General features: G+C 44.7%; 55 protein-coding genes (1 of these 55 running past the window's edge). 49 read left to right on the top strand and 6 right to left on the bottom strand.

Annotation, left to right across the window (positions count from 1 at the left end):
* Positions 1-1,061, top strand: partial view of an oligoendopeptidase F gene (pepF, locus tag GM612_RS09760; protein ID WP_155432194.1) — the 3' portion only. The gene continues 754 nt to the left of window position 1, outside the view; 1,061 of the gene's 1,815 nt are visible here — the last part of the coding sequence; its start codon lies beyond the left edge, outside the window; the stop codon is at positions 1,059-1,061.
* A gap of 248 nt (positions 1,062-1,309) precedes the next feature.
* Here the strand turns inward: pepF and GM612_RS09755 are convergent, their stop codons facing one another.
* Positions 1,310-1,927, bottom strand: a complete 618-nt coding sequence (locus GM612_RS09755) for a DsbA family protein (RefSeq protein WP_173021261.1) — start codon at positions 1,925-1,927, stop codon at positions 1,310-1,312.
* Between the two features lie 321 nt (positions 1,928-2,248).
* On the opposite strand from GM612_RS09755, the gene yjbM reads away from it, so the two are divergent.
* Genes yjbM through GM612_RS09740 form a run of 3 tightly spaced genes read left to right on the top strand, consistent with a single transcriptional unit; the run spans position 2,249 to position 4,600 of the window.
* A complete protein-coding gene (gene yjbM / locus GM612_RS09750; protein ID WP_155432192.1) occupies positions 2,249-2,905 on the top strand; it encodes a GTP diphosphokinase in 657 nt (218 codons plus the stop codon).
* Positions 2,905-3,708: an NAD kinase gene (locus GM612_RS09745; RefSeq protein WP_155432191.1), complete on the top strand. Its 804-nt coding sequence runs from the start codon at positions 2,905-2,907 to the stop codon at positions 3,706-3,708. Before yjbM ends, GM612_RS09745 begins: the two co-directional genes overlap by 1 nt.
* On the top strand, positions 3,704-4,600 hold the full coding sequence (locus GM612_RS09740; RefSeq protein WP_343031883.1) for an RluA family pseudouridine synthase: 897 nt from the start codon (positions 3,704-3,706) through the stop codon (positions 4,598-4,600). Before GM612_RS09745 ends, GM612_RS09740 begins: the two co-directional genes overlap by 5 nt.
* A gap of 307 nt (positions 4,601-4,907) precedes the next feature.
* On the opposite strand, the gene GM612_RS09735 is transcribed toward GM612_RS09740, so the two are convergent.
* A complete protein-coding gene (locus tag GM612_RS09735) occupies positions 4,908-5,522 on the bottom strand; it encodes a copper homeostasis protein CutC (protein WP_246147707.1) in 615 nt (204 codons plus the stop codon).
* Positions 5,523-5,914: 392 nt separating this feature from the next.
* On the opposite strand from GM612_RS09735, the gene GM612_RS09730 reads away from it, so the two are divergent.
* Positions 5,915-6,430, top strand: coding sequence for a tRNA (cytidine(34)-2'-O)-methyltransferase (locus GM612_RS09730; protein WP_155432188.1), 516 nt, complete (start codon positions 5,915-5,917; stop codon positions 6,428-6,430).
* A gap of 27 nt (positions 6,431-6,457) precedes the next feature.
* On the top strand, positions 6,458-8,812 hold the full coding sequence (locus GM612_RS09725) for an FtsK/SpoIIIE family DNA translocase (protein WP_155432187.1): 2,355 nt from the start codon (positions 6,458-6,460) through the stop codon (positions 8,810-8,812).
* A 104-nt stretch (positions 8,813-8,916) separates the two neighbouring features.
* Here GM612_RS09725 and GM612_RS09720 read toward each other — a convergent pair whose 3' ends face one another.
* A complete protein-coding gene (locus tag GM612_RS09720; protein ID WP_155432186.1) occupies positions 8,917-9,036 on the bottom strand; it encodes a DUF4044 domain-containing protein in 120 nt (39 codons plus the stop codon).
* Positions 9,037-9,156: 120 nt separating this feature from the next.
* On the opposite strand from GM612_RS09720, the gene GM612_RS09715 reads away from it, so the two are divergent.
* The 42 genes from GM612_RS09715 (at position 9,157) to GM612_RS09510 (ending at position 53,049) form a co-directional block, all read left to right on the top strand.
* Positions 9,157-9,555 carry a DUF3397 family protein gene (locus tag GM612_RS09715; RefSeq protein ID WP_343031879.1) on the top strand — a complete coding sequence of 133 codons (399 nt, stop codon included), beginning with the start codon at positions 9,157-9,159 and terminating at the stop codon, positions 9,553-9,555.
* 160 nt (positions 9,556-9,715) lie between these two features.
* Entirely contained in the window at positions 9,716-10,147 is a 432-nt protein-coding gene (gene mraZ, locus GM612_RS09710) for a division/cell wall cluster transcriptional repressor MraZ (RefSeq protein WP_155432184.1), read from the top strand.
* A gap of 18 nt (positions 10,148-10,165) precedes the next feature.
* Positions 10,166-11,107: a 16S rRNA (cytosine(1402)-N(4))-methyltransferase RsmH gene (gene rsmH / locus GM612_RS09705; RefSeq protein ID WP_155432183.1), complete on the top strand. Its 942-nt coding sequence runs from the start codon at positions 10,166-10,168 to the stop codon at positions 11,105-11,107.
* Positions 11,108-11,149: 42 nt separating this feature from the next.
* Entirely contained in the window at positions 11,150-11,530 is a 381-nt protein-coding gene (gene ftsL, locus GM612_RS09700) for a cell division protein FtsL (RefSeq protein ID WP_155432182.1), read from the top strand.
* Between the two features lies 1 nt (position 11,531).
* On the top strand, positions 11,532-13,679 hold the full coding sequence (locus GM612_RS09695; protein ID WP_155432181.1) for a penicillin-binding transpeptidase domain-containing protein: 2,148 nt from the start codon (positions 11,532-11,534) through the stop codon (positions 13,677-13,679).
* A 44-nt stretch (positions 13,680-13,723) separates the two neighbouring features.
* On the top strand, positions 13,724-14,680 hold the full coding sequence (gene mraY, locus GM612_RS09690) for a phospho-N-acetylmuramoyl-pentapeptide-transferase (RefSeq protein WP_155432180.1): 957 nt from the start codon (positions 13,724-13,726) through the stop codon (positions 14,678-14,680).
* Positions 14,681-14,713: 33 nt separating this feature from the next.
* Complete coding sequence (murD, locus tag GM612_RS09685; RefSeq protein ID WP_155432179.1) at positions 14,714-16,096, top strand: UDP-N-acetylmuramoyl-L-alanine--D-glutamate ligase; 1,383 nt, start codon at positions 14,714-14,716, stop codon at positions 16,094-16,096.
* Positions 16,096-17,190: an undecaprenyldiphospho-muramoylpentapeptide beta-N-acetylglucosaminyltransferase gene (murG, locus tag GM612_RS09680; protein WP_155432178.1), complete on the top strand. Its 1,095-nt coding sequence runs from the start codon at positions 16,096-16,098 to the stop codon at positions 17,188-17,190. Before murD ends, murG begins: the two co-directional genes overlap by 1 nt.
* A gap of 15 nt (positions 17,191-17,205) precedes the next feature.
* Entirely contained in the window at positions 17,206-18,051 is an 846-nt protein-coding gene (locus GM612_RS09675) for a cell division protein FtsQ/DivIB (protein WP_155432177.1), read from the top strand.
* Between the two features lie 177 nt (positions 18,052-18,228).
* On the top strand, positions 18,229-19,551 hold the full coding sequence (gene ftsA, locus GM612_RS09670; protein WP_155432176.1) for a cell division protein FtsA: 1,323 nt from the start codon (positions 18,229-18,231) through the stop codon (positions 19,549-19,551).
* A gap of 24 nt (positions 19,552-19,575) precedes the next feature.
* A complete protein-coding gene (ftsZ, locus tag GM612_RS09665) occupies positions 19,576-20,814 on the top strand; it encodes a cell division protein FtsZ (RefSeq protein ID WP_155432175.1) in 1,239 nt (412 codons plus the stop codon).
* Positions 20,815-20,853: 39 nt separating this feature from the next.
* Positions 20,854-21,291, top strand: coding sequence for a cell division protein SepF (locus tag GM612_RS09660; protein ID WP_246147703.1), 438 nt, complete (start codon positions 20,854-20,856; stop codon positions 21,289-21,291).
* Between the two features lie 11 nt (positions 21,292-21,302).
* Positions 21,303-21,590 (top strand): YggT family protein, encoded by a 288-nt coding sequence (locus tag GM612_RS09655; protein WP_155432173.1) that lies wholly within the window; start codon positions 21,303-21,305, stop codon positions 21,588-21,590.
* Positions 21,591-21,602: 12 nt separating this feature from the next.
* The gene (locus GM612_RS09650) at positions 21,603-22,385 is read left to right on the top strand and encodes a YlmH family RNA-binding protein (protein WP_155432172.1); all 783 of its coding nucleotides are present in this window, start codon (positions 21,603-21,605) and stop codon (positions 22,383-22,385) included.
* Positions 22,386-22,407: 22 nt separating this feature from the next.
* Positions 22,408-23,121 carry a DivIVA domain-containing protein gene (locus GM612_RS09645; protein ID WP_155432171.1) on the top strand — a complete coding sequence of 238 codons (714 nt, stop codon included), beginning with the start codon at positions 22,408-22,410 and terminating at the stop codon, positions 23,119-23,121.
* A gap of 266 nt (positions 23,122-23,387) precedes the next feature.
* Complete coding sequence (gene ileS, locus GM612_RS09640) at positions 23,388-26,189, top strand: isoleucine--tRNA ligase (protein WP_155432170.1); 2,802 nt, start codon at positions 23,388-23,390, stop codon at positions 26,187-26,189.
* Positions 26,190-26,568: 379 nt separating this feature from the next.
* On the top strand, positions 26,569-26,811 hold the full coding sequence (locus GM612_RS09635; RefSeq protein WP_343031882.1) for a cold-shock protein: 243 nt from the start codon (positions 26,569-26,571) through the stop codon (positions 26,809-26,811).
* A gap of 17 nt (positions 26,812-26,828) precedes the next feature.
* A complete protein-coding gene (locus GM612_RS09630; protein ID WP_155432168.1) occupies positions 26,829-27,380 on the top strand; it encodes an NUDIX hydrolase in 552 nt (183 codons plus the stop codon).
* The gene (locus tag GM612_RS09625) at positions 27,381-27,689 is read left to right on the top strand and encodes a hypothetical protein (protein WP_216644516.1); all 309 of its coding nucleotides are present in this window, start codon (positions 27,381-27,383) and stop codon (positions 27,687-27,689) included.
* A gap of 59 nt (positions 27,690-27,748) precedes the next feature.
* Positions 27,749-28,435, top strand: coding sequence for a 5'-methylthioadenosine/adenosylhomocysteine nucleosidase (locus GM612_RS09620; protein ID WP_155432167.1), 687 nt, complete (start codon positions 27,749-27,751; stop codon positions 28,433-28,435).
* Between the two features lie 21 nt (positions 28,436-28,456).
* Positions 28,457-29,620, top strand: a complete 1,164-nt coding sequence (locus tag GM612_RS09615) for a cysteine desulfurase family protein (protein WP_343031878.1) — start codon at positions 28,457-28,459, stop codon at positions 29,618-29,620.
* Between the two features lies 1 nt (position 29,621).
* On the top strand, positions 29,622-29,963 hold the full coding sequence (locus tag GM612_RS09610) for a DUF1831 domain-containing protein (RefSeq protein ID WP_155432165.1): 342 nt from the start codon (positions 29,622-29,624) through the stop codon (positions 29,961-29,963).
* Between the two features lie 110 nt (positions 29,964-30,073).
* Positions 30,074-31,198 (top strand): tRNA 2-thiouridine(34) synthase MnmA, encoded by a 1,125-nt coding sequence (mnmA, locus tag GM612_RS09605; RefSeq protein ID WP_155432164.1) that lies wholly within the window; start codon positions 30,074-30,076, stop codon positions 31,196-31,198.
* Positions 31,199-31,373: 175 nt separating this feature from the next.
* A complete protein-coding gene (locus GM612_RS09600; protein WP_155432163.1) occupies positions 31,374-32,033 on the top strand; it encodes a histidine phosphatase family protein in 660 nt (219 codons plus the stop codon).
* A 12-nt stretch (positions 32,034-32,045) separates the two neighbouring features.
* Positions 32,046-32,789 carry a tetratricopeptide repeat protein gene (locus GM612_RS09595; protein ID WP_246147701.1) on the top strand — a complete coding sequence of 248 codons (744 nt, stop codon included), beginning with the start codon at positions 32,046-32,048 and terminating at the stop codon, positions 32,787-32,789.
* A gap of 22 nt (positions 32,790-32,811) precedes the next feature.
* On the top strand, positions 32,812-35,322 hold the full coding sequence (recD2, locus tag GM612_RS09590; protein WP_155432162.1) for an SF1B family DNA helicase RecD2: 2,511 nt from the start codon (positions 32,812-32,814) through the stop codon (positions 35,320-35,322).
* A 54-nt stretch (positions 35,323-35,376) separates the two neighbouring features.
* Positions 35,377-36,366, top strand: a complete 990-nt coding sequence (locus GM612_RS09585; RefSeq protein ID WP_155432161.1) for a ribose-phosphate diphosphokinase — start codon at positions 35,377-35,379, stop codon at positions 36,364-36,366.
* Positions 36,367-36,385: 19 nt separating this feature from the next.
* Positions 36,386-37,843, top strand: a complete 1,458-nt coding sequence (locus GM612_RS09580; protein WP_155432160.1) for an amidase — start codon at positions 36,386-36,388, stop codon at positions 37,841-37,843.
* A gap of 4 nt (positions 37,844-37,847) precedes the next feature.
* A complete protein-coding gene (locus tag GM612_RS09575) occupies positions 37,848-39,488 on the top strand; it encodes a peptide ABC transporter substrate-binding protein (RefSeq protein ID WP_155432159.1) in 1,641 nt (546 codons plus the stop codon).
* Positions 39,489-39,783: 295 nt separating this feature from the next.
* Positions 39,784-40,689, top strand: coding sequence for an N-acetylmuramic acid 6-phosphate etherase (murQ, locus tag GM612_RS09570; RefSeq protein WP_155432158.1), 906 nt, complete (start codon positions 39,784-39,786; stop codon positions 40,687-40,689).
* A gap of 131 nt (positions 40,690-40,820) precedes the next feature.
* Positions 40,821-41,813 (top strand): aldo/keto reductase, encoded by a 993-nt coding sequence (locus tag GM612_RS09565; RefSeq protein ID WP_155432157.1) that lies wholly within the window; start codon positions 40,821-40,823, stop codon positions 41,811-41,813.
* 126 nt (positions 41,814-41,939) lie between these two features.
* On the top strand, positions 41,940-42,959 hold the full coding sequence (gene rbsR / locus GM612_RS09560) for a ribose utilization transcriptional repressor RbsR (RefSeq protein WP_343031877.1): 1,020 nt from the start codon (positions 41,940-41,942) through the stop codon (positions 42,957-42,959).
* 298 nt (positions 42,960-43,257) lie between these two features.
* A complete protein-coding gene (arcA, locus tag GM612_RS09555) occupies positions 43,258-44,496 on the top strand; it encodes an arginine deiminase (protein WP_155432155.1) in 1,239 nt (412 codons plus the stop codon).
* Positions 44,497-44,510: 14 nt separating this feature from the next.
* Positions 44,511-45,542: an ornithine carbamoyltransferase gene (gene argF / locus GM612_RS09550; protein WP_155432154.1), complete on the top strand. Its 1,032-nt coding sequence runs from the start codon at positions 44,511-44,513 to the stop codon at positions 45,540-45,542.
* Between the two features lie 108 nt (positions 45,543-45,650).
* Complete coding sequence (arcC, locus tag GM612_RS09545; RefSeq protein WP_155432153.1) at positions 45,651-46,616, top strand: carbamate kinase; 966 nt, start codon at positions 45,651-45,653, stop codon at positions 46,614-46,616.
* A gap of 156 nt (positions 46,617-46,772) precedes the next feature.
* Positions 46,773-47,462 carry a Crp/Fnr family transcriptional regulator gene (locus GM612_RS09540; RefSeq protein WP_155432152.1) on the top strand — a complete coding sequence of 230 codons (690 nt, stop codon included), beginning with the start codon at positions 46,773-46,775 and terminating at the stop codon, positions 47,460-47,462.
* Positions 47,463-47,495: 33 nt separating this feature from the next.
* Entirely contained in the window at positions 47,496-48,590 is a 1,095-nt protein-coding gene (locus tag GM612_RS09535) for a mandelate racemase/muconate lactonizing enzyme family protein (RefSeq protein WP_155432151.1), read from the top strand.
* A 4-nt stretch (positions 48,591-48,594) separates the two neighbouring features.
* Entirely contained in the window at positions 48,595-49,485 is an 891-nt protein-coding gene (locus GM612_RS09530) for a C40 family peptidase (protein WP_155432150.1), read from the top strand.
* Complete coding sequence (locus GM612_RS09525) at positions 49,482-50,222, top strand: serine hydrolase (RefSeq protein WP_155432149.1); 741 nt, start codon at positions 49,482-49,484, stop codon at positions 50,220-50,222. Before GM612_RS09530 ends, GM612_RS09525 begins: the two co-directional genes overlap by 4 nt.
* A gap of 86 nt (positions 50,223-50,308) precedes the next feature.
* Positions 50,309-51,343: a DUF1002 domain-containing protein gene (locus GM612_RS09520; protein WP_155432148.1), complete on the top strand. Its 1,035-nt coding sequence runs from the start codon at positions 50,309-50,311 to the stop codon at positions 51,341-51,343.
* Positions 51,344-51,619: 276 nt separating this feature from the next.
* On the top strand, positions 51,620-52,630 hold the full coding sequence (locus GM612_RS09515; protein ID WP_246147699.1) for a C40 family peptidase: 1,011 nt from the start codon (positions 51,620-51,622) through the stop codon (positions 52,628-52,630).
* 209 nt (positions 52,631-52,839) lie between these two features.
* The gene (locus GM612_RS09510; RefSeq protein WP_155432147.1) at positions 52,840-53,049 is read left to right on the top strand and encodes a hypothetical protein; all 210 of its coding nucleotides are present in this window, start codon (positions 52,840-52,842) and stop codon (positions 53,047-53,049) included.
* Between the two features lie 279 nt (positions 53,050-53,328).
* Here GM612_RS09510 and GM612_RS12635 read toward each other — a convergent pair whose 3' ends face one another.
* The 3 genes from GM612_RS12635 to GM612_RS09495 form a co-directional block, all read right to left on the bottom strand.
* Complete coding sequence (locus GM612_RS12635) at positions 53,329-54,303, bottom strand: diacylglycerol/lipid kinase family protein (RefSeq protein ID WP_343031876.1); 975 nt, start codon at positions 54,301-54,303, stop codon at positions 53,329-53,331.
* A 476-nt stretch (positions 54,304-54,779) separates the two neighbouring features.
* Positions 54,780-56,456 (bottom strand): ribonuclease J1, encoded by a 1,677-nt coding sequence (gene rnjA, locus GM612_RS09500; protein WP_155432146.1) that lies wholly within the window; start codon positions 56,454-56,456, stop codon positions 54,780-54,782.
* On the bottom strand, positions 56,453-56,671 hold the full coding sequence (locus GM612_RS09495; protein WP_155432145.1) for a DNA-directed RNA polymerase subunit epsilon: 219 nt from the start codon (positions 56,669-56,671) through the stop codon (positions 56,453-56,455). The genes rnjA and GM612_RS09495 overlap by 4 nt, the downstream gene beginning before the upstream one ends.
* Positions 56,672-56,922: 251 nt before the next feature.
* On the opposite strand from GM612_RS09495, the gene GM612_RS09490 reads away from it, so the two are divergent.
* Positions 56,923-57,435, top strand: a complete 513-nt coding sequence (locus GM612_RS09490) for a hypothetical protein (protein WP_155432144.1) — start codon at positions 56,923-56,925, stop codon at positions 57,433-57,435.
* The last annotated feature ends 236 nt before the right edge of the window (positions 57,436-57,671 follow it).

Raw genomic sequence — 57,671 nt, 5'->3', positions numbered from 1 at the left:
ATCACTATTCGGATGCTCGTCAAGCGGCAATGGGTGTTAACCACATCCCAGTCAGTGTGTTTGATGCATTAGTTACAAGTGTTAACGAACATTTGCCGTTGTTGCATCGCTACGTGGCACTTCGAAAACAAATTTTGAAGCTTCCCGAGTTGCACATGTATGATCTTTATACGCCAATCACTGGTGAACCAAAGTTATCCTATAGCTTTGAACAAGCCAAAGAAGAAGCCTTAAAGGCTTTGGCGGTTCTAGGCCCAGATTATTTAGACCACGTAAAAGAGGCCTTTAATTCGCGTTGGATCGACGTGGTGGAAAATAAGGGTAAACGTTCAGGCGCCTATTCGTCAGGAATGTATGATACTTCACCCTATATTCTTTTAAACTGGCAGGATAACTTGGAAAGTTTGTTTACACTCGTTCATGAAATGGGACACAGCATGCACAGTTATTACACGACACATAACCAGCCCTATCAATATGGCGATTATTCAATTTTTGTTGCCGAAATTGCTTCGACAACTAACGAAACACTGCTAACGGATTACCTACTGAAGACCTATCCTGATAAGCAGGTTCAAGCTTACGTTTTGAACCACTATTTGGATGGGTTTAAGGGGACTGTTTTCCGCCAGACCCAGTTTGCCGAATTTGAACATTTTGTTCATGAACAGGATGGTGCCGGTCATCCATTAACAGCCGACTTTCTCAGTCAACATTACTTACAACTCAACCAAAAGTACTATGGTGATGCGGTGATCTCTGATCCAGAAATTGCTGATGAGTGGTCACGTATTCCACATTTTTACTATAACTATTACGTTTATCAATATGCGACTGGATTTGCAGCGGCGAACACCCTCGCTAGCCGCATCCTCAGTGGTGATGAAAATAAACGGGCTGCCTATTTGAACTATTTAAAATCTGGTAGTTCGGATTATCCGATCCAAGTGATGCAAAAGGCCGGTGTTGATATGACCAAGACTGACTACTTGGATCAGGCCTTTGCCCAATTTGAGAAGCGACTTGATCAATTTGAAAAGCTTGCTAAATCAATGGGTTAATTTTTGGGTAGTGGCTTGTGCTGTGTCATGAGTAGTTGTTCATGGCAATAACCAGTTCGGCATGACCGAGAATGGCAGCCAGTGACTCGCTGTCACTAAGGCAAAATAAAGCGGTACCAGCTTTGAATTTCCAATGATGAAAATTCAGCTGATACCGCTTTATTCATGATAGTTCACAAGTTGATTCATTAAATTTCAAATATCATCCGGGTAAAGCATCAATTGTCTACTTTTTTAAAAGACTCACATCATAAGATATGTAAGTTTGGTGCTTGCTTTTGTCTAGCCAACGCTTGCTTAGCCAGCAGTCCGCTATTCTCGCAGATTTCATACAAGCTCTGGTAGGTAACGTCAGACAGCATTAGTCCGCAATCAGACACGTCCGCGTTATAGATAATTGCTGTAGAAGGATCAGCAACATTCATCTCAGAGGCTAATCGTTGGTCAGCCTGAAATGCACGCTGGGCGAGTTCCGAATTACGATCTTCGCCAAACATATCAACGTCTAAATTGACCTGGTCAGCAACATCAAAGACGAGCTTTTCAGAGTAGGGAACGTCTTGTTCAACAAGCTGATCTTGCAAGTTTAGCAAGAAGAGCCGGCCCTTTTTCTTACCTTGAAAGAGGGCCGCTTTATAGTCCAGAATAGTCCTGTAATGCAGGTTAAACTGTTGATTTCTAAGGCTCAAATTATGGCAGTCCAGATTGTTCACTTTCATACGTTGATCAATCATTTGCGGATTCAGTAACGGAATAAACTGGTAAGAAACTTCGCCGAAAATTTGATCAGCGAGACGTAGAATGCTTTTTTCCGACTTCATACAGCGACTGCCTAATGGGTTGATAAAAAGATATACTTCTAGCAAAGTAATTTCCTCCATTATTTAGTCGTTACCAAGTAAACGACCATCAGTTCAAAAGTAATGATATAGCATTTTGAGCGAATTGCAAGGATTTAGGCCAGTCGCCAAACTAACTTAAACGCCGAAATCGGTTCCAAAGGTGATACTGCCGGCTAAAACAGCTTTTCCATTTTTATACAATAATTTTGTGAGCAAAATAGTGGTGTAAAGGAAGTTAACAGAAACTTCAAGGCTCCAGCCACCCAGCCGTTGAAAAATATGCTAAAATGAAGTCTGTTTGTAAAACAATCCACAAACCACTGTAATCATTTCGAGGTGAACAGCTTGATTGAAAATTGGGATCATTTTCTACTACCGTACAACCAGGCGGTGGATGAACTTAAAGTTAAACTTCGGGGGATGCGCAAGCAGTATCAGAATCAAAATCAGCGCCCACCGATTGAATTCGTGACCGGACGTGTTAAACCGGTCGACAGTATTAAAGAGAAAATGACACGCCGACACGTGACTGAAGAGCGGCTTGAACAAGACATGCAAGATATTGCCGGGCTACGTATTATGTGCCAGTTCGTCGAGGATATTTACCAGGTCGTTGATTTGCTGAGGAAGCGCTCAGACCTCACGATTCTTGAAGAACGCGATTACATTCATAATGAAAAGCCCAGCGGTTACCGTTCGTACCATATTGTCATCGAATATCCGGTTCAGATGGTCACTGGCGAAAAGAAAATTCTAGCTGAGATCCAAGTCCGGACACTGGCTATGAACTTTTGGGCAACCATTGAACATTCTTTAAACTACAAATATCAAGGTGAATTTCCAGAAGAATTAAGCGCTCGGCTTCAACGGGCAGCTGAAGCAGCGTTTAAACTGGACACGGAAATGTCAGAAATTCGGGAAGAAATTGAAGAGGCTCAACATCTTTTTTCGTATGGTAAACGACCTGAGCCTCAGCAGCCAAATAAGAGGGATGAATCGTAATGAAGATTGGCATTTTTAGTAATCCGGGACAGGCATCGGCTCACGTGTCGAATGCGTTACGTGCCAAGATCAGAGATGAACATTTAACGTTTGATAATGACCACCCTGACATTGTGATCACCGTTGGCGGTGATGGGACATTGCTAACGGCGTTTCACCACTACCAAGATCAGTTAGCGAGCATTCGCTTCGTCGGCATTCACACGGGTCATTTAGGTTTTTATACCGACTGGCGAGATTACGAAGTCGACGAACTGATTGATAGCTTGGCTCATGATAATGGTCAAAGTGTGAGTTATCCGTTACTAGACATCGATATTGAATATAACAGCGGTGAACATCAATCATTGCTAGCGCTGAATGAATCGACAATCAAGAAAGTCACCGGGACGATGCTTGCTAACGTCTACATTAAAGACCAATTGTTTGAATTATTCCGTGGCGATGGCCTGTGTGTCTCAACGCCAACTGGTTCAACGGCTTACAATAAGTCGGCTGGCGGGGCTGTTATCAGTTCTGAATTAGACGTTGTTCAAGTTTCAGAAATTGCCTCCATCAATAACCGCGTTTTTAGAACACTGGGTTCACCAATCATTATTTCGCCGACAGAATGGGTCAGGGTCGAACCAGTCCGGCTGGATGAAAACTTGATGACCTGCGATCAGATGACGATTGAAAACCGGTCGATCAAAGCCGTTAATTTTAAAATTTCTAAGCAGCGAATTGCCTTTGCACAATACCGACACACCCAGTTTTGGAAACGGGTGTCTGAATCGTTTATTGGGGTGAAACCAATTGATTAAGTTTGCCTGGCAGTACCGCGAAGATTCACCGATTTATGTCAGGACGTTTATGCGGCAGCAAGGCATTAGCCGAACGCTGTTAAAACAAATCAAGTTTTCAGGTGGTCAAATTAAGGTCGATGGTCAAATCGTTCGGGTCAATTACAAGATGCAGACTGGCCAAAAGCTGGAGGTGACGTTACCACCAGAAATTGCCAGTGACCATGTTGCTGCTTCAGCAACACCATTAGTAATTTTGTATGAGGACGACCATTTTTTGGTTGTCAATAAACCGGCCGAGGTGGCCTCAGTGCCTTCACACCTTTATCCAGATGACTCGCTGGTTAACCGGGTCAAGGGATATCTGCAGCGGACGAATGCCCCGAGTCAAGTTACCCACATTGTCACCCGATTGGACCGTGAAACCAGCGGGGTGGTGATCTTTGCTAAGCACCATTTTGCCCATACCGTTTTGGATACCCAGTTAAAGCAACATACATTAAAGAAAACATATCTTTGTGTTGTCACGGGTCGACTTCATACCACACATGATATTATTGATGCCCCGTTAGGTAGGGAGCCAGATTCCTTCATCAAACGCATGGTGCGCTCAGATGGCAGGCCTGCCCAGACTGAATATTGGCGGGTCAAATTAATGAGGGCTAGCACGCTTTTACGGGTGAGACTGCATACGGGTCGCACCCATCAGATTCGTGTCCACATGGCTAGTATTGGGCATCCATTAGTTGGGGATTTTCTTTATGGTCAGCAAACCAACCCCTGGATTCATCGTCAGGCTCTGCACTGTGCGAGTGTGAGCTTTTATAATCCGTTTGCACAACAACAGGTAACTTGTTATGCGCCGCTGCCAGTAGACTTTGCCAAATTGATCGCCCGCGAAAGTCAGCTTTAATAAGCGGTGACAAATCTGGGATTGGTTAAATACATGACGAGTAGCTTAACTGCCCGATTATTCTTAATTGTCAACATTAATCCGGAATTTTTCGCATTGCCGTTAAAGGTCAATGTGCAGAATTTATTTTAAAAATCAGGTTAAAAAAAGCGACCAGATCATACTCCTAATGAGTTTTTATCTGGACGCGCTTTTTTATTAAAAACTTGGTTGCGCTCAAGCAAGTAGTTAGCTATCAGTTCAATTTATGAGAACCCTAAAGAAACTCAATCACTGATGTGGATTCAAGTTGAGTACAGTTGACCCCCTATTTTTGAGGTTGTAAAAAGTAGTTCAATCCCAGTTGTTCATTTAATTGATCAGGTTGGGTATCACTGGATGTCCAGACGATTAGTTGCATTCCAGCAGCGCCGACGATGTTGTTGAGCTTTGACAAACGGGCGAGATCGGGCTGACTAGCAGGCTTAGTGAGGACTTTTTCAACGCCATTGTCAGCCAACCACTTCAAGTTGTCAGCTAATTGTGCGTCGTTTAGCTCATCAACCGCCGTACCAAAAGTAACACTCATACCGCCAGCGGCAGCAATCAAGTTTGCCATGGCTTCGGTGTCAACTTGGCCGTCTGCGGTGAGGGCGCTAACGATGATGCCATCCGCCCCAAGCTGCTGAGCATCTAATGCATCGGCTTCCATAATTTTTAGCTCAGGATCACTATATACCGAGTCTCCGCCACGTGGCCGAATCATAATCGTTAACGATAGTTGGTGATCGTGGGCGTACACGGTACTTTCAGCAATCATTCCCTTGCTAGGAGTAGTTCCACCATCCGTCAGATTATCGGCGATGGTCGCACGCACGGTTTGCTGAGTGATTGACTTAGTTAATGCGGGATAATTGGAAACGAGCGGTTCAATGAATTTCAATTTCATTCTCCTTTTTTAAAATGCAGTTTGGAATCTACCTGTTATTATAGCAATTTTTGAGGTTCTTTGGGAATTAAACGGTCAGCTTGACTAGGTTAACCTACTGGTGTCAGAGTCGGAAAGGATGGCATCAATCACTGAAGAGTAGGTGAAAACGATTGCAAACCAAATAGTGATCAATATAACCGTCGTAATTCACGAAAAATCTTGCATTCTTGGTTAAATCGCGTTATATTATTTGTTGAGAAATCGTTCGGGAGTGGATGTCGAGAAATCGTCAGCTACTGTCGAATTTGCACTTCATTAACGCAGTTCCTCGCCGTGTTGACACCGAGGGGTTGCGTTTTTTTATGTAATGCGTTTATAACTTTCAAAAGATAAGGGGTTTCGCTATGGCTAACCACATTGTATTGTTTGAACCTTTAATGCCCGCTAATACCGGCAACATTGCTCGGACCTGCGCGGGGACTGACACCATTTTAGACTTGATTGAACCACTAGGATTTTCAGTTGATGATGCCCACTTGAAAAGGGCTGGATTAGATTACTGGGATAAGGTGGATATTCGCTATCACAAGACTTTGCAAGCGTTTATGGCCACGGTTCCGGATGTTCAGCGACTTTTTCTGGTCTCTAAGTTTGCTGAATATGCCTATACGCAGCACGATTACACCGATGTTGCTGGCGGAGATTACTACTTTATGTTTGGTAAGGAAACGACTGGGCTGCCAGAACCCTTTATGCGGCGGTATGCGCAACAAGCCATTCGAATTCCACAGGATGATGCGCACATTCGGGCATTAAATTTGTCCAATTCAGCTGCCATTGTGATTTATGAAGTGCTGCGGCAACAAGCCTTTCCAAAATTGGAGCTGAGTCACCGCTACGAAAATGATAAACTGAAGTAAAACAAGGTTTAATTGGGAGTGAACATTTTGGCTCAAAAGCGAAAGACCACCCGCCGGCGTGCATCAAAAACAAAGCGTCGACGGCAAAAAAATAGTCAACGTCGGACTGCCTATACGGGTAATGTCATTGGCGCTGTTACGTTGACACTCTGTCTGCTAGCGGTCTTTAAAACAGGTTTTATTGGTATTTTAGTGGCTAATGTAATGCGCTTTTTGGTGGGGGATACATATCCAGTTTTGGGTCTGATTGGAATGGCATTCGGGTTCGCGTTACTTGTAACTGGTCGGAGTCCTAAAATTGCCCCTAAATGGATCTGGAGTGTTGTCCTGATCTACCTTGGAGGACTGCTGTGGCTGCACGTTGATTTCTTTTTATCAGACAACCAACACACAGCGTTTTTAACGTACACGTGGCAGCTGATTGGTTCAGACCTAGTCAATAATACGGTCAGTACGTCAGTTGGTGGTGGCTCTATCGGTGCACTTTTACTAGTCGTGACGCACTTTTTAGTTGGCTTTATTGGGGCTCAAGTAGTCGCTGTCTTGTTTGTGCTGGCTGGGATCATGGTGGCCTTTAACGTGTCACCGGCCCAAGTATTTCATGGCTGCCAAGTTATTGGCCAGGGGTTATGGCATGGTGTACAAAGGGTCGCTAATTTATTGGCAATGGTTGCAACCCGAATGAAACGGATGATAAGCCAGAGTCGAAAGCCAAGTCAAAAGCCGCAATCGGTTAAGCCGACGCCAACTGACAATAAAGATTTGCCTGAGCCAGTGGCTGATCAGCTTAAACCACAGTCAATTTCGAAGCCGCAGTCTGAAGAAATCCCAATCAGTGTGGCAACCCACCAAACACAATCAAACGCCTCTTCGCTTGCAGAGAAACCAGCCTCTTCTGAGTCCGCTAATGCGGATTCAGAGCCGATGATGGTGGCGACGGAAAGTGATGATCCCAATTATCAGTTGCCAGGTACGGATTTATTGACGCCAATTCCGCAAAAGGATCAGCAGGCAGATTATCAAACCATTGAAAAAAATACTAAGATCTTAAAACGGACATTGGACAGTTTCGGCGTGGATGCAGAGATCAAACACGTCAATTTGGGGCCTTCAGTGACGGAGTATGAACTGCACCCAGCGATTGGTGTGAAGGTTTCAAAGATCGTGAATTTGGCTGATGATCTGGCGCTAGCGCTGGCTGCCAAGGACATTCGAATTGAAGCCCCAATTCCAGGTAAATCTTTAATTGGGATTGAAGTTCCTAACCGCGAAATTTCTACGGTGGCCTTTCGTGACGTGAGTGAAGCAGTATCTCATGGACCAGCTCATTTACTAGAGGTGCCGCTTGGACGAGACGTCACTGGCAAAGTGATCACGATGGATCTGACCAAGATGCCCCATTTATTGATTGCTGGATCAACCGGTAGTGGTAAGTCAGTGGCTATCAATGGCATCATCACCAGTATTTTGATGAACGCTAAACCTAGTCAGGTCAAATTAATGCTGATTGATCCCAAAAAAGTGGAGCTTAGCGTTTACAACGGCATCCCGCACTTATTGACGCCGGTGGTTTCAGAACCGAAAAAAGCGGCTCGTGCACTGCATAAAGTGGTTCATGAAATGGAACAGCGCTACGATTTGTTTGCTAAAGTCGGTCAACGTAAAATTTCTGGTTATAACCAATTTGTGCAGGCTGAAAATCAGAAAACGGATAAGCCGTTGCCGACGTTACCGTACATCGTTGTGATCGTCGACGAGTTAGCCGACTTAATGATGACGGTTTCTAATGAAGTCGAAGATGCCATCATTCGGTTAGCTCAAATGGGTCGTGCAGCAGGAATCCATATGATTTTAGCAACCCAACGGCCCTCCGTTGATGTCATTACCGGACTGATCAAAGCAAATGTGCCATCACGAATGGCCTTCGCGGTTTCAAGTGGGGTTGACTCAAGGACCATTTTGGATACTAATGGTGCGGAAAAATTACTAGGACGTGGTGATATGCTGTATATGCCGGTTGATCAAAATTCGGCCATCCGTGTGCAGGGAGCCTTTATTCCAGACAAGGATGTTGAAAGGGTCACGGACTTTATTCGGAACCAACAAACTGCTGATTACGATGAACAAATGATGGTTTCCGATGAAGAAGTTTCTGAGGATACTAGTCAATCAGATGACGAATTATTCGATGACGCGTTAAATTTTGTAGTCGACCAGCAAAAAGCCAGCACTTCCTTGTTACAACGGCATTTCCGGATCGGTTACAACCGAGCTGCAAGACTGATTGATGATCTGGAGCAGGGTGGCTTTATTGGGCCGCAGGATGGCAGTAAGCCGCGACAAGTTTATAAGCAAAAAAAACCGGAAGAAAGCAATTCTTAATTCTTCAAACCTGATTTAGTTTGAGACAATAAAAAGCACTGGGAGTTATAAATTCTCAGTGCTTTTTATTATTACGGGGTTTAACCCAATATTAATGTGCTTAGTTAAAACATGCCCAGGGACGAAAGCGCACCAGCGACAAGCGATCCCAAGGTAGCAACGATCATGATCCAAACCAAAACCATAGTGATTTTTTCGAAGGTTGTCTTCTTCTTTTTTTGCATTTTACGCACCACTTTTCAATATGTTTACTTCGAATAGTTTAACGTGGACTCAAAAGAATTGCAATCTTGTTTTGAATTTTCTTGATTTAGTCAATCCATTTGGGGTAAAATTTCGGTTGTGTGTTTAGCAAAATCAAACTGCATTTAAAAGTGAAAGGGCGGACGCCATTGATTCAGGTACTTTTTCAAATATTAATTCTTATAATAGTGATGGTTGTTTTGCGAATTTTTCGTCACACGATCGCCGGCGTAAGTCAGCTCAGATTGCTGCCGGTTGATATTTCACCGTTCTTTCTGCTTTGGTTTATGTGGCAGTTATCACACACCTGGCCTGACCCCTGGTTTGCCTCCATTATTTTCATCTGGATGCTGATATCGATTGTCATCACGTTATGGTGGGGATTTTCCAAGGGTGAGTTACTCTGGAACAAATTTCTGATTTTTTATTGGCGGTTGTCAATCATTATTTTATATCTGGGTTACGCCGCCACCATTATTAGTTTGTTATTACGTGCTTAACGATTGTTTTTACTCATAATTTAACCAAATCTTTCCCCGTTCAAACACTGTTTGGACGGGTTTTTTTAAGATTTTGAAGAAATTTTTGGGGAGTTGTGGTAGAAGGTGGGGGGTTGTGGTAAACTTTAGTTAAATTAGCTGATATTAGGAGGCGATACGAATGTTCATGGGAGAGTTTGAGCATTCGATCGATACTAAGGGGCGGCTAATTATTCCAGCCAAGTTTCGTGATCAGTTGGGTGAGGAATTTGTGATTACCAGAGGTATGGACGGCTGCCTGTTTGGCTATCCAATGGACCAATGGGAGGTCATGCAAAAACGGCTTAGTGCACTACCACTAAATAAGCGGGACGCCCGAGCCTTTGTGCGTTTCTTCTACTCAGCTGCGACCACGTGTTCACTTGATAAACAGGGGCGGGTAAATCTGCCCCAGTCATTGATCAAGCATGCTGAACTGGAAAAACAATGCGTCATCGTGGGAGTTTCTGACCGTTTTGAAATTTGGAGTCAGGATCGCTGGGAGGCGTTCGCAACGAAGGCCGAAGAAAACTTTGACGACATTGCCGAGAATTTGATTGATTTTGACCTATAACCGGTAAAGGAGGATAATATGGCAGAGTTCCATCACCGAACAGTATTACTAAACGAAGCCGTTCATGCACTCAATGTACATCAAAGTGGCGCCTATGTAGACTGTACGCTTGGTGGCGGCGGTCATACCCATAGGATCTTAACCGAGTTAACGACGGGTCATTTATATTCGTTTGACCAGGATGAAACGGCCATCGAGTACAATCAGGAACAGTTAGGCACTGATATCGCTGCTGGTCGGTTGACGCTCATTCATGAAAACTTTCGTCAGTTAAAAAGTGCATTAGCAGATCAGCAAGTCAAACACGTTGATGGGATTCTTTATGATTTGGGTGTTTCTTCACCGCAATTTGACGATGCTGAAAGAGGTTTTAGTTATCGCTATGATGCGCCGCTTGACATGCGGATGGATCAAAGCGCACCACTGACAGCGAAAACGGTCGTTAATGAATGGCCTTATCAGGAATTAGTTCGCATCTTCTATCGGTACGGAGAGGAGAAGTTCGCTAAGTCGATTGCAAGGCGAATTGAAACTCACCGAGAAAAGACGCCGATCAACACTACTGGAGAGCTGGTAGACGTGATCAAAGAAGCAATTCCGGCTGCGGCAAGGCGACATGGCGGTCACCCTGCTAAGAAGGTTTTTCAGGCCATTCGTATCGCGGTCAACGACGAATTATCAGCTCTTGAATCATCATTGGAACAAGCCTTCACGCTGTTAAATCCAGGGGGTCGGATATGCGTGATCACCTTCCAATCTTTGGAGGATCGACTGGTTAAAACCATGTTTAAAGAACACAGTAGCCTACCAGAGCTGCCACCTGGCTTGCCAGTAGTTCCAGACAATTTACAACCAGATTTTAAACTCGTAACGCGGAAACCGATTTTACCCGCTGACGATGAACTTGAGGAAAATCACCGTGCGCACAGTGCCAAATTACGAGTCATTGAGCGAAAATGAGAAATGATGTTTCAAAACTAAGGGATAGGATGATGATGATGTATGGCTCAAAATAATTTAGCAACTCAAATTCAACCGCAATCGCTTCCGGAACAACCGACAGTTCCATTACATAGAAAAGCAGCGCAAGTCGTGACCGTTCCAAAGAAGCTGACACTTTCTAAATTTGAGAAATGTTTACTCGTTACCGGTACTTTGATTGTTGTCGTAATGATGCTTTCTGTTGTGTCGATGAAGATCGGTGTTTCATCGGCTCAGCAGCAGCTTCAAGATGTAAGCAACAAAATCACTAGTTTTCAAAGCAAGAATACTAATGATCGCCAAACCATCAACGAACTACTGAATCGTTCGCGCTTAGAAAAAATTGCAAAACAAAACGGTATGACGCTATCAAACAGTAAAATAAGGAACGTGAATAAATAAAATGAAACAATCACCCAAACGAACGGTGACTAGCCAACAAGTCCGACACAATCAACGGGTCCTCGGAAGATCACTGTTGATGTTATTTACCATCGGTCTTTTGCTATTCATTGGTCGTTTTTCTTATATTGCAATTGGCAAAAATATTCAACACGTTAATTTGAGTGCGCAGGCCAAGAAACTATACACGGCCAATCAGACCTTAAAAGCACAACGTGGGACGATTTATGATGCCTCCAATCAACCGATTGCCGAAGATACGAGTACCTATTCGGTTTACGCTGTGCTGGATAAAAGTCAGCGGAGTATTGCAGGTAAACCGTTGTATGTCACTAATAAATACAATACAGCCAAAGTCCTCGCTAAAAACCTGCCAATTAGTTTCAAAAAAGCGATGGCTTATTTGACACCAAGTTCAAAAAAAACCTTTCAGGTTGAATTTGGTGCTGCTGGACAAAACATTTCCTTAACAACTAAGAAAAAAATTGAAGCCTCACACGTCACGGGCTTGACGTTTGTTCAGCAACAGGCTCGTTTATATCCGAACGGCGTGTTTGCCTCCCATTTAATTGGTAACGTGACCTCGACTTCTAAGGGCCAGCTTGTTGGTACCATGGGTATCGAGGGTGCCTATAACGATTTGCTGAAGGGCACTGACGGTTTTAAAAAAGTTAGTCGGGACAATAACGGTTATCAGATACCGGGAACTCAGCAGAAAGCTAAGAAGGCTAAAAATGGTGACAACGTTTATACAACGCTCGATAGTCGTTTGCAAACCTTACTTGAAACGCAGATGTCATCGCTGCAAAGTAAGACCCATTCAAAGTCCCTAAACGCCGTGTTAATGAACGCTAAAACTGGTGCCATCGTGGCGGCAACGCAGCGACCGACTTTTAATCCCCAGACTGGCAATGGCATTAATTCGGTTTGGCGTGATACGTTACTGCAAGACGCTTATGAGCCTGGTTCGACCATGAAAGTCTTTACAATGGCTGCTTCAATTAACAGTGGTCATTATAATGGTAATGCGACTTATCAATCTGGCCGTTATGAAATCGGTGGCCGGGTGGTACCCGACTGGAATCCTGGCGGCTGGGGGACGATTACTTACAACAAGGGTTTTGCACTGTCTAGTAACGTGGCTATGGCCCATCTGGAACAGCAAATGGGCGCTAAAACCTGGGAAAAATATATTAAGAGATTTAAATTTTTGTCGTCGACACACTTCGGTCTACCAGGTGAACAGACGGGCAGTATCGCCTTCAATCAAACAATTGAGCAGGCTAATACCGCTTTTGGTCAAGGGATTCAGGTTACCGCTATGCAGATGATGCAGGCTTTATCTGCCATTGGAAATAATGGTAAAATGTTAAAGCCGTATTTGATTCGAAAAGTGGTTGATCCGCAAACTGGAAAGGTCATTAAATCAAACGGTAAAAAAGTCATCGGTCAGCCGGTTTCTGCCTCCACGGCAAAAGCGGTTCGACGCCATATGGAAGATGTCGTTTATAAAAAGTACGGTATCGGTGGCGACTACAAAATGAAGGGGATTCGAATTGCTGCTAAGACCGGGACAGCACAAGTCGCTGATGGTAAAGCAGGCTATCTATCAGGTGATGATAGTTATCTTTACTCGGTGGCTGGAATGGCGCCAGCAAGTAATCCTAAATACATTATGTACATTACGATGAAACAGCCCACGCTTCCGGGAACTGAAACAGCGACACAATTAATGGCTGATGTCTTTAAGCCCGTTATGCGCCGAGCGCTTCAAGAAGATACAGCTAGTGGGTCTGGCACGAATTCTGACAAAATGTTATCCTATGTGAATCGGTCAGTTTCTGGCGCTAAAAGTGACCTTAAAGCGAAGGGCTATCAGGTCACCACAATTGGTGTTGGCAATCGGGTTCTTAAGCAGTCACCCCTATCAGGTCAGGTCGTCATGAGCAAGCAACGGGTCATCTTGATTACTAGTGGAGCTCAAAAGATGCCAGATTTAACAGGCTGGTCATCAAGTGACGTGCTCAGACTGGGTAAGATGTTAGGCTTGACGGTTGATACTAAGGGTAACGGTTATGTGACTAAGCAAAGTATCGCGGCTGGCAAACAATTCAGTGATTCTGATCAGCTAACGGTTACTTTAAAATAGCACTGCCGTTTCAAGTATAAAAACGAGGTATAGAGGAGAAAGTCATGAGTTCAGTTGTATCATTCATCGTTAGTTTTTTGATCACAGCGGCGTTTATGCCAGCGTTGATCCGCTATTTCCGGGCTAAACACGAGGGCCAAATGATTCGTGAAGAAGGGCCTTCGTGGCACGAAAAGAAATCTGGTACCCCAACAATGGGTGGCTTAATGTTCATTATTGCCATCATCATTGCAACGATCATTTCTGGGTTAGCCTTTAAAGTCATGAAACCAGTTACCTGGATCCTGCTATTTATCTTGATCTTATACGGATTATTAGGGATGTGGGACGATTCAATTAAGCTGTTTCGTCGTCAAAATGAAGGCTTAAAGGCCTGGCAAAAGCTACTTGGCCAGATTGTCGGCGCTGTGGTTTTCTTTGCGGTGTATTTGCATGAAGGGCTACCTTTACTCTTGAAGATTCCTGGACTGCCACCACTGAATCTGGGCTTTGGATATTTGATTTTCATTATGTTTTGGCTGGTTGGTTTTTCCAATGCGGTTAATCTTACTGACGGTCTAGATGGTTTAGTTGCGGGGGTCGGTTCAATTTCGTTCATCACTTACGGCGTGATTGCGCTGCATCAGCATCAAAATGATGTGGCACTCTTTTGCTTTGCCGTAGTTGGCGGACTACTGGCGTTCTTGATATATAACCATAAACCGGCTAAAATTTTTATGGGCGATATGGGCTCACTGGCTTTGGGCGGTGCGCTAGCCGCCGTTTCCATTTTGGTTCACCACGAAGTGTCACTTTTATGGATCGGCCTGATTTACGTGGTGGAAACAGCCAGCGTCATTTTACAGGTGCTTTCTTTTAAATTGACAGGTAAACGAATCTTTTTGATGTCACCGATCCATCACCATTTTGAAATGAAGGGTTGGAGCGAGTGGCGAATTGATCTCACATTCTGGGGCATCAGTGCTATTACGGCAATTACCGGCCTTTGGGTCATGTGGTAATTAAAATTAAAATTAATAGGTGGCGGACAAGATATGAAAAATATCAGGACGTATGAAGGTAAGCGCGTGATTGTGGTTGGTTTGGCTAAAAGCGGGCTAAATGCGGCACGGTTATTAAAACAATTGGGTGCAAAAGTTACGGTGAGTGACCAACAACCACTCGAAAAAAATAGCGAAGCGCAAGAATTGCAGGCTGAGGGCGGTTACACGATCTTGACTGGTGAACAAAAACCGGAACAGTTGGAAGCGGGCTTTGATCTGATGGTCAAAAATCCGGGAATCCCCTACGATGTGCCGTTGATCAAGGCGGCTGTTGATGCTCACATGCCGATTCTTTCAGAAATTGAATTAGCCAGTGAAATTGCTGAAGCGGAGTTGATTGCCGTGACTGGCTCAAACGGCAAGACCACCACAACGACCATGATTACTAAGATGTTGAATCAGGAACGTCAGGCCGGAAAAAGTGCTTACGCCGGCAACATTGGTGTACCGGCTTCAAAAGTCGCCCAGGAACTGACCGCTGACGACACAATGGTGATGGAAGTTTCCAGTTTCATGTTACTTGGCACCACCTCTTTTCACCCCCATATTGCGGTGCTAACAAACATTTTCGCCAATCACTTGGACTATCATAAAACGCGGGAAAACTACGTTCGCGCGAAGATGCGGATCACCCAGAATCAAACGGCTGAAGACTATTTTGTTGTCAACTTTGATTCGGATGAACTGGTAGGCTTGAGTAAGCAAAGCAGTGCGCAAGTTGTGCCATTTTCGCGTCTTGGCAAATCACACGCCGGTGCCTACGAGTTAGATGGTACACTTTACTATCAAGATGATGCGATTATGCAGGCTGACGAAGTCAAAGTGCCTGGCGACCATAACGTTGAAAACGCCTTAGCAGCGATTGCGGTGGCTAAAATTGAGGGTCGATCTAACGCCGCAATCAAGCATGTTTTGACCACTTTTAGCGGTGTTCGCCACCGAACTCAGTACGTGCTCACCAGTGAAGGGCGGCAATTCTATAACGATTCCAAAGCCACTGATATTGAAGCTACAGAAATGGCATTGAAGGGTTTTAAACAACCGGTTGTCCTTTTAGCGGGAGGCCTCGATCGTGGCTATACGTTTGAAAGGTTAACACCCTTTTTCAAAGATCACGTAAAAGCAATCGTCCTTTTTGGTGAAACGAAACAGTTATTGGCCGACGCAGCTAAAAAAGCGGGGGTCAAGCACATTGAATTTACCGAAAATGCTGAGACCGGGGTGCCAACGGCTTACGCCTTAAGTGATCCAGGTGATGTGATTTTGTTATCACCTGCCAATGCCAGTTGGGATCAGTACCCCAACTTTGAAGTTCGTGGCGACCGTTATATCAAAGCAGTTGAAAAGTTGACCGGTAAAAAGGAGGAGCTCTAATGCGATTAATGGTTTCCGGCGGCGGTACGGGTGGCCATATTTATCCCGCCCTTGCGGTCATCAACGAATTAAAACGACAGGATCCAAATGCGGAAGTGCTCTACGTCGGTTCTCACCGTGGCATTGAAAGTTCCATCGTGCCAAAGTTAGGAATTCCCTTTAAAGCAATGACGATTCAGGGGTTCAAGCGTTCACTTTCGTTGGAAAACTTTAAGACGATCTACCTGTTTTTAAAGAGTGTGCATCAGTCTAAACAACTGGTTCGGTCGTTTAAACCAGACGTGGTCCTGGGAACTGGCGGTTACGTGTCAGGAGCGGTTCTTTACGCAGCTGCCAGGTTACACGTACCAACAGTTATTCACGAACAAAACAGCGTGGTTGGAATGACCAATAAATTTCTCAGCCGTTACGTAGATAAAATTGCCATTAATTTTGAAGCTGCTAGATCGCAATTTCCAGCGTCAAAAGTCGTGATGACAGGTAATCCCCGAGCCCAGGAAGTGGCCAATATCACGAGCCATTTTAGTTTGACTTCGTTAAAACTCAAAGACGATGTCCCAACGATCATGGTTGTTGGTGGCAGTCAAGGAGCACTAAAGCTAAATCAGGTGATGGTTGAAGCACTGCCGACGTTAGCGACAAAACCATATCAGGTTATTTTTGTTACTGGCCCGAAGCGCTACGATGATGTGATGGCTAAAGTTGCTGCTGTGAAAGAGGCAGATAATATCTCGATTCAGGCCTACATCAATAATATGCCAGAAGTGTTACCAAAAATTGCGGGCGTCGTTGGCCGTTCGGGAGCCACAACACTCGCAGAGCTAACGGCTTTAGGCGTTCCGTCAATCTTGATTCCTAGTCCGTACGTCACTGCGGATCACCAGACCAAAAACGCGATGAGTTTGGTCAATGCTAACGCTGCTTTGATGATCAAGGAAGCTGATTTAACAAGCGAATCCCTGGTCGCTAAAATGGATGAATTGATGACTGATGATCATCGGCGAGCTGCCATGGCGGCGGCTGCTAAAAAGTTGGGTAAACCGCATGCTGCTACGGAAATGCTGAGCGTTTTACAAGGGGTTAGTCGTAAGTAATTAGGAGTGTGCAAGATGAGCTTTAAAATCAATCGTGACAAATCCAATCGTCACGTTGCCATCACACCTTGGGAAAAGTATCAAAAAGAAGAACAGGAACGCGCTTCCAAAAAGACCGGCCGGGTTCATCGAATCGGTGCAAAGCTCCCAAGGCTGAAACAGCAAAAACACCGGCGTCTTGCACAGCGCATGGGTCTGTTGATCAGCATCTTTTTGGTGTTACTGATTATTTCAGGTTATTTTATTTCACCCTTGAGTCATATTGGGCGGGTGCAGGTACTTGGTAATCATGAATTATCGAAATCTAAAGTCCTTGCTATCAGTGGTATTCGGACTGGTGATTCGGTATATTCGGTAATTGGAAAAGAGCAGAAACTGGCTAAAGTGGCTAAGCAGAATAATCCACGGGTCAAGCAAATCAGCTTTTCGGTCTCGCACTTCAATCGTTTGACCGTTCGGCTCAAAGAATATCAAACAGCTGGCTTCGTCCCCGCTAACGGCTATTATCGGGTCGCATTGACTAGTGGTGTCATCTCGAAGGAACGCCAAAAGCAACCTTCTGGCAGCTATCCAGTTTACGATCGGTTTAAGAAACCCGACGTGCTTTCGCAAATGATCAAGCAGTATGCTAAGCTACCCCAAAAGATTCAGTCGGGGATCTCTGAGATTCAATTTTCACCAACCCAAGCTGATCCGAACCGCGTTCATTTATATATGAATGATGGCAATGAGGTGTACGCCTCCAGCTTGACCTTTGCTAGTAAAATGGCCTATTACCCAAGTATTGCCGCCAAAATGTCGCACAAAGGAATCGTCAATTTAGAGGTCGGTGCCTACTCATATTCGTTTGGCGGTAAGTAGCGACCATGTAAATCCAGAGTTGGTTTCTAAAAATTAAGTAAAATGCTTTCAATTGCGTACTCTCGGGGTAATATTGCCTTTTTTAAAGGGGCGTAGTTGTGGTAAACTGGAAAGTAAATCAAGACTTTATTTTCACGGGAACGCATTAAATCGAATTCAGAGGAGGCTCCTACAATTATGGATACTTCAGGCATGTATGTAGGACTTGATATCGGGACTACCTCAATTAAAGTCATTGTGGCAGAATATTTGGAAGGCCAGCTGAATGTGCTGGGCGTCGGTAACGAACGTTCAGCTGGTTTGAGCCGTGGTGTGATTGTCGATATTGACAAAGCCAGTGAAGCAATCAAGCGCGCGGTTAAGACGGCCGAAGAAAAGGCCAGCATTCAGATCCACGATGTGATTGTCGGCATCTCGGCGAATATGTTAAAAATCGAACCGGTAACTGGGATGATTGCCATTGGTGATCAGGCCCGAGAAATTACTGATCAAGACGTGCAGGATGTGGCTTCAGCTGCCATTATTCAAAACTTGCCGCCGGAACGGGAGATCATTAACCTGATCCCCGATGAGTTTATCGTTGATGGCTTTGATGGCATCAAAGATCCCCGGTCAATGGTTGGGGTTCGATTAGAAATGAATGGTATGCTTTTTACCGGGCCAAAGACAATCGTACATAATACCAAAAAAGCGGTTGAGCAGGCAGGTTTGAACGCACAGCTAGCAGTTGTGAGTCCAATCGCCCAAGGATTAAGCATTTTAAGTGATGGGGAGCAAGATTTTGGTACGGTATTACTCGATCTTGGTGGTGGTCAGACGACTGCAGCTGTCATTCATGACCACCGACTGAAATACGCTGAAGTAGATCCTGAGGGCGGTGATTACATCACCAAAGATATTTCGGTAGTGTTAAATACTTCATTTGAAAATGCTGAAAAATTGAAACGGAACTACGGTTTTGCGGATTCTTCCCGCGCTTCAGAGGATAATCAGTTCCCAGTTGACGTGGTTGGGCAGAGTCGACCAACCGACATTTCAGAAAAGTACCTAGCAGAGATTATTGAAGCCCGGTTACAGCAGATTTTTGATAAACTAAAGACTCAGTTGTCTGCAACCGGTGCGTTGTCACTTCCGGGAGGTATCGTTTTGACGGGTGGTGTGGCGGCCCTACCAGGAATCACCGATCTGGTTCAAGATTCATTTGATGTACCAGTGCGGGTCTCGATTCCTGACCAGATGGGATTACGGCATCCATCGTTTACCCAGGCGCTGTCACTGGTTAGCTACCGGGGCAAAATGAGCGAAGTTGATCTGTTAGTCCAATCCGCTTTAGCCGGCAGTAGTCAGTTGGCCTCACAGGTTCAACAACGCCCGCAAGAGCAAGAGCCAAACGTTGCCGTTGATGATACGTCAAGAACTAAGTCAACTCAAACTAGAACTAAACAACCGAAGAAACGTGGACAGGGCATCAGGAAATTCTTTAGCGATTTCTTTGATTGACCTGATTAGTGGAGGGAATATAAAATGGAATTTTCGTTGGATTCAACACAAAACCGAGGCGCTAACATTAAGGTAATTGGTGTTGGTGGTGGCGGTGGCAATGCCGTTAACCGAATGATCACAGAAGACGTTAAGGGCGTTGAATTTATTGTTGCAAACACTGACGTTCAAGCGCTTGAATCGTCAAAGGCTGAAACTAAGATTCAGTTAGGACCTAAGCTCACCCGTGGATTGGGTGCTGGATCTAATCCGGAGATTGGTTCAAAAGCCGCTCAGGAAAGTGAAGATCAGATTAGCGAGGCTTTGTCGGGTGCTGACATGGTTTTCGTCACTGCCGGCATGGGCGGTGGTACTGGGAACGGTGCTGCACCTATCGTCGCTAAACTTGCTAAAGAGCAGGGGGCTTTGACGGTTGGTGTTGTTACCCGGCCCTTCACTTTTGAAGGTCCCAAACGTGCTCGTTTTGCCGCTGAAGGTGTGGCTGCAATGAAGGAGAACGTTGATACGTTGATCGTCATTGCTAATAACCGTCTGTTAGAGATCGTGGATAAGAAGACGCCAATGATGGAGGCCTTTCAAGAGGCTGATAACGTCCTTCGTCAAGGGGTTCAAGGAATCTCCGACCTGATCACTAGTCCCGGTTACGTTAACTTGGACTTTGCTGATGTGAAGACGGTGATGCAAGATCAAGGTTCTGCTTTGATGGGTGTGGGGTCCGCTAACGGCGAGAACCGGACTGAAGATGCCACTAAAAAGGCGATTTCATCGCCACTATTGGAAGTTTCGATTGATGGCGCCGAACAAGTTCTCTTGAACATTACCGGTGGCCCAGACTTGTCACTCTTTGAAGCTCAAGCGGCTTCTGAGATCGTGTCCGAAGCAGCAACCAGTGACGTTAACATTATTTTTGGGACTTCAATTGATGAAAATCTTGGTGACGAAGTTCGAGTTACGGTTATTGCGACTGGAATTGACCAGAAGAAGCGGGAAAATTCCCGTTCCCACCGTCATTTAGCTGGCGATTCGACACCGGTCAATGATTCACGACGGCAAAATGATGCCAACCGATTGGACAGCTTCAACGCTGCTCAAAGCGGTCAACCTGATTCAACCGCCTCTCGTCGGCCAGCGTCCAGTGAATTTGATGGTGTTTCCAAACCTGATTTCAGCGTCTTCAACAACGATGACGATGATAGTCAGGCCGATGATGATAGTGGGCTTGATACGCCGCCGTTCTTCAAACACCGTCGTAAAAATAACTAAACACTCTGTGCGACCTGAAAGTGATTGAAAGGAGCGTTAATGATGGCAAAATTCAGTATGAGTCATTTCTTTGGTGTAGACGATGATTATGAAAATGATGCTCAGACTCCTGATGAGACGCAGCCGGCAACAAACCAATCGACGGCTCTTAACCGGCGGTCGCAACACGATGACAATAAAGTTGTGTCACTAAACGCTCCGCGAGCAACCGTCAATAAAATTGCGCTGTTTGAACCGCGAATCTATGCGGATGTCCAAGACGTTGCCAGCCAGTTGTTGAACCAGCAAGCGGTGATCGTTAACTTTGCTCGGATCGATGATGCAACTGCCCGGCGGATCGTTGACTTCTTGACCGGAACAGTTTTTGCCATTGATGGTGATATCGAACGAATCGGTGATGCCATTTTTCTTTGCACGCCAAAGAACTTTGAAATTACTGGTGACCTCTCAGCTAGTCTGGGTGAAAAGCTTAAATAAGGAGTGAGACTTTGGTCACTGTTATTAGTTTTGTGTTTTGGCTGCTTGATCGGGCCATCGAATTGTACATCATGGCGATTTTTGTATACGCCTTGATGAGTTGGTTCCCAGGCGCATATCAGACCAAAGTTGGTCGGTTTTTAGGTGCAATTGTGGAGCCGTTTCAGCGCTGGTTTAATTTTGCCACAATTGGCATGATTGGCTTTGCACCGTTGGTCGCTGTCTTCGTTCTGGGGATTATCCGGGGCGGGCTGTCTTATTTAGAGCAAATTATTTTTCACCTTATGGGCGTAATGTAGGAGGAGTTGACTTTGGCTGATCGAGTCGCGCAGCATTTTCGAGCTGAAGAAGCACCATTTATTGAAAGTGCCACGGGTTGGATCCAACAGGCCAGTGATGAATATCGGCCTATCTTGACCCACTTTTTGAATCCTAGGCAACAGTATATCCTGTCGACGTTAGTCAACCGTGATTCTGAACTTAAATTGGCGTTTAATGGCGGTTATGAGACCGCTGAAATGAAACGGGCAATGATTTTTCCGGATTACATTGATCAAAAAGAACTTGATTTTGAATTGACTCTGTTTGAAATTGATTACCCAACTAAATTTACCGAACTGGAACATGGTTCGATCATGGGAACTGTATTAGGAGCCGGTGTTGATAGGGATGTGCTGGGTGACATCATTACGGATGGTTCGCGATGGCAATTTTACATTACTGCGGACATGAGCCGATATATTGCTACTCAGATTGACCATGTAGGGCGCATCAAAGTTCGCTTGATTCAGATGGACTTAGACGCCCACATTGAGCCCTTGAATGCTTGGGAAGAAGAGAGTACCACGTTGTCATCGACCCGGTTAGACAACGTGGTGGCGACTGGCTTTCACCTGTCGCGGCACCACGCTAAGGAATTGATTGAAGCTGGGAAGATCCAGTTAAATTGGAATGACTTTGGCCGACCCGACTACCAACTTGAACATCAAGATGTGATCTCAGTTCGTGGCTTTGGTCGTGTCAGACTAACAAGTGTCAACGGCGTAACTAAAAAAGATAAATTAAGGGTTACGTTGGCGGTTTTGCATAAATAATTGCAATTGGGAGGAACGAGCTATGGTACTTAGCCCACTAGATATTCACAATAAAGAATTTTCGACGAAATTACGTGGTTATAATGTTGATGAAGTTAATGATTTTTTAGAAAAAATTATTAAGGACTATCAGATCACCCTTGATCAAAATAAGTCTCTAAGTGACCAGTTGAAGGCTGCACAAGAGAAATTGAAGTACTTCAATGACTTGAAGGATTCGTTGAACCAGTCAATCATTGTTGCTCAAGAAGCAGCTGACAAAGTTCGGACCAATTCGCAAAAGGAAGCCGACATTATCACTCAAGAAGCGCAAAAGCAAGCTGATGATACGGTTAGCGAAGCGTCAGATAAGGCCAATCAGCTGCTTTCGGAAGCAGCAAAAAAGGCTCAAAATTTAGCTGTTGAAACTGACGATTTGAAGAAGAATACCCGTGTCTTCCGTCAGCGGCTTCAAGTGATGCTTGAAAGTCAATTGGAAGAGATTAAGAGCGATAATTGGACGACCCTGTTGAAGGACACGGGTGATTCAACTTACGATGAGATTCAATCCTTTATCGATCAGAATAAACTTGACAATCAGAATGATAATGGCGTAAACTCAGACTCAGATTCACAAGCAGATGACTCGGCAGAATCATCAGGAAAGATTTATGATGCTGATCAACCTGTTGATCCGAATCACGATCAGCAGACTGAAACGGTTGTGATCTTTCCGGATGATGAGTCTGATAAGTAATCTGCAGATACATTAAAGCGCATGGAGAATAGAAAGTTTAACAACACGTTTAAGAGAGCCGGTAGAATGGTGCAAAACTGGTAACCACTATTGTTATACAGATCATCTCCTAGCTGTCTGATCGATACTGTAGGTCAGTCCGGATCGGCTCCGTTAAAGGCTAAGATAAGAATTATTTTTAACAAAAATTGGGTGGTACCACGAAGACTTCGTCCCTGGGATGAGGCCTTTTTTTGTACCATTCAATTACTTAAGGAGGGACCCTAATGCGGGTGAAAGACACACTGAACTTGGGAAAGACTAAGTTCAAGATGCGCGGCAATTTACCAGTCAAAGAAGTTGACCGGCAAAAAGCTTGGGCAGACAATCATGTATACCAGTTACGACAAAAATTAAATGAAGGTAAACCGACGTTTATCTTACATGATGGGCCGCCATATGCGAATGGTGATATTCATATGGGTCACGCCTTAAACAAGATTTCAAAAGATTTCATTACCCGTTATAAATCAATGAACGGTTTTCGGGCACCCTACGTTCCTGGTTGGGACACCCATGGCCTCCCAATTGAACAAAAGTTAACGCAACAGGGTTACGATCGTAAAAAGATGTCAACTATTGAGTTTCGGAAGCTTTGCCGTCAGTATGCTTTGGAACAAGTTGACCGTCAACGTGAAGAGTTTAAACGCCTTGGTGTAGCTGGTGACTGGGACGATCCATACCTAACATTGAAGCCGGAATTTGAAGCACAAGAAGTTCGTGTTTTTGGTGCATTTGCAAAACGTGGCCTAATTTTTAAAGGAAAGAAACCCGTCTTTTGGTCATGGTCTTCTGAGTCAGCTTTAGCTGAAGCAGAAGTTGAATACCATGATGTCACTTCCCCTTCTGCATTTTACGGTGAACAAGTTGTTGATGGGAAGGGTGTTCTTGAAAACGGTACTACATACATGGTGGTTTGGACAACGACGCCATGGACCATTCCAGCTTCTGAAGGAATTACGATCGACGCCGGTTTCGATTACTCAGTGGTTCAGCCTAAGGGTGACGACAAGAAGTACGTTATCGCAACCGAATTAGTTGCTGACTGTGCAGAAAAGTTTGGCTGGGAAGACGTTCAAACGCTGAAAACAGTGAAGGGTCAAGAACTTGACCGCGTTTTGACGCAGCACCCGTTTTATCCTGACCGTAAAATGGTCACCATGCTCGGTGACTTTGTGACTACTGAAGCTGGGACTGGTTTAGTTCACACGGCGCCTGGCTTCGGGGAAGATGACTTCTACGTTGGTCAAAAGTATGACTTACCCGTTAACGTCCCCGTTGATGATAAAGGATACATGACCAGTGAAGCGGGACCTGATTTTGAAGGGGTCTTTTACGACGATGCCAATCAAATCTCACTCGATAAACTTAAAGCGGCCGGTTTGTTATTGGACTACATGCCATACAAGCACAGTTACCCATTTGACTGGCGGACCAAGAAACCCGTTATCTTCCGAGCAACACCACAGTGGTTTGCTTCGGTGGATAAGATGCGAGATGAAATTCTAGCGGCTATTGATGACGTTAAATTCTACCCAGATTGGGGCAAAAAGCGACTCCACAACATGATTCGTGACCGTGGCGACTGGGTCATTTCACGGCAACGTGTCTGGGGCGTTCCGCTACCAATTTTCTATGGTGAAGATGGGGAAGCCATTATCACCCCTGAAACAATTGAAAACGTAGCTCAGTTATTTGCTAAGTACGGCTCGGACGTCTGGTTCGAACGTGATGCCAAAGATCTGTTACCAGAAGGCTTCACTTCACCGCATTCACCAAACGGCAAGTTCACTAAGGAAACGGATATCATGGATGTCTGGTTTGATTCTGGTTCGTCTCATCAAGGCGTACTAGTTGAACGGCCAGAGTTGGAATATCCGGCTGACATGTACCTCGAAGGTTCTGACCAATACCGTGGCTGGTTCAATTCAAGTCTGATTACCAGTGTTGCAGTGTCTGGCCACGCACCGTACAAGTCTGTGCTGTCACAAGGCTTTACCCTTGATGGCGAGGGCCACAAGATGAGTAAGTCTTTGGGCAACACTATCGCTCCCGCAGAGGTTATTAAGAAAATGGGAGCTGAGATCGTTCGTCTATGGGTTGCTTCAGTTGACAGTAGCGCTGATGTTCGGGTCTCCATGGATGCATTTGCTAAAACTTCAGATGCTTACAAGAAGATTCGAAACACGATGCGTTATATGCTGGCCAACACCACGGACTTTGATCCGAAGACCGACGCCGTACCAGTTGATGAATTAGCTTCGGCTGACAAATACATGCTAGCGATGTTCAATCAGTTTGTGACCAGCGTTAAGAACCATTACGACAACTACGACTTCTTGGACATTTATAAGGAATTGATGAACTTCGTCATTTCCGACCTGTCAGCGTTCTACCTTGATTTTGCCAAGGATATTTTGTACATCGACGCTCAAAACAGCCAGACTCGTCGTTCAATGCAGACGGTGTTATACGACGTAGCTGTCGGCTTGACCAAACTGTTAACGCCAATCCTGCCGCACACTACCGAGGAAATTTGGCCGTTCTTAAAGGAACCTGAAGATTATGCCCAATTAGCTGAAATGCCAGAAGTTAAGCATTTTGATGGTGAAGAACAGTTAACTGCTAACTGGGATGACTTCATGAAAGTTCGTTCAGATGTGCTGAAGTCCCTTGAAGAAGCTCGGGATCAGAAGTTGATTGGCAAGGCTTCCGAAGCTAAGTTGGGTCTTTATCTTGATGCTAAGAACACGCAGTTGCTGGCTGATTTAGATACTGACGTTCGTCAAATTCTGATGGTTTCAGGGTTGACGACCGGCAGTCTGGACGATGCTCCAGAGACTGCCGAAAATTACAATGACGGTGTTGCAGTGACCGTAGCTAAAGCAGATGGTGAGGTTTGCGCCCGTTGCCGGATGACTCGTGAAACGGTAGGTGACGACCCTGACTATCCACACTTCTGTGCTCGCTGTGCAGGTATTGTTAAGGCTGAATATCCGCAGACTGCAGGCGTCCCATTTGATGATTAAACCTGATTTTAAATCTTGAAAAAAAGCGTTTTTCTTTACAGCTTTAATGATTTCAACAAATAGTGAGACTGTGAAAAGCACGTTTTAACTTAAAAGTCTCTCGATGGCGGTGATTCCCTGAGGTTTGGGAAATCACCGCTTTGTCGCGCAAAAACGGCATTTGATTCATGATGAAAGCGCTAGTTAGAAGGTCATTATCTGCTGGCCATAAATAGGTAATTTCTTAATTATTGTCCAGCTTTATACAGCCTCCTTGATTTGCATGGGTGAGGTAGTTTAAAATGAAAAGCGAGTAATTGAAATTTGAGGTACTAGATTTCTGGTGTGCCGATTTCTTGGAATCAATATCTCGGTGTCTATGAATGGAGTGAGCTGAATGATCAAAGGTACTGTCGAACGGTATAACGCGCAAAACGGTTTTGGATTTATTAAAAGCGAGGCCGGTGAAGAAGTCTTTGTTCATTATTCGGGAATCGAAATGGGCGGTTTTAAAAAACTCACTCCAGGACAAACCGTGGAATTTGTCATTGTGGAAGGGCAAAAGGGACCTCAAGCAGCCCGGGTTCATGTCATTGATACCCAAAACGGAGCAACCAAAGTATCAGGACAACCACAAGATTAGTTGCAAAGGATGATTAGATGGATCTTGAAGAACATGTGATTGATCATAAACCAATTTATGATGGTGCGATTATCAATGTTGAACGGCAGACGGTAACTTTGCCAAACGGTGACACCGCCTATCGAGAAGTTGTGCATCACTCGGGCGCCGTAGCAGTGATGGCGGTGACCGATGAGCAAAAAATGATTTTGGTTCGTCAGTGGCGAGCACCGATTGGTAAAACAACGCTAGAAATTCCCGCTGGCAAGTTGGATTCGCGAGATGGTGATCAACCAGAGCACGCAGCAATTCGTGAATTGAATGAAGAAATTCGCCTGCACCCGCTGCATTTGCAAAGAGTCGCTGGTTTCTATTCGTCAGTTGGCTTTTCTGATGAATACATGACTTTATACGTTGTAACCGGACTCCAGCCAGTCGAGTCTGAACTGCCCCGTGACAAAGGCGAAAATCTTGGTATTCAAGCTTATTCCCTGGCGGACCTCAAACAAATGGTTGCAAACGGTGAGATTGAAGATGCCAAGACCGTCATGGCAGTCTGGCAGCTTGAAATTATGCAGTTGAAAAAGTAGGTGGCAATAATCGCAACTCAAAATAATCAACGTCAAACTGATGATGATCAGCAATCGTTAAGTAGAAGTGCTTACAGAGCGCAGAAGCGAAAAGAACAGGCGGCTTTTGAGCAGCGCGATCGTGAACGTTTGAAGGCCGAAACCCGGTATGCAAGACAACATACTAATCCTCAGTATGATCCTAGTGAAGAAGAGGCATTAGTTTCGCAAAAGGTCAACCGGCTTAAACGACGGCTAAACTGGGCGATTTTGGGTCTTTCATTAGCCATCGTCGCGACTTTTTTAGTGCTTTTTTTCGTGGAATTTTAAGCTTAACAGTGGTCGATCAATAGCAATTTGATAGAATTTGATAAAGTGAGGAAAACGATATGAAGTATGGTATCCTATGTGCCATGGATGAAGAAATAGAAACACTGAAAAAAGCGTTAACCAATGAAAACGTGGTCGATATTTCCGGTGTTTCATTTTATGAAGGGACGATCAGCGATCAAGACGTGGTACTCGTTCGTTCAGGAATCGGAAAAGTTCAGGCAGGTTTAACAACGGCGTTATTGATCACACAATTTAAAGTTGACGTGGTGATCAATTCTGGATCAGCTGGCGGCATAGGGCAGGGCTTGCACGTTGGCGATATTGTTTTGTCAACCCAAACTGCTTACCATGATGTTGATGCGCGGGCATTTGATTATGAATACGGTCAATTACCAGGCCAGCCGGCCCGTTTTGATGCCGATAAAAAGTGGGTTCAACGGCTTGAGAAAGCTGCTGAATCGACCGGCTTAACCGTTAAAACTGGTTTGATCGTTTCCGGTGATCAATTTATTGCAAGTAAAGATGCCATTGACGATATTCTTAAACATTTTCCAGATGCACTTTCCAGTGAAATGGAAGGCGCAGCTGTGGGTCAGGTTGCCCATCAGTTTAAGACACCTTACGTGGTCGTTCGGGCAATGTCTGACGTGGGTGATGAAAATGCCGGTGTCAGTTTTGATGATTTCATCATTGAGGCTGGTAAACGGTCTGCCCGAATGTTACTGGCACTGTTTGCAGTTTAAAGGTTTAAAGGGGTTTTGATCGTGAAAGAAATTTATTTAGATAACGCAGCAACAACACCGATTTCAAAAGAAGTTTTGTCTGAAATGACGGATAAATTACAAAATGTCTATGGGAATGCTTCGACCCTCTATGGGCTTGGACGCCAAGCACATACGGTTCTAGAAAATAGCCGCCATATTATTGCCCAAAGCATTAACGCTGATGACGATGAGATTATTTTTACCAGTGGCGGTACTGAGAGTGATAATACGGCAGTCATGCAAACTGCCTTGGCTCGTCAAGATTTAGGTAAACACATCATCACGACGGCCATCGAACATGAAGCAATCTTAAAACCGCTGCATTTTCTCGAGCAACACGGTTTTGACATCACTTACTTACCAGTTGATGAAAACGGTCAGATCAGTATGGACGATTTAAAAGCGGCACTTCGAGATGATACGATTTTGGTGACGATCATGACTGGAAATAATGAAGTTGGCAGTCATATGCCAATTCATGAGATTGGCGAGTTGCTGAAGGATCATCAAGCGTGGTTCCATACGGATGCCGTTCAGGCCTATGGTTTGTTAGATATTGACGTTCAGCGCGACCATATTGACATGCTATCGACTTCGGCTCACAAGATCAACGGGCCAAAAATGGTTGGTTTTTTGTACCGGCGTACCGGTATTAATTTTCCAAGCTTTGTTAAGGGTGGCGATCAGGAGGAAAAACGCCGGGCTGGGACTGAAAACATCCCTGGAATTGCTGGCATGGCCGCGGCCGTAAAGACGATCACATCGACGGAAAAAGCACACCGTCAGGAAAAATACCTGGGCTTTAAGCACCAGATCGTTGACGGTCTGAAGGCTGCCGGTGTCGATTTTGAAATCAACGGCTCATTAGATCCTAATAACTTGCAACACGTCTTTAATATCTGGATCAAGGGAATCTCGACTTACGTGATGCAGACAAATCTAGATTTGGCTGGCATCGCTGTTTCAGGTGGTTCGGCTTGCACCGCGGGTTCACTAGAACCGTCTCACGTACTGACCGCAATGTATGGCGAAGACAGTCCCCGGATCTCCGAATCAATTCGAATCAGTTTCGGGCGTTACACCACTTCTGATGATATTCAGTCGCTGGTTGATAATATTTCAAAAATCGTGTCGCGTTTGAAGGCACGCAGTGAGGTGAAGTAGCATGGCTTTTGATAGAACATCAAAGTTACTCGGGGATGACCAGTCATACACGATCAGTGAGGGAATCAAGAAGTTTTCCCTGCGTGACGTGGGCTTTATCGAGTCAAAAAACGGTAATTTTACCCTTAAACGTTCGCTAGATCCAACGTCGCCATACAATGCAACGGTGGAACTAAAAGTGATGGTTAATGCCGACCTTTCCGGATTCAAACTTTCAGCTGTTGCGGGGAAGGGTATGCGCGAAGTTAATATTTTCAAGATGGATCGAAAAGACGCTTTTTTAGAACAGTTTCACTACATTATGGAAAACTTAGCTGAGCGAGACATCATTGTACCAGCATAGACTAAACGCTTGCATTTGTTGAATGAGGCATGTAATATTGCTATTACTGGATTATTGCGACCTTCAACTCGTAGATTCTCCAGAATCTGTTATGAAGTGATGGTGATTTTATGCAAGACAACAGCCAAACACGTGTGGTTGTCGGCATGAGTGGTGGGGTTGACTCGTCGGTTGTCGCCCTGCGTCTTAAGCAGCAGGGTTATGACGTTGTTGGTGTGTTCATGAAGAACTGGGATGACACTGACGAAAACGGCGTCTGCACCGCTACTGAAGACTATAAGGACGTGGCTAAAGTTGCTGCTAAAATTGGGATTCCTTACTATTCAGTAAACTTCGAAAAGGAGTACTGGGATCGTGTATTTACCTATTTTCTCGATGAGTACAAGAAGGGCCGGACACCTAATCCTGATGTGATCTGTAATAAGGAAATCAAATTTAAGGCGTTTCTCGACTACGCTTTGGATCTCGGTGCTGACTACATCGCGACGGGGCATTATGCACAGTTGAACCGTGACGCTGAGGGCCATATGCACCTGATGCGTTCGGTTGATACAAATAAGGATCAGACTTACTTTTTAAGTCAGCTTTCGACTGAACAGCTGGACCGGGTTATGTTTCCAATTGGCGACATTACCAAGCCAGAGGTTCGTCGAATTGCTGAAGAGGCTGGTCTAGCAACTGCTCACAAGAAGGATTCCGTTGGGATCTGCTTCATTGGTGAGAAGAATTTCAAGGAATTTCTCGGTCATTATTTACCCGCTACCCCCGGTAAAATGATGACTGTCGATGGTGAGGTCAAGGGCGAGCACGCCGGTTTAATGTACTATACGATTGGCCAACGTCGTGGACTTGGCATCGGTGGCGACGGTGAGAATAACGAGCCGTGGTTCGTGATTGGCAAGGATTTGAAGAAGAATATTTTGTACGTTGGCAAGGGCTATCATAATGAGCACTTGTACGCAACGCACTTGGACGCTTCTGATATCCACTGGGTCAATGACATCGATCGCGGTCAGGACTTCCGGGCAACAGCGAAGTTTCGTTACCGTCAAGTTGATACCGGTGTGACGGTTCATCTTTCCGATGATCGCCAAAAGGTAACCGTTGAATTTGACGCGCCAGTCCGTGCAATTACGCCGGGTCAAGCCGTTGTTTTCTACGACGGTCAGGAGTGCCTAGGCAGCGCCATCATAGACGCCGCTTATAGTAAGTCTCGTCAACTGCAATACGTTTAAATTTAACCTTCAGAAACCGACTTGGGTCCGTGATGGATCGAAGTTGGTTTTTTATTTGCCAAATTCCGTTTAAACGTTGACAGCGCTGTTTCTTAGCTTGGAATTTGATGGTCAACCTGTCATAATAGAAATTAGTCAGTATTTTAAAGAATACCGTTAATGAGAGGGAAACAAATTGAAACTATTTTTTTTGAGACACGGCAAAACTGAGTGGAATTTAGAATCCCGTTATCAAGGTGCTGGTGGTGACTCGCCACTGCTTCCCGAAAGCTATGAGGAGATCAAACAGGCGGCTAGTTATTTAAAACAGTTTAAATTCGCCCATATTTATGCCAGTCCAATTAAACGCGCTCGCGAGACGGCCCGCAACGTGCGCAAAAATTTACCGGGGAAACCGGCCATCAGCTTGCTGAGTCGGTTGGAAGAATTTCACCTTGGCAAAATGGAAGGCATGCTGTTCAAAGAAGCAGCTGAGAAATTTCCACAGGAATTCGATGCATTTCGCAATCGACCGGCCGAATATCAGCCAGTTGAAATTGGTGGCGAAAGTTTTCAGCAGTTGATCGACCGGATGACACCTGCGATTCAAGTAATCGTTCATGCTCACCCCGGCGATCAGCAAAACGTTTTGGTTGTTAGTCATGGGGCCGCTTTGAACGCAGAAATTAATGCGTTGCTTGGGACCTCGCTGGCGCATCTTCGCGACCGCGGCGGTTTAAGTAATACGTCAACCACAATTTTAGAGACTAAGGATGGTGGTCAAAGCTTTCAACTGGTGGTTTGGAATAAAACTGACTACTTGAAGCGGAAACTTGACCCTACAGACACCATTTAATGAGGTGACGACATGACAGAGATGGATAAACAACTTGGTTCTGCTGCTGCCAATGATAGTCAAAAAGCAGCCCAAATAAACGCTAATAAAGCCAAACAAGAAGCTAACAAAAAGAAGTCCGAAAAACTGCTGCATAAGCTCGTCCAGGCTGTTGATGCGCATCCCGATGATTACCATACCTATTATGATTTAGGTGCACTCTTGGTTGAACTTAAGTCTTATTCCCAGGCTGAAGAACTGATGATGAAGGCGTTAGGACTGTTTGCCGATAAAAGTCAGGATGCCAAAGATACTTTGACTTATGGTTTGGGTAATGTTTACTATGCGGCCGGTGAGTATCAAAAAGCGATTGAACAGTTTAATCAGGTTAAGGACTCTCAATTAAAAAGTGATGCTTATTTGATGCTGTCTCAAAGCTATATGGGAAATAATGACCATAAAACGGCGTTAGTTTTTGCCCTCACGGCGGCTCAAAATCATCAGCAAGATCCACAGGTCAACCAGTTGATTGCCGATAATTTACTGGCTGTCGGAAGTTTTCAAGAAGCTGCCAAGTACTACGATAAGGTGCTTAAAAGCGATCCGAAAAATGGCCAGGCCGAGTTTGACCGGGGAATTGCCGCAGTTGTTTTAGGTGATGATGCCAGTGAGTATTTTAAGGCTGCTAAGCAATTGGATCCGCAGTACTACGAAAAGGGTCAGTCGCGTTTGGCTGGTATTCAAACCCTGTTAACGAAGAAAAAAGGCCAGCAATAATTGATTGAAAGGGGCGGCGTAAATGGCCACTGAAAACATCAACCTATTTGACACGGATCAGCAACCTCAGCAATCATGGTTAGTCGGTACCGTTGTCGCAACTTTTTTTGAAAGCCCCGATAGTTTCTATAAGGTGCTACTGGTTAAGGAACAATCTACCAATCTGAATTGGCACGGTGATGAAATCGTGGTCACGGGTAATTTTGCTGACGTTGCAGAAGAGTTACCCTATCGTTTCTTCGGTCGTTTGGTCGATCATCCGAAGTATGGTCAGCAGTTTCAGGCTGATAACTATCAAAACGAAGCGCCGACAACAAAGGAAGGTATCATTCAGTATTTGTCGGGAGATGAATTTCCAGGGGTTGGTAAGAAGACCGCCGAAAAAATCGTTGCCTTACTTGGATTGGATGCAATCGATGACATCAATCAAGATCCCGCCGTCCTAGATCCATTAAACTTGAAAACAGAAGTGAAACAAACGCTGGTGGATAATCTGACCACTAACAATGGTGTGGAACAAATTATCATTGGCCTTAACGGCTACGGATTTGGTAGTCGCTTAGCCAGCGCAATTTTTGAACGGTATAAGGAAAAGACACTCAACGTGATTCAGGAAAATCCCTATCAATTAGTCGAAGATATTAATGGGGTGAGCTTCAAGCGTGCTGACCAAATTGCTGAAAAGCTTGGGATCGGTGCGCTCTCAGCCCAGCGAATTCAAGCTGGTCTACTGCAAAGTTTAACTGAACTGGCAATGTCAGATGGCAATACGTTTACCAGTGCTGAACCACTGCTGAATCGAACCATTCAGCTGCTTCAAGATAGTCGAAATACGGCTGTTGATCCCCAGCTAGTTGCTGATCAGTTAGTGGAATTGGGTAAGGAGCAAAAAGTCGTCGGTGAGGGCAACCGAATTTTTCTAAAAACTATGTATGATGCGGAATGGCAGGCCGCAGAACATCTGAACCGAATCATCCAGTCTTCGACGTTGGACCAATTCAATGATGAGGTAGTTGAAAAACAGATACAAACTGTTGAACGGAACTTAGGCATTACCTATGATGACTCTCAAGAATCAGCGATTTTATCAGCCATCAATTCCCACGTTTTCTTGCTAACTGGTGGTCCTGGGACTGGGAAAACAACGATCATTAATGGCATTGTTAACTTATATGCGCGCTTGCATGATCTGTCACTGGATATTAATCAGTATCAGGACAAACCATTCCCAATTTTACTAGCGGCGCCGACTGGCCGGGCAGCTAAACGGATGAGTGAGACAACTGGACTGCCAGCCAGTACAATTCATCGTCTGTTGGGATTAACGGGACGTGAAAATAATGGTGATGCTGTGGCCAAGGACATCGAGGGCTCACTTTTAATCATTGACGAAATGTCGATGGTCGATATTTTTCTCTTTCGAACGTTGCTGAAATCCATTCCGGATTCTATGCAAGTGGTGCTGGTTGGTGATAAAGACCAATTGCCATCAGTCGGACCTGGGCAGGTTTTCTTTGATCTGCTAAGCAGTCATCGAATCAAGGCTCTGGAATTAAATACCATTTATCGGCAGGACGACGATTCGTCGATCATCCCCTTAGCTCACGATATCAAAATGGGACGACTGCCAGCTGACTTTACAGCTCATAAGTCTGACCGTTCCTTTATTCGGTGTAATGCCTATCAAATGCCGTCAGTGATCGAACAAATCATTGGTAAAGCAAAGGAACGTGGCTTTTCCGCGGAAGACGTGCAGGTTTTAGCGCCGATGTATCGTGGCCCGGCAGGCATTACCCGGCTGAACACCATTATTCAAGAAATTATGAATCCGTTGAATGATACCCGAAAAAAGGAAGTTGAATTTCGCGGTGAAAAATTCCGGATCGGCGACAAGGTGTTGCACCTTGTCAATAGCCCAGAGAACAACGTTTTTAACGGTGATATTGGCTCCATCGTTGGGATCACTTTCGCCAAGGCGAAGGGTAATACTGATAAAGTAGATAAGTTAACGGTGGCTTTTGACCAGACTGAGGTGACTTATCCACGCAATGAATGGGATAAGTTAACGTTGGCCTACTGTACGTCAATCCATAAGGCCCAGGGCAGCCAGTTTAAAATGGTCATTTTGCCGATGGTGATGCAGTATTCGCGAATGTTGCAACGCAATTTGTTGTATACAGCAGTCACCAGAGCCAAATCAACACTGATCTTGTTGGGTGACCAAGCTGCATTTGAACAAAGCGTTAAACGTCAGTCTGTAAACCGGAACACGGCTTTAGTTGACCGGTTGACGGCGACAATCAGCGACGTACAAACCGAAGTAGTCAATGAGAAACTAACGCCGGCAGTTAGCCCACTAGCCACCTCAAAAGCGACTTTAGCAGGGAATGAGGAAACTAAATCAGCGGATGATGACGCCGAACCAGCCATCTTGAACCAGGGTGTTTTAACGGCGGAACTAATCAGTAGTGGCCGGATCGATCCGATGATCGGAATGGGAAAAGTTACGCCTAAATCGTTTACTAAAAATTAGGGTTAGTGTAGTATTTGAAGAGTAGAAAAGACGCTAAAATCGTGGAGGAAAATCATGGCAAATCGTAGTGAAGCAAAGCACCCATTAAAAATGTTTGCACTTAATTCAAACCGGTCCCTGGCGGAAAAAATTGCCGCCGCAGCTGGCGTTAAATTAGGCCAGGCGACCATTAAACACTTTAGTGATGGTGAGATTTCAATTACTGTAGATGAAAGTATCCGTGGCGATGATGTGTTCTTAGTTCAATCGGTTTCCGACCCAGTCAACACGATGTTGATGGAACTGCTGATCATGGTGGATGCTGTCCGCCGTGCCAGTGCCCATTCGATTACTGTTGTGATTCCTTATTACGGTTATTCACGAGCGGATCGTAAAGCTCGTTCAAGGGAGCCAATCACAGCTAAGCTGATTGCGTCATTACTAGAAGATGACGGGGTTAACCGAGTCGTGACACTAGACTTGCATGCGGCGCAGTTACAAGGGTTCTTCGATATTCCAATGGATCACTTGGAAGCCACACCCCTATTAGCAAACTACTTTGTGACGCATCATTTACTGGATAATTTGGTGGTTGTATCACCTGATCACGCCGGTGTTTCCAAAGCCCGGCGGATGGCAGAACTGCTTAAGGCGCCACTGGCCATTATTGATAACCGAGATCCCAAGAAGTCGACCACTTCGGCCGATGCAGTTATCGGTTCAGTGGCGGGTAAAAACGCGATTTTAGTTGACGATATTATTGATACAGCAGTGCGAATTTCAATTTCAGCTCAAACCCTGAAAGATGCCGGCGCACAGGATATATACGCGGTTGCGACCCACCCGGTATTTAGTCAAAATGCAGTCAAACTGATGGCCACATCACCGTTAAAAAAGGTTATTGTGACGGACTCGATTCAACTGCCGGCTGCCAAGCAATTTGATAAGGTGGAAGTTATTTCGGTTGGCGATTTAATGGGTCAGGCAATTCGGCGAATCTATTTGGAACAAAGTGTTGGTCAATTATTTGTTAATGATGACCTTGCTGAAGGCGACCAGGCTTAGTTGGGAGTAGAAAATCAAGATGGATAGTGCATTAGCCCTTGCACACCGAGTGCGACAGGGTAGAGTGTCAGCGCGGGAACTTGTGGAAACTACGCTGGCGAAAATTGAAAAGATGAATCCACAGCTTAATGCAGTCACGGCAATCAGAAAGTCTGAGGCATTTAAGGAAGCGGATCGGCTTGAAGATCACGGTCAACCCTTCTTGGGTGTGCCGCTATTGATCAAGGGTCTTGGTCAGGCTTTAAAGGGGCTGCCAGCCACTTCTGGTTCCAAATTGCTGGCTGGTCAAGTCGCACAAAGAACTGATTTTTTCGTACAACGACTGCAGGAAGCTGGTTTTATCATTGTGGGTGAAACCAACGTTCCTGAATTCGGGTTTAAAAATATTACCGATTCCAAATTATACGGTATTGCACATAATCCTTGGAATCTCAATTACTCCCCTGGGGGTTCCAGTGGGGGTTCGGCTGCTAGCGTTGCTGGTGGCATCGTGCCAATTGCTGCCGCTAGCGATGGCGGTGGTTCGATAAGAATTCCAGCCAGTTTTGCTGGTTTGATCGGTCTTAAGCCAACGCGTGGTCGGGTTCCCGTTGGACCTGGTGATTGGCGTTCATGGCAGGGTGCAGCGATTAATTTTGCACTGGCTCGGTCTGTGGCTGACGTGGCTGCACTGCTTGATACAATGCAAGTTGTGCAGCCAGCAGCGGCCTTTCAAACGCCGCTGCTTGACCCAAGTGTTTTGTCGCGTCTCAATCAACTGCCAACTCATATGCAAATTGCCTATTCGACAACTTCACCGGTGGGTACACCGGTGTCACAAGCCGCAAAAGAGGCAGTTATGCATGCAGTATCATTTTTAAGTGACCGCGGGTTTGACCTCGTGGAAGCTTCACCGGATGTTGATGGTGTTGCTTTAATGAACAGTTACTACGTTATGAATGAGGGCGAAACGGCTGCGATGTTTGATGAGTTAGGAGCCGCTTTTAAACGACCAGTTACGGCTCATGATGTGGAGCCATTGACTTGGGCTCTGGGTGTGACCGGTCGGCATATTAGTGCGGCACAATATAGCAAAACGCTGGCACTTTGGGACCAAACCGGTTATACTTACGCAAAATTCCATGAGCAATACCCGCTGTATCTGACCCCAACAACTGCTGACGTTGCCCCAAAGGCGGATGACCCATTGGTCTCCCCCGAACATGCCGAGCAGTTGTTAAGCATCGAAGATCTGGCGCCAAAGGAGCAGCAACGATTGATCTATGACCAGTGGCTACCAGCTTTGACCCGTTCACCATTTACGCAACAGGCTAATCTCACTGGCCAACCAGCGATTAGCCTACCAACTGGTCTATCAGCAGCTGGTTTGCCGATTGGCATCCAATTTACCGCTACTAAAGGGAGTGAGCCATTACTATTACAGATGGCTCAATTATTTGAGCAAGCACAACAATTTCATATTAGGGATGGAGAATAACTAAATGACATTAAAAAAACTATTGATCGGCATTGGCAGCCTAGCGCTGGCGTTGACACTGGCCGCTTGCGGTAAATCGCAGAGTAGCAGTTCAACTCAAATGGCTGACAAACAAGTTTTGAATCTTAGTACCACTGAGACGATTTCAACACTTGATAACTCCGCGGCGTCTGAGTCAGTGAGTTTAACGGCGCTGTATAATTCCAATGAGGGGCTGTATCGACTGGGCAAGAAGGCCAAAATTAAAAATGCCCTAGCCAGCAAAACAACCGTTTCTAAGGATGGTTTAGTCTATACGTTTAACTTGCGTAAAAGTGATAAATGGACTAACGGCCAACCAGTAACCGCCAAGGATTTTGTTTATTCTTGGCGACGAACTGCTAACCCTAAAACGGCAGCTAACTACTCTTATTTATTTGCTGGTATCAAGAACTTTAGTGCGATTCAAAAGGGTAAGATGAGCCCGAACAGCTTGGGTGTTCAGGCACCAAGCAAATACAAGCTGGTTGTCACCCTTAGTCGCCCGGTTCCGTACTTCAAATTGTTACTTTCATTCCCAGTGTTCTTCCCGGAGCAGCAGTCGGCTGTGAATAAGTATGGTAAGCAGTATGGGAATAGCAGTAAGACGGTTTCTAATAACGGACCATTTACCATTTCCGGTTGGAATGGTACTAACAACACGTGGGAATTAAAACGGAATCCAAATTACTGGGATAAGAAACACGTGCACCTTAACCGGATCGATTTTCAGGTTGTTAAGAGTCCAAGTACTGGTCTGAACCTTTATAATCAAAAGAAACTTGATGTCACCCCATTGGAGGGTACCCAAGTTCCTAGTTACCAGAACAACAAAGGATTTAAGAAGTTTGTTGGCGGCTCGATGATGTATCTGCAAATGAATCAGAAAAAGGATAAAGTTTTGAGAAACGTTCAGGTTCGTCAGGCACTTGCGCAGATCGTCAATAAGCAGGCATTAGCAACCAAGGTTTTACGTGATGGGTCGACACAGCCCAAGGGGTTTGTTTCGACTAATCTGTATCAAAATCCGAAAACTAAGGCTGATTTTGCTAATGATGCCTACGTCAAAGAGGGCGTTGCCTATAATCCTACGAATGCTAAGAAGCTTTGGGCACAGGGATTAAAGGCCGTTGGTCAAAAGAAAGTGACCCTAACGCTGTTGAGTGATGATACTGATCAAGCCAAAACAACCACTCAATACTTGCAAGATCAGTTTGAAAAGTTACCAGGACTAAAGGTTAATATTGACAACGTTCCTAATAAGAACCGTTTGGCACGTTCATCAAGTGGGAACTTTGATTTGGTTGTTTCTTCATGGGGTGCCGACTTTGCGGACCCGATCAATTTCTTGAATCTTGAAGAAACTGGGAATCCAACTAACAATGGTGACTGGTCAAATAGTAGCTATGATAAGTTGATTCAAGCCTCACAAACAACTGATGCAAATGTGCCACAGAAACGCTATCAAGACATGGTTAACGCCGAAAAGATCCTCATGAAAGATCAGGGAGTTGTTCCACTTTATCAGCCTTCCACCACAGAATTGTGGCGGACTAACGTACACGGTTACGTTTGGAATCCGGCTGGTATGAGTCGTGGTTACAAAGATATTTATATGACAAAATAAGTAACAAAATGAAAACGCCGTCCCATTTTGGAACGGCGTTTTCAATACATAAATAACGGGTCAAAAGCTTTAGTACCAGCATTACTAACCTTTAATTACTTTTTAGAGCTTACACACCTTCCACTGATTATGGCATAACCTTTTCAAATATTTATGAAAATCGATGGTTAACTCTAATTCAGATTGAAATTTTATTTGAAACATGTTATACCTTAATAGTAAGAAATGAAAGCGATAACATGATTTTTGATAATTAATTAAAACGTGTTTGTTCGTTGAAAGTGGAGGATTAGGCATGAATTTTGAAGATTTACTAACTGAGCAGCGGAACCGGCATTCAACACATATTGACCAAGTTGATACCGACGAAATGGTCGCAATTATTAATCGGGAAGACCAACGTGTCGGGCGTTCGGTCCAAAAGCAGTTGTCCCAGATCTCTGAAGCAATCAATTTAGCCACTAAAAGGTTTGATGCGGGTGGCCGGCTGATATACATTGGCGCCGGCACATCAGGCCGGTTGGGCGTCTTGGACGCGACCGAACTTCGGCCGACATATGGCCTTGAGGAATCACAAACCTTTGGTATTATTGCGGGCGGACCGGAAGCGATGTTCCACACGCTTGATGGAGTGGAGGATTCCGCGGAACTCGCCGAAAACGATCTGAAAAAAGTCGACCTGAACGAAAAAGATATTGTGATTGGTATTGCTGCTAGTGGTGCCACAGCTTACACAGTCGCAGCCGTGAAGTACGCTAAGCAGGTCGGTGCCTTAGCGATTGCCGTTGCCTGTGTGACCGACAGTCCACTGGCTAAAAACGCGAACGTGTCTATTTGTCCGATTGTTGGCCCTGAAGTGATTACTGGCGCGACGCTGATGAAGGCGGGAACGGCACAGAAAATGGTGCTTAACATGCTTTCAAGTGGCATTATGATTCGTTCAGGAAAAGTTTATCAAAACTTAATGATCAACGTGGTGCCTACGAATGCGAAGACTAAACGACGGGCTAAGCGAATTATTGCTGCTGCCACGCAAACGTCGACTTTAGCTGCTGAACGTGCTTTAGATCGTGCGGATAATAACGTGCCTTTGGCGATTTTACTGATTGAAACTAAGGGTACGATTGCCGAGGCAAAAGCATTGCTGCATCAATCGGGTGGCCATGTAAGTGATGCGGTGAAGCTAAGTTTGCAATCCTAGAAACAACCATGAAAAACCGGTTGAAAAGACGGCTGAAACAGTATTTTCACAAGCTGTTCCCCTTGACCATATTCGCATGTCCTCTTAAAATTAAGGAGTAAGATTATTGAAAGAGAAGAGGACTTACCAATATGTATGCAGCGGATGAAAACCGCTACGACGGGCGGATGCCAGTTCGTCGTGCGGGTAATAAAGGATTACAGTTACCAGCGGTGTCATTTGGCATGTGGCATAGTTTTGGCGATGAAGCCAACTACGGCGACAGTGAAAAAGTGATTTTGAAGGCTTTTGATAGTGGTATTTTTAGTTTTGACTTGGCCTATAACTACGGACCTGGGTCTGGAGCTGCGGAGCGCCTTTTTGGCGAGGTTTACCGGGCTAATCTGAAGCCTCACCGCGATGAACTCGTGATTACCACGAAAGCTGGCTATCATATGTGGCCAGGACCATACGGACAGATGAGTTCCCGCAAAACGTTGATCAATGCCTTAGATGGCAGTTTGAAGCGGATGGGTCTGGACTACGTTGATATTTTCTACAGTCATCGTTTTGATCCGGACACTGATCCGGCTGAAACGGCTGAAGCCTTGGACAGTATTGTACGATCCGGCAAGGCGCTCTACGTGGGTATTTCTAACTATAACGATGCGCAAACGAAGGCGATTTTAAAGACCTTTAAGGAACTCCATACCCCATTTGTGGTTAATCAGCTTTCGTATAATATGTTGAATCGAAGCGTTGAAGAGGATGGCGTGGTTGATACCTTGCGCAACAACAATTTAGGGCTAGTAGCTTATGGTCCCCTAGCTGAAGGATTATTGACCAACAAGTATCTCGGTGGTATTCCGGATGATTTTCAGATCCATTGGAGCAGCACTGACGTGATGGATCAAGGGCGTGACAAACTGACTAAGAAGTTGAATCAGTTAAATGATTTAGCTCAAAACCGTAATCAGACGCTGGCCCAAATGTCTCTTGCTTGGTTATTGAAGGATCCGGTTGTGGTTAGCGTTGTGACTGGTGCTTCCAAAGTTTCTCATTTGGAAGATAATTTACAGGCGGTTCAAAACACTAACTTTTCGGCTGATGAACTGGCTAAAATTGAGTCAATTTTAAAAGCTTAAATAGATAATTCGTAGTATTTCCCCATTTCCGACTTGTTAGAAATGGGGATTTTTCATAGAATAAGGATATGTGTTCTAAATTAATTGGGCGCCCGTTTTAACGCGGGGTGCGGCGAGGAGGATAACGTGACTCAAAAAGTAACCATTAGGGATCTGGCCGAAGCTGCTGGTGTTTCAGTTACCACGGTTTCTCAGATACTGAACGGTAAGGGTGAACGCTTTAGTAGTGACACCCAAGCCCGCGTTTTAAAGCTCCAAAAACGTTTGGGGTACGTGCCTGACTATAATGCTCGAAATCTGATCATGCGATCGACGCAAACAATTGGTGTGCTGATACCCAACCTGGCCAATCCGTTTTTCAGTATGTTCATCAAGGGAATCCAGCGGGCGAGCAGAACCAACAAATTTGTACCAATCATATTTGATGCTAATCAAGATCTTGAATTGCAAAGCATGTATCTAGAGGAACTGATCAAACGGGCTGCGAACGGATTAATTATCGCTAGTGCAACTCTAGATGCCAACGATATTGACAGGATCTTGACTCGTAACGGTATCCCTTACCTGCTATTCGATCAAAACGACGCTCAAATTGGCGATCGAGTCTGGGTGGATGATTACAAGGGTGGTCAAATGGCGGCCAATTATCTGATGTCGATGGGCCACCGACGGATTGTTTTACTGGCTGGGGAAAATATCACCCAAAACATTCAGCAACGAATCAATGGCTTTCGAGCTGCGCTGAGTAAATACCGCTTATCGTTGCCCGACTCAATGGTAGTGCAGTCACCAATGACTAAGCTAGGTGGGTATCGCGCAACTGCCGACGTCCTTTCACAGAAGCCAACGGCTGTTTTTTGTATCAACGATGAAATGGCCATCGGTTTATATCGTGGTGTCCAAGAAAGCGGCCGATCGGTTCCCACAGATATTTCCATTATGGGTTACGATGATATTGATCTGGCGAATTTTGTGACGCCAAAGCTGACTACGATTCACCAGCCAGCCTTCGAAATGGGGCAGTTAGCCACCGAACTACTGATTGAACGCATCAAGAACCCCCGGTTAGCCCATCAAGACCGTGAGTTACCGCTGGAATTAGTCACTCGGGAAAGCGTCGCTAAAATTGCTTCTGATATACACTAAAAATGTGAAACAAATATGAACTTAATTTGATAAAAGTGCGAATATTATCATTAAAACGGTATTTATAGAACAAAATTTTTATTTAATCTAATTTTAATAATCTAATAATATTCAATAAACTGTGCATATTGATACGTACTCGTTCAATAATGCACGGCTTTTTGTATATTTTTACGTTGTCAAGAAATTATTTTTTAAAATGTGATGGATCTCTCATTTCAATTGTGAAGCTTTCGATAAATAGGGTACTAATTATGGTTATGATTAAGTTGTTCAATAGAGATAGGAGGTAACCACCATGACAAAACCAATTCATGTGACATCCGAAATCGGTAAACTCGACGTTGTGATGTTAAAGAGACCGGGAGCTGAAGTTGAGAACTTTACGCCAGAAATGATGCCACGGCTATTATTTGATGATATTCCTTACCTACCCATTGCACAACAAGAACACGATAATTTTGCTGAAACGTTGCGGAATAATGGCACTGAAGTCTTGTATTTAGAACGGTTAGCTACTGAAGCTCTTGACGCTGGCGGATTGAGCGTTAAACAAGCTTTTTTAGACCAAATGCTAACTGAATCAGGATATGCGGCTGGCATTCTTCACCATGTCCTGGAAGAATACCTACTAAGTATGACAACGAGTGAAATGGTTGTTAAAATCATGGCAGGGGTTCGAAAAAACGAACTCGACTTTGTTCCCCGTGATTTAGTCAGTGCGGCTGAGGAACATGATTACCCATTTTTTATGGATCCGATGCCAAACCTATATTTCACCCGTGATCCTGCCGCTTCGATCGGTGACGGGTTAAGTATCAACCACATGACTTTCCCGGCAAGGCAGCGTGAATCGCTGTTTATGGAAACGATTATTAACTATCACCCAAGGTTTGCTAACCAGGGGCTTCATGTTTGGCGAGACCGTGATCAAACGACTCGAATCGAGGGTGGTGATGAACTTGTGTTAAATGATACTGTGATTGCCATCGGGGTCTCCGAGAGGACAGCAGCCAGTGCAATTGAAGACATTGCCCGTAAGTTATTTGAAAAACAGAGTGGTTTTGAAAAAGTACTTGCCATTCGAATTCCCCATAACCATGCCATGATGCACTTAGACACCGTCTTCACAATGATCAACCACGATCAGTTTACTGTTCATCCGGGCATTTTGGGTGAGGGTGGTCAAATTGATACCTGGACGATCACCGAAGACGCAGAAGGTGAGTTGCAGTTAAATCATGACCGGGACCTTAAGCGGGTACTGAAAGAGGTTCTTGGCTTAAGTGAGATCGATTTAATTCCAACTGGCGGCGGTGATCCATTGATTGCTGATCGTGAACAGTGGAATGATGGTTCTAACACTTTGGCAATTGCCCCGGGCGTGGTAGTTACTTATAATAGGAACTATATATCGAATCAAGTGCTCCGTGACCACGGGTTGAAAGTGTTAGAAGTGCTCTCAAGTGAACTTTCAAGAGGCCGCGGTGGGCCACGCTGCATGAGTATGCCGCTAGTTCGGCAGGATCTAAAATAAAAGGAGCTGGGATCATGACTGATTTTAAAAAGAGTGTTTTTGAGGGCCGTTCTGTACTGGCCGAAAAAGATTTTACCGCTGGTGAATTAAATTATTTGATTGATTTTGGATTACATCTGAAAGCGCTTAAAAAAGCGGGTGTGCCACACCATTATCTGGAAGGTAAAAACGTTGCGCTGCTGTTCGAAAAGACTTCCACACGAACCCGTTCTGCATTTACAACCGCGGCAATCGATTTAGGTGCTCACCCAGAATTTCTTGGTGCTAACGACATCCAATTGGGTAAAAAAGAATCGGTTGAGGATACCGCTAAGGTTTTAGGCAGTATGTTTGATGGTATTGAGTTCCGTGGCTTTAGCCAAAAGGCCGTTGAACAACTGGCTGAGTTCTCCGGTGTACCGGTTTGGAACGGTCTGACTGACGAGTGGCATCCGACTCAAATGCTGGCTGATTTCATGACGGTAAAGGAAAATTTCGGTCACTTAAAGGGCCTGACATTGACCTTTATGGGTGACGGGCGTAACAACGTCGCTAATTCGTTGCTGGTTACCGGTGCAATTTTAGGCGTAAACGTCCACATTGTAGCACCTCAAGAACTGTATCCGGCTCAAGAGATCCAAGACCTGGCTAATGGTTTCGCCAAGGATTCTGGTGCCCAATTACTGATTACGGATGATCTTGATAAGGGCATGAAGGGCTCAAATATCGTGTATACCGACGTTTGGGTATCCATGGGTGAAGATAACTGGGCCGAGCGAATCAAACTGCTGCAGCCCTACCAAGTCAATATGGCAGCGTTGAAGAAAACTGGGACTGCGGATGATCAATTGATTGTGATGCACTGTTTGCCAGCCTTCCACGATACAACGACTGATTATGGCAAGCAAATTGAAAAGGAATACGGCATTAAGGAAATGGAAATTACGGATGAAGTATTTCGAAGCAAATATGCCCGTCAGTTTGAAGAAGCTGAAAATCGGATGCATTCCATTAAAGCGATGATGGCGGCAACTTTAGGTAATTTGTTTATTCCGACAGTTGAATAAGAAGCTTGGGAGGGGACTTTGGCTGGACGCGGCAACGTGTTTGGTGGGGGTCCCTTGATTGTTAAATACCGTTAGTTTGTACTTCGACGATACGAAAGGATGATTCCCATGACAGGACGAAAAATTGTGGTTGCGCTGGGCGGTAATGCGATTTTGGCAAAGGATGCCAGTGCCGCAGCGCAACAGCAGGCTCTTAAAGAAACCGCCCAATCGTTAGTCAAATTCATTCAGGCCGGTGATGAACTTATCATTTCTCATGGTAACGGACCGCAAGTTGGCAATTTACTGCTTCAGCAAGCTGTCGGTTCAACGCCTGAAAATCCGGCAATGCCCCTGGATACAGCAGTAGCAATGACCCAGGGCAGCATTGGCTACTGGCTTCAAAATGCCATGGCTGCTGAATTATCACATTTAGGAATTGAAGTTGATGTGGCGACCGTTGTGACTCAGGTCGTAGTTGCTCAAGACGACCCTGCATTTGAACACCCTACTAAGCCAATTGGTCCCTTTTACACCTGTGAAGAGGCAACTGAACTGCAGGTTGAAACGCCGACGTTCCAGTTCGTTGAAGACGCCGGCCGGGGATTCCGGCGCGTTGTTCCATCTCCACGACCAATCGACGTGGTTGAAGCTGGTGCAGTTAATCAGTTGGTTAAAAACGGGGTTGTTCCGATTGCAGTGGGTGGCGGTGGCGTCCCCGTTATTCGCCGTGGTCATGAACTCGTTGGCTGTGAAGCCGTGATTGATAAAGACTTTGCTTCGGAAAAATTAGCTGAGTTGGTTGGCGCTGATCTGTTAATTATTTTAACAGCCGTCGATCACGTTTACGTAAACTTTAACCAGGCTACTCAAAAACGTCTTGAAACTGTATCGGTGGCGGAACTGCAGCACCACATTGCAATGGGTCAATTCGCAGCCGGAAGTATGCTGCCCAAAGTTGAAGCAGCGATTGATTTTGTCGTTCATCGCCCGGCTGGTCAAGCTGTTATCACATCGTTAAGTAACTTAGATGAATTCATTGCCCATGGAACAGGAACCATCATTGCTAATTCAGCGGCGACGGAAAGTGTTTGAAATTAAAAAGCGGTCTGCAAACGCTATTTTAGTCAGTTTAAAATGGTGCTTGCAGGCTTTTTTGTCTGGTGGAGATTTCAAAATGAACGGGATTTATATCTAAAGGGAGTTTTAGATGGGGTATAATGGTTTCAAGTGTAGAAAGGAGCCGTTAGTATGCCAGATTCCCCAGATCTATTTCGCAGTTATCTGCGCCAGCAAGCTGAATTTCGTCCGTTTACTGAAGAGCAGTACGCGACTTTGACTCAGAACCTAACTGTCAAAACTTACCCCAAGGGGCAGATTTTGTTTGACCATGGCGACCCGCGGGATCGTTTTTACTACGTCGTTAAAGGTGCTGTTCGGTTGGAGCGACTGGATGAGACTGGTAATTTTACCTTCATTAATTACGTGGCGGCGATGAAGGGTTTTCCTTACCGGGGTCTATATACGGATTTGGATTACCCTTATACTGCAACTGCACTGACTGAAATCACGGTGGCTGCATTTCCAATGAAGACGTTTGAGAACGTGGTTGTGCTTAACGTTGAGGCTGCTAAGCAGGTTATCAATCAAATGAGTCAACTGATCGTTCGCATGGAGACCCGGCTGCAAAAATTAGTGACCAGCAGTGCGGTGAACCGGGTCACTCAAGCGCTAATCGTTTTTGGAACAGATATGGGTGAAAAGATGCCAGAGGGCGATCTTTTGATTCCCTATCCAATCACACTGATCGAACTTGCGCGACTTAGTGGTACGACCCGCGAAACCGCTGGTCAGGTCGTGACTCGCTTGGAAGCCGAAGGTAAACTAACTTACAATAAGAAACGGTTCCGATTCGATCCCAAGCAGTTAAATGCACATTAGACTATCCCATGAAAGAAGAGGTTTGGCAGACGTATGTCATCAAAGATTACAACAATTGAAGTTTTTCCAATCGCAGTACCATTAAAATCACCATTTAAAACGGCACTTCGAACAGTCACTACGGCAGAAAGTTTACTGGTTAAAGTGACCGATTCGGATGGTTTCACTGGCATGGGTGAAGCTGCTCCCACAGCTCCGATTACTGGTGATACCTCGGCTAGTATTCGTTATGCGATTGAATCCGTGATTGCACCTAAGTTAATTGGTGGATCATTAGGAAGACCGGATCAGCTCAAGGCAATCGTTGACCGGGCATTAGTTGGGAATCATAGTCCCAAGGCTGCCCTAAATATTGCCATCAATGATTTACTAGCAAAACACTACGGCGTTTCGCTGACCACGCTGCTTGGCGGGTATCGGCAACAAATCAGCACCGATTATACCGTTAGCGTTGGGACTGCGCCGCAAATGGTGGCGCATGCAAAGCAGTTAGTGGCTGAGGGATTTGAAACGTTGAAGGTTAAAGTCGGAAGTCAATCACCGTTTGAAGATCTCAAACAGGTGCGGGCGATTCGCAAAGCGGTCGGCTCAGACATTCAGATTCGGCTGGACGCGAATCAGGGTTGGACTAAAAAACAGGCGGTTCAAATGATCAACCAAATGATGACTGAGGGCCTGAATATTGAATTGGTTGAGCAGCCCGTACCGGCAAATGATTTTGAAGGCATGGCGTACGTGACGGCTAATACGCAAACGCCGATTATGGCTGACGAAAGTATTTTCTCGGTCAAGGATGCGTTGAGACTACTAAAGATGGCGGGTTGTGATATTATTAACCTCAAGTTAATGAAGGCTGGTGGTATCGATCAGGCTTTGAAAATCAACGTGATTGCGGAGGCCTTTGGAGTCCCTTGCATGGTTGGCAGCATGATCGAATCCCAGGTTTCAGTGACAGCGGCTGCTGAGATGGCAGCTGCCAAAGCCAACATCATTTATTATGATCTGGATGCTGCCATGATGTTTCAGACCCAGCCAACCACTGGCGGGATTACTAATCAAGGCGCACAGATCACAATTCCAAACGAACCTGGCTTGGGCATCACACTTAATAACGAACAAATGGGGTGAGAGCATGGATACACGGCGAGTGATCGTTCCAGTCGCAACGTTATGGACGAGCAAAGAAGCACCACGAGATATCGACAAATTAGCTCTCGACGGGGAGACTAAGAAATGGGTGGCTCAAATGACAACTGAACAAACGGTCGATTTGTGCGACTCCAAACGATTAGAGACTCAAGCCTTTTTTAACGATGAAGTCATTATTGAACACATCGAAGGTTCCTGGGCGAAGGTTTACTTAACCAGTCAGCCAGACGACGCTGATCCGCGGGGCTATATTGGCTGGCTGCCTACCAAACTGTTATCAGAGGCGCCGGTAGAATATTCAGGGACAACGGCGCGTGTTCGGATCGCAGTACCTTTCACCATGTTATATGATGAAAACAAGCAACAGGTTTTTGAGATTACCATGGGGACAGAACTTACAGAACTGGCAGCGGAGGATGATTGGCTTAAAGTAGCCACCCCGTTAGGTGAAAACTACATTACAAAGGACAGTGTTGTGATGGGGGTCGATGGTGATACGGCTGGTCAAAAAATGGTTGCGATGGCACGACAATTTCTTGGCCAACGCTATTTGTGGGCCGGTGTTTCACCATACGGCTTTGACTGTTCTGGATTAATGTACACGTTGCACCGAGTTATTGGATTTAACATTCCACGTGATGCGGATGATCAGTACCATAATGGCCAACCAATTGAACCGGCAGAATTAAGGGCTGGTGACCTGTTATTTTTTGCCTATGAGCATGGCAAAGGGTTCGTCCACCACGTTGGCATGTACATTGGCAATGGCCAGATGATTCAATCAAGGACACCTGGAAAAGAAGTTGATATCGCAAAATTAACGGAGCTTCGGTACGCACCAGAATACGTTGGAGCAAGAAGGTATTGGCGATGAACTTAGAAACAGCCTTAAAACAACTTATTGAGCCTTACAAGCAGTATGCTAGTATCTCGTTGTATCATGCAAATCACTTTGAATTCAGCTTTCGGGACCAAGAACAATTGCCTGCGGCCTCATTGATCAAGCTAGCTATTTTGGGTACCCAAATGTCGCAGCAACCTGATTTGAGTGATCCAGTCGACGTTTCGAAAACTGCTCCAGTTGGTGGAGCCGGGGTATTACAACTGCTTAGCTCATCCCGGTATTCGCTTGGCGATATTTTGGGCCTCATGATTGCTGATTCGGATAATTTTGCTGCTAATGTGATGATCGATCGGCTTTCGATGAATGGCATCAATAGTTGGCTTGATCATCAGGAGTATCTTCACACCCACCTTGGCCGATATTTAATGGATTCATCGGCCCAGAAAACCGGTCATGAAAACTTAATCTCAGCGGCCGATGCTCTGCGGTTGTTTCGTGATTTATTGGCTTATTTTCCACAGATTGAACCATGGTTTATAAACCAGCAGTTTCGCTATAAACTGCCCGTGAGCTTTGACGAAACTTCAACCGCAGTAACGGTTATGAATAAAACCGGCGAAGGGCCGATGATTGATCACGATGTGGCTCGATTTCAAAAGGGTAATGATTGGTATGATATTGCTGTGCTGACAAATGGCATTCCAGATCGCATAGATGCCCTAAATTTGCTGGGTAAAATTGGTCGGGTAATATATCGTTCGTTATGAATTCATTAAAAAAGACCGGTGAAAGCGAAACAAGTTTGGTGGCGTGCTACACTTGCAGTAGCCTAAATTGAAATGAGGTTATAACGATGAAAAGAACAGTTCGCATTGGTTTGATTGGTGGTGCCTTGCTGCTATTACTTGGCGTAGCTGCTCCGATTCACTCAGTTGCAGATACCACGACCACTTCAAGCGTGAGCGCTGCTAGCGTTAGTGACTCCAGTAACGGGTCAGGTGATGCCGTTCAGACAAAAGCCCTGTCCAAGCCTTACGTGGTTTACGGTTCCGGTCTGGCTTCCGAAGATAAAGACGCGGTTTCAAAAGCCCTTGGTGTTCAATCGACCTATGATAGCTTGACTGTGAATGGCTCGGACTATGCGACATACATTAATTCAGCGGGTACTACTGACGCCAGCATGATCAGTTCAGTGGCGCTGGCTCCAGCGGATCCAGGTTCGGGTGTTAAAGTCAATATTGTTAATTACAATGGTCAAGATAACATCACTCAAGTGACATCGCAGCAGTATGCAATGGTGGCAACTATGGCGGGTGTTAAAGACGTCATTATTACTGTGACAGCTGATAAACCAGTGTCTGGTGAATCGGCACTAACCGGTGTTTATAAAGCATTGGCTACCGATGGGATTACTTTGAATCAGCAAAACACTCAGGCTGCTAACGGTGTGCTTGACGCAACTCAGCCGGCCATCAGTGATAACAAAAACGATAGTAAGTATCCGGGTAAATTAATGTCAGCAGTAGGTAACGTGTCGTCGGAATTGGCGAAGCAGCGTCAGCAGGATAATCAATATGCTACCAAAGCTGAAATCAAACAAATGCTGGACGATGCACTTGCTAAGCAAGGAATTCAATCGCAAACTTCAACCACTGTAGTCAATAATATCGTGGTCGCATTAAGCTCAGTACAAAAAGCACCAGTGTCCAGCACCTCAAGCTACGTGGATAATGCCAAACAAGTTGCAAGTAACATTAGTAACTCGGTAGGTAACAAGATGGCACAGTTAAAGGACTTTGCCAGTCAGGCTGATACCAGTAGTATCATGGGCTTCTTGAGTCGTATCTGGCAGACAATCGTTAATTTCTTTAGCCATTTGTTCAGTTGATTGGCTAGATTTTGCCGCTGATTAAATAGTAAATATTCATTAATACGTGAACTAGTTGCAAATGTTAACTAAATTTGTAACTAGTTTTTTTGTATATTACAACTCTTTTTAAACCGCGTGATTTCGCTTTTAATGAGCCCTTATGATTTTCACAAAGTTGTGTGGCGCAAGAAAATCTTAAACTTTTTGGCGAAAAATTTAGAAAGTGTGGTACTATGAACATGTGAATTCTATAAAAACGCATTCATTCAAGACAATTAGGAGGGGTGATTCGATTTGGGAAAACCAAGTACATCGACCAAAATCATCACCGCTGGCGTTCTCGGAGCAGCAACGTTTATGTTTGCTGGTCCACTGCAAGCCAGCGCTAAGACAGTTACCGTTAAGTCTGGGGATACGGTCTGGAAGTTAGCAAATAAATATGGGGTTTCAGCCAGTTCAATTGAGAAAGCCAATCATCTTAGTAAGGATATGATTTTTGCTGGACAAAAATTGGTTTTAGGTTCTACTACGAACAAAACCGTGACTAAAACGGTGACTAAAAGTACTAAAACGACAAAAGCGAATGTCACTAATCATCAGGCAACTTCACTTAAGACGTCGGCTTCAGCTTCTACATACACAGTTAAGTCGGGGGACTCTCTTTCAAAGATTAGCAGGAAGTATGGGACGACTGTTAGTCAATTAAAGAGCTGGAATCATTTAAAGAGTGATTTCATTTATACGGGTCAAAAGTTAGCCGTCAAAGCAACTGCTGCTAAAGCTTCAACAGGTACTACGAAGTCAGCGACGGTTAAATCGACGACCTCAGCGGCTAAGAAAGCAAGCGCTACTTCTGCCGTTAAATCGATTAAAAAAGCTACCGCTACATCGACTACTTCTAAGAAGACCAAGACTGCTAAAGCGGATGCTGTGTCTGCACCAGTAACATCAGTAACTTCTTTAGCAGTGAAGTTAGCTTCGGAAAAAATTCCTTACGTTTGGGGTGGTTCTTCCTTGAAGGGAATGGATTGCTCTGGATTGGTAGCTTACGTTTATGCGCATACGCTTGGAATTTCGTTACCACACAATACGGTAGCGCAAGAAGCTCATGTGTCTAAGCATTCTGTTTCGAAAGCTGTCCCAGGTGACTTATTATTTTGGGGTGCTGCTGGTGCAACTTACCATGTTGCCATTTACATTGGTAATAATCAATTTGTTGCAGCACCAGAGCCTGGTGAAAACGTTCAGATTCAAACGATCAGTTCATACTTCAAACCAAGTTTTGCTGGTACTGTAAAAGCTTAATTTAGGCTTTAGAAAACTGAATGATGACTCGTTAGTTCCTTTGTATACGGGGCTAGCGGGTCTTTTATTTTCTAAACACTCGGTTATCTGCGCAACTCGTTAAAATTTATTAGTAAATAAGGTTCACAAAGCGGGCATTTGGTGTTATAGTCTTTCTTGTTTTAAAATTACTTAAACAATTATTCTGCAAGTAAGAAGGCGTGTAACTGATGAGTAATCGTTCAGAGATCCTCACCGAATATCGAGAAGCAAACGAGCAATTAGATGAATTAAAACAAATTGAGTCACAACAGGTGGCGCCCTGTCATGGCGAGGCGGTTACCATCGAGCCAAAGTATGGTGAACAGATGAAAGAACTGTCGACGAAGTGTGACTATTTGAACATGATTTTAGAAGCCATGGACGCTTCTGAAGATTAACTTTTTTGAATAGCGCTTCGATTTGGTTTTAAAATAACTGCGCAAGGATAAGTCTAAGAAAAAAGCTTCCTATTAAGTTAAGACCATGTCATAAGTTTCTTCACTGGGAATTTAGCGCTGATTTTCATTAAATTCTGGACTGCAATTAAGCTCAGAAAGTTCTTCTAAATGACCGCATATATTCAGACAAAAAGTGAGTACCCTGAAATCTTTTGGGTACTCACTTTTTGTCTCATTAAGCTAGATAATCTGAATAAGATTTTTAGACGTTTTTTTATGTTAAATTGTTGGGTCGATCCAAAAGGGATACTGCTTGATTCCAAAGTAGGTGTCCCAGTACCGGCCACCCATTTCTTCGCCATCGATTTGACCATATTCAATGGAAGACACGCTGACGTGTAATTTATTGACGTGATAATGGTGAACTGATTTCAATTTCAGGTGTCGGCCCATTGATAACAATAATGATATAAAAAGTAGTTTAAAAATGTTCGATTTTTCAATTACAACTAGGTCGAGGTTCGGGTCGTGAACTGACGCCGGGGGTGCAATTTTGACGCCACCTCCGAAGTAGGGGTGGTTGGTAATGGTGACCAAGTACGCTCGAGGGTAAATATCTCTGTGTTGACCGATATGAACCGTTAATGGAAAGGCAGTTTGGTTATAAAAAACGCCGATAATTGCAGCCAAATAACTAAGTGTTCCAACATGAAAATGGTTCAGCCATCTTTTGGACTTCGCACTATTAGCGGAAGTGACTACGGCAGCATCGAACCCGATACCAATGTTGTTAGTGAAGACGCCCTTAGTTTGTTTTTTTGCATCAAAATAGGTGCCAATTGTCAGCCAGTTTTCACTGGTACAGTTTAGAACTTGATCAAGTGCTTTTCGCCATTGACTAGCCATTTTGATACCCTTGGCAAAATCGTTCCCGGAACCCACGGGCAAATAGGCAATTGGAATCGGCTGGTCTAATTGAGCATCATCAAGTCCTGAAAGTGCTTGGTGTAGTGTACCATCGCCGCCGATTGCTAACACGACGTGCCGTGGTTGATTAGAAGGGTTATTTTGCTCATCTGAATGCTGTTTGGCGAACTGCCGAGCCAACAGACGAGTGTGTCCAGAATAGGCTGAGCGGACAATTTCGTACTCTACGTGTCGTTCGTCAAGCGCATCTTTAATTTGCGGCCAAATTTTTTTAGCATTACCGCTACCGGCAAATTCATTTAAAATGATGTAGTAACTAACCGACACCTAAATCATCCTCTCCAAACTCCTAAAATCACACTTGACTATTATAGCGAACTTTACTATTGAGGGCTAGATTGAAGTGTTGAGATTTGATTAGAATGTAATGAGAATTGCTATAAATCAAAACGAATAGTAGTTTAAAAGTGCAGTTTAATAGGGCTTACGAGCAATCATTAAAGCTCAGTAAGGAGTGTTTAAGTGTTCTTTAAATCGCGAAGTCTGCTTAATAGATTCAACAGTCAATAAAAAACTGTGACAAATCAACAATTGAATTGATAAGAAGGTGACGAATTTCTTTACGCCACAACTGATTTTAATATGCATTTATCTCAAGACTGTTATCAAAAAAGCGTGTGCCAGAACACAGATTTCGACTGTATAACGCCAAAAGGAGATTTCCCAAAATGTACGGAATCTCCTTTTGATGCAATACTTTGGAATCTAAGCGAGTTTTGGCACACGCTTTTTGGTTTGAAAAATTAATCCATAATCAGCATTGGTAAAATCATTGGGTGACGTTCAGTCTTTTCATACAGGAAATTCTGCAGATCATCAATGACGGCGTTTCGGATCGACGCTTCATTAGCCTTCTTTGAACGCATGGCCCGTCGAATGGTGGCAAATACCAAACGCCGGCCCTCATTCAATAGTTCACCAGATTCACGCATGTAAACGAAGCCACGTGAAAGCAAGTCTGGACCGGCCTGAATGATTTTATCCTTAAGGTTGATCGTAGCCACGACCACGACCAAACCTTCTTCAGAAAGCAGTTGACGATCACGCAACACAACGTTACCGATATCACCGATACCGCTGCCGTCAATGTAGACATCACCAGCCGTAAAGTGGCCCGCGATTCGTGCGGTATCCTTTGTTAAGGCCAAAACGTCACCATTTTGCATGATGAAGCTGTGATCAAGAGGCACCCCGCATTGCTCAGCCAGTTCAGTATGGATTTTTAACATCCGGTACTCACCATGAATCGGCATAAAGAATTTTGGCTTCATCAAGCGCAGCATCAATTTTTGTTCTTCTTGACCACCGTGGCCAGACGTGTGAATATTATTGACACGGCCATGAATGACGTTCGCGCCGGCTTCTTCAAGCTCATTGATCACGTGGTTTACACTGAGTGTATTCCCGGGAATCGGGTTACTTGAAAAGACTACTGTATCGCCAGGTTGAATCGAAATTTGACGGTGGGTGCCGTTAGCAATTCGTGATAGGGCCGCCATTGGTTCACCTTGTGATCCGGTACAAAGAATCATGACCTTATTGGCTGGCAGCGAACGCAGCTCATTTGCATCAACGAGGGCATCATCAGGAATGTTTAGGTAACCTAATTCACGCCCATTAACAATTGCCCCTTCCATACTACGACCAAAGACTGCAATTTTTCGGTCGTGGGCAAGAGCAGTCTCACAGGCGGTTTCAATTCGGGAAATATTTGAAGCGAAGGTTGCAAAGATAATCCGCCCCTCAACTTTATCAAAAATCTTCCGAATTGATTTACCGACCCAGCGTTCCGATTTCGTCCAAATTGGCCGTTCCGCGTTGGTGCTGTCAGCCATCAGGCAGAGCACACCTTCTTCGCCTAAACGCGCCATTTTTTGCAGGTTCGGCGGCTGGTTGGTAACTGGCGTCAGATCGAACTTAAAGTCCCCAGTCTGGACAATTACGCCAGAAGGGGTGTGAACAGCGATACCTAACGTATCTGGAATCGAGTGAGTCGTTCTAAAGAACTCAACACTTAACTTGCGAAATTTTAGAACGGTATCTTCGTTGATCTCGTGAAGTTCAGCTGTCCGTAAAAGGCCATGTTCTTCCAGTTTATTTTTGATCAGCGCTAGCGCTAGTGGTCCAGCATAGACGGGGACGTTAAGATCCTTTAACAGGTAGGGCACCCCACCAATATGGTCTTCGTGACCGTGGGTGATGACCAGTGCCTTGATCTTTTGCTGGTTAGCGACAAGGTAGTGATAGTCAGGAATAACATAGTCAATACCAAGTAATTCGTCTTCTGGGAACTTAATTCCGGCATCGATCAAAACAATCTCATCCTGGAATTGAACACCATAAGTGTTTTTCCCAATTTCGCCAAGTCCACCAACGCCAAAAATTGCTGTTTCATTGTTTTTGACGTTTAGTTTTGTCATTTATTAAACTCCGTCAACTTATAGTCCGGGTTCTCTTGCTCATATTCAAGGAACTTACCCTCTAACGGTTCGATGAATTCAATGTTGTGGTCGGTGTTAGCAGCGACTTGAGCGCGTGCTTCAACTTCCGTAGCAGCATCAATATAAAGTGATTTCGTATCCTCACGTTTGGGGTTACGCACTTTATCTTCCTGATAGTAAACTTTAAAAATCATAGTGCAACTGTCGACTTCCTTTCTATAATACGGTTGAATAAGCCGCATCGATTGATAACCGATCATTTTGTACCGAACGTCTTGTTGTTAATGAACAACAGTTGATAATATATTATCATATATAAAATAAAATGTATAGCTTCTCGGTGGAGGACCTAACCGCAAGCTGGTTTGCTTTCAGACGTTTTCCACTTATAATAGGGGAGTTGAAATCTAATTTGTGTTACTATGATGCAAAAGGAGGGGTGGCCATGGGCCGGACAGCAACGATTATTATTGCGGTGGTGATAGCAGTTATCCTTTATCTGGTGATTCACCACGCAGTTGTTAAGCGCAACACAAAAGCTGCTCAGCAAGCAGCCCTTGAACAGACTAACGTCGCCGTTAAAGCGGCTTTACAACGGTTGGCTGATGAGCATTTTATCGATAGCTCAGCCACCATTTTGGATGCTAATGTTATTCAGGACGGTTGGGGCCGAGGCGTCATGGCATTTGAATACCTCATTTTGATTGACCACATTTCAAATGATCAGTTACCAATTTTACGTCAGCGCTTGAATCATATTTTAGCGGAGTTTTGTGCGGATCATCAGGTTGAGTCAGCCGTCGCCTCAGGAGAGTCAGCTTTTCTGGTGACTGATGCTTGGCGTCATACGAAACGAATCCATTTGGGGGTTGCCTACCTGGCTAATGAAGCAACAATCGAATACATTCAAGATCTCCACCGCTTGGACTCTAAGCCCAAGACTTCTGAACAAATATGATTGGCGAAGTAAAGAAAGCATCTGAAGTTTCATACCCAAATTATTTGATTGATTAACGATAGAATGCAAAGTGAAAAAGGGGCTAGGACAAAAGTTAATATTGGTAAGTATTGAACTGATATCTTAACGCAAAGGTCGTTAAAAATGTGACTCAGCTTCGAGGCTGTACATGGTCTAAACGTGCCTAAAACTCAGAATCCTGCCATGCAAGCAAAGAGTGCCGCAGATTCCAAACC

It is taken from the genome of Secundilactobacillus folii (genome assembly GCF_009720675.1).
GTDB classification, from domain to species: Bacteria; Bacillota; Bacilli; order Lactobacillales; family Lactobacillaceae; genus Secundilactobacillus; species Secundilactobacillus folii.
The sequence above is the reverse complement of the archived record's forward strand: the minus strand, read 5'-3'. Positions and strand labels throughout refer to the sequence as shown.

Bases quoted from the DNA above. Each gene is read 5' to 3' on its own strand.
- GM612_RS09595 (WP_246147701.1), top strand. From the start codon at position 32,046: ATGACAGAGATGGATAAACAACTTGGTTCTGCTGCTGCCAATGATAGT.
- GM612_RS09565 (WP_155432157.1), top strand. From the start codon at position 40,821: ATGTATGCAGCGGATGAAAACCGCTACGACGGGCGGATGCCAGTTCGT.
- arcC (WP_155432153.1), top strand. From the start codon at position 45,651: ATGACAGGACGAAAAATTGTGGTTGCGCTGGGCGGTAATGCGATTTTG.
- GM612_RS09575 (WP_155432159.1), top strand. From the start codon at position 37,848: ATGACATTAAAAAAACTATTGATCGGCATTGGCAGCCTAGCGCTGGCG.
- murG (WP_155432178.1), top strand. From the start codon at position 16,096: ATGCGATTAATGGTTTCCGGCGGCGGTACGGGTGGCCATATTTATCCC.
- ftsL (WP_155432182.1), top strand. From the start codon at position 11,150: ATGGCTCAAAATAATTTAGCAACTCAAATTCAACCGCAATCGCTTCCG.
- GM612_RS09630 (WP_155432168.1), top strand. From the start codon at position 26,829: ATGGATCTTGAAGAACATGTGATTGATCATAAACCAATTTATGATGGT.
- GM612_RS09540 (WP_155432152.1), top strand. From the start codon at position 46,773: ATGCCAGATTCCCCAGATCTATTTCGCAGTTATCTGCGCCAGCAAGCT.
- mraZ (WP_155432184.1), top strand. From the start codon at position 9,716: ATGTTCATGGGAGAGTTTGAGCATTCGATCGATACTAAGGGGCGGCTA.
- GM612_RS09510 (WP_155432147.1), top strand. From the start codon at position 52,840: ATGAGTAATCGTTCAGAGATCCTCACCGAATATCGAGAAGCAAACGAG.
- GM612_RS09645 (WP_155432171.1), top strand. From the start codon at position 22,408: ATGGTACTTAGCCCACTAGATATTCACAATAAAGAATTTTCGACGAAA.
- GM612_RS09730 (WP_155432188.1), top strand. From the start codon at position 5,915: ATGGCTAACCACATTGTATTGTTTGAACCTTTAATGCCCGCTAATACC.
- GM612_RS09675 (WP_155432177.1), top strand. From the start codon at position 17,206: ATGAGCTTTAAAATCAATCGTGACAAATCCAATCGTCACGTTGCCATC.
- GM612_RS09585 (WP_155432161.1), top strand. From the start codon at position 35,377: ATGGCAAATCGTAGTGAAGCAAAGCACCCATTAAAAATGTTTGCACTT.
- murD (WP_155432179.1), top strand. From the start codon at position 14,714: ATGAAAAATATCAGGACGTATGAAGGTAAGCGCGTGATTGTGGTTGGT.
- GM612_RS09580 (WP_155432160.1), top strand. From the start codon at position 36,386: ATGGATAGTGCATTAGCCCTTGCACACCGAGTGCGACAGGGTAGAGTG.
- mraY (WP_155432180.1), top strand. From the start codon at position 13,724: ATGAGTTCAGTTGTATCATTCATCGTTAGTTTTTTGATCACAGCGGCG.
- murQ (WP_155432158.1), top strand. From the start codon at position 39,784: ATGAATTTTGAAGATTTACTAACTGAGCAGCGGAACCGGCATTCAACA.
- recD2 (WP_155432162.1), top strand. From the start codon at position 32,812: ATGGCCACTGAAAACATCAACCTATTTGACACGGATCAGCAACCTCAG.
- GM612_RS09525 (WP_155432149.1), top strand. From the start codon at position 49,482: ATGAACTTAGAAACAGCCTTAAAACAACTTATTGAGCCTTACAAGCAG.
- GM612_RS09490 (WP_155432144.1), top strand. From the start codon at position 56,923: ATGGGCCGGACAGCAACGATTATTATTGCGGTGGTGATAGCAGTTATC.
- GM612_RS09620 (WP_155432167.1), top strand. From the start codon at position 27,749: ATGAAGTATGGTATCCTATGTGCCATGGATGAAGAAATAGAAACACTG.
- rnjA (WP_155432146.1), bottom strand. From the start codon at position 56,456: ATGACAAAACTAAACGTCAAAAACAATGAAACAGCAATTTTTGGCGTT.
- mnmA (WP_155432164.1), top strand. From the start codon at position 30,074: ATGCAAGACAACAGCCAAACACGTGTGGTTGTCGGCATGAGTGGTGGG.
- rsmH (WP_155432183.1), top strand. From the start codon at position 10,166: ATGGCAGAGTTCCATCACCGAACAGTATTACTAAACGAAGCCGTTCAT.
- GM612_RS09530 (WP_155432150.1), top strand. From the start codon at position 48,595: ATGGATACACGGCGAGTGATCGTTCCAGTCGCAACGTTATGGACGAGC.
- GM612_RS09720 (WP_155432186.1), bottom strand. From the start codon at position 9,036: ATGCAAAAAAAGAAGAAGACAACCTTCGAAAAAATCACTATGGTTTTG.
- ftsA (WP_155432176.1), top strand. From the start codon at position 18,229: ATGGATACTTCAGGCATGTATGTAGGACTTGATATCGGGACTACCTCA.
- ileS (WP_155432170.1), top strand. From the start codon at position 23,388: ATGCGGGTGAAAGACACACTGAACTTGGGAAAGACTAAGTTCAAGATG.
- GM612_RS09520 (WP_155432148.1), top strand. From the start codon at position 50,309: ATGAAAAGAACAGTTCGCATTGGTTTGATTGGTGGTGCCTTGCTGCTA.
- ftsZ (WP_155432175.1), top strand. From the start codon at position 19,576: ATGGAATTTTCGTTGGATTCAACACAAAACCGAGGCGCTAACATTAAG.
- GM612_RS09695 (WP_155432181.1), top strand. From the start codon at position 11,532: ATGAAACAATCACCCAAACGAACGGTGACTAGCCAACAAGTCCGACAC.
- GM612_RS09610 (WP_155432165.1), top strand. From the start codon at position 29,622: ATGGCTTTTGATAGAACATCAAAGTTACTCGGGGATGACCAGTCATAC.
- GM612_RS09535 (WP_155432151.1), top strand. From the start codon at position 47,496: ATGTCATCAAAGATTACAACAATTGAAGTTTTTCCAATCGCAGTACCA.
- GM612_RS09660 (WP_246147703.1), top strand. From the start codon at position 20,854: ATGATGGCAAAATTCAGTATGAGTCATTTCTTTGGTGTAGACGATGAT.
- GM612_RS09495 (WP_155432145.1), bottom strand. From the start codon at position 56,671: ATGATTTTTAAAGTTTACTATCAGGAAGATAAAGTGCGTAACCCCAAA.
- GM612_RS09745 (WP_155432191.1), top strand. From the start codon at position 2,905: ATGAAGATTGGCATTTTTAGTAATCCGGGACAGGCATCGGCTCACGTG.
- argF (WP_155432154.1), top strand. From the start codon at position 44,511: ATGACTGATTTTAAAAAGAGTGTTTTTGAGGGCCGTTCTGTACTGGCC.
- arcA (WP_155432155.1), top strand. From the start codon at position 43,258: ATGACAAAACCAATTCATGTGACATCCGAAATCGGTAAACTCGACGTT.